Below are 56,936 nucleotides of genomic sequence, written 5' to 3'. Positions count from 1 at the left end.
GCAGCATCCAGTTGCCAATCCCACTCGGTGCCGGGTTTATACTGGATCAGCTTGTTGTAAATCGGGGCCTGAATCTGTTCATCGCTCTGGCCTTCGGAGTGCGCCGGGTCCAGCGTCTGCATGTCGCGATACGAGCGGATACGCAGAACACCGTCTTCCGCCGCAATCGCCCGTCCCGGCCAAACACCAGTAAGCGCCGAGCTTGCACCTAACGCAGCGGCGGTTTTCAGAAATCCGCGCCGATCCAGCGGCGCCTGCATCCATTTCATTTTCATGTCGTTCTCCCTTTGGCTTTCCGGGCCGTGTTGTGTGCAGCGTGGGACCAAACCCCGCATCCGCCATTCTGCCGCTTTCTGATTGCATACGCATGACACCCGGTCTCATGCGCAGCTTTAGGGCAAATAACCACGATCGGGGGGCATGTTGAAAGTAAGCGATTTTATGCTAGTGTATGTATGTTTACGCATAACTGCAGCAACCAGTGTAAGAAGCAGGACCAATGGCCGAGGATTTTTCAAAAAACCTGCGGGCGCTCTGCGCGCGATTTGCCAGCATATCAGCCGTCTGCCGCGAGATTGGAATCAACCGCCAGCAGTTTAACCGATATTTGAACGGGGGCGGGCTGCCTTCGGCCTTTAACTTGCGCCGTATCGCTGGGTTTTTCAGCATTGCCGAGGCAGAGCTACTACTGCCTCATGACACGTTTCATGCAAGACATATCCGTCAAAACAAGGTTACGCGCCGTGTTCCGGAACAACTGATAGGTGACGTGTTTCGGGATCAGGCCCGGGGCCTGCGCCGCTATCTGGGGTTTTATCACGGGCATTTTCGTACTCCCACGTGGGAGGGCGGCATTCTGCGAACCCTGATCTGGCTGCGGGAACAGGATGGTTATGTCGTCACTCACAGTTTTGAACGCGCCACGGATGCCAATGGCAACATCCGACAGCGGACACGTTACTCAGGTCTGGCCGCATATCGCGGCAACCGGATCTACATTTTCGAACGCGCTTTCAGCGATGACGGGTTTTTGTCCGAGACCATTCTTTATCCGGCCCATCGCCAACAGATTGTTCATATCAAGGGATTGACCACGGGCGTGGCGACGCGGCCTCGACTTGCACCGTTTTCGTCCCCGACTATCTGGAAGCGCATCGGCAATGCAACCTCGGCGCGCGATGCGGTCAGCAAAACGGGTGTATATCCGACCGCCAGTTCCAAGATCGAACCCCAGATCAGACGGTTTTTGACAGAGAACGAGGGGACGTTGCTGAGGTGACCGGCTCATTGCGCAGGCATCGAATGCAAACTCTAGGCTTTAACTTCAAACTCAGGAGTCAGTTAATCACATCGTCACAATGCTTGAATTGACGGGCTGCACAGGAGGGGTTAGCTCCAGCCAGAACATCGTAGTACGCTCCCGCCATAATCGAACAAGTACCAGCGACATACACTAGTTCTGAAGGTGTAGACGCCCCCGCCATTCAATGAAACTTGTACGGATCTGGTGATATCAGCGAAATAAAGGTGTGAGCGCGTCCAACGAACTCAAGCTCGCGATGCCTTGCAAGCGGTCGTATAGGTCACCGGCATTTTCATGACCATCTATGCAATCGAGGAATTTCTCTCGTTTTTGCGACTCAGAAAATGGTTCGGTGATGCTGCCTTTTGGATTTCGCCGAACCCGCTCGACCTTTGATCCATCCGTGAGTGTCACGGTCAGGATATGTGGTAGAAAGTCCTCGGCTGCTTCTTCCTCTGCTGTGTAGTGGGTCATCTTTATGCGATCCAGCAGCGGTTCCTCCGCATGGGTCGCCACCCCTTCCGGGGTGAAATCCGTGACGCTCAACCGGCCCGCCCGCACCGCGCGCGCGATGCAATAGGACATCGAAAACCGGGCTTCCATTTCGTTTTCGGGATGCGTGAACGGCATGTTCCGAAAGTTTGCTTTGCGCACTTTGACCGTGATGTCAGCAATGTTCTCGGGGTTGGTCACCCCTTCGTCCCGCAGATCCAGCGCCATGTCGATGGCCATATGGCTTGAGCCGCAACAGGGGAACCGCTTTGGCATGACACCGGCGGTTTCGATATAATGGGGCATGTCTGGGACAATGTCGAGATCGCCGTATCCACGAGGGTCTTTGCCGCCCAAAAGCTCAAGAAACCCCTGCCCGCGTTCAATGATATCAGCGTGCCCGGACAGGCCAGCCCGCGCCAGACGGGCGGCCTCGATAGCATTCTTTGCGCCCATGCCCGCGTGGATTGGTTTGACGGGCGCTCCGAACTGGGCCTTGCTGCCCGAGGCGAAGCTGGTAGCCAACGACATTGCGTGCACGATTTGCGCGCGGTCAAACCCCATCATCGAAGCCACGCCAGCCGCCGTTCCGATGGTGCCGATTGTCGACGTGCTGTGCCAGCCAGCTGTGTAATGAGAGGGGACAACACCCGCACCAATCAGGCCTTGAACTTGCAACGCGACCAGATAGACCTCAACAACCTGTGCGCCGGATGCGTTGAGTTCGTCACCGATTGCCAGCAAAGCCGGAACTGAAACCGCCGAAGCGTGGCTGAGCGCGGGTCGGAAATTGTCGTCGAAATCCAGCGCATGAGCCGCGGTTCCGTTGATTGCAGCGGCAATTGCGGCGTCCGACCGCCCGCCGCCAATGAACCGCGCGGGGCCATCGCTGGTCGACCCCGACAAATAGGCCTGTCGCACGCTGAGGGTCGCCGGGTCGTCGCGCCCCAGATACATGCATGCAACCGTGTCCGTGATCGCATCGGCTGCGAGGGCACGTTGACGTTCTGTCGATTGGTACGAGACGCACCAATCCGCGATACGTTCCAGAACGGTGCTCATATCAGTTGGGCATGCTGGTCGGGGCCAGCACGTTCTCGACGACCTCGGCAAACCACGCCGCGCCGACGGGCAGAACATCATCGTTGAAATCGTAACGCGGATTGTGCAGCGGCACGGCCGTCTCACCGGGTTTGGTGGTGCCGATCCGGGCAAAGCAACCGGGGCGCGCTTGCGCCAAAAAGGCAAAGTCCTCGCCGCCCATCGCAGGAGGGCGCTTTAGCATCACATTGTCGCCGCCAACAACGGCAATGGCAGCGTCCATGCCAAAATCAGTCGGCGTGTCCGCGTTTATCACGGGCGGATAGCCGCGCCGGTAATCGACGGCAACCTCGGCTCCCATCGTTGCCGCCGCGTTGCGGGCAACCTCGGAAATCAGCCTTTCGAATTCGTCCTGAACCTCGGGTGTCAGGCTGCGGGCGGTGCCTTGCAGTTCGGCCACTTCCGGTATCACATTGCCTGTGGTGCCGGCATGAAACTGCGTCACCGAGATCACGCCGTTTTCCAGTGGATCGATCCGGCGCGAGAGGATCGTCTGCAGAGACAAGGCAACCTGCGCCCCGGCGATCAGAGGGTCAACGGTGTGATGCGGGCGCGCGGCGTGTCCACCCTTGCCTGTGACCTTGATCGAAAACCGGTCGGACGCAGCCATTGTTGGGCCTTTGACCACGCTCATCACACCTTCGGGCAACAAAGGGTCGTTGTGTTGGCCAAACACCATGTCAGCAGGAAATTTCTCGAAGAGACCCGCATCAAGCAGGCTTTTGGCCCCGGCCAGCCCTTCCTCGGCGGGTTGAAAGATCGCATGAACCGTTCCAGAATATCGGCGCGTCTGCGACAGGTATTTCATCGCACCCAACAGCGTCGCGGTATGCCCGTCATGGCCGCAGCCATGCATGACACCCGGCACGGTCGAGGCCCAGGGCGCGTCTCCCTGATCTTCCATCGGCAGCGCGTCCATGTCGGCTCGCAAGGCTACGGCCCGGTTGCCGTCACCTGCGCGCAGAGTTGCGACGATGCCGGTCTCTGTCAGGCGTTCAAACGGGATGCCCCATTCCGTCAAGTGCCGGGCGACGAAGTCCGAGGTCTCGAACTCCCTATACCCCAGCTCGGGGTGGGCATGGAGATGCCGGCGCCAGCTGGTCATTTCACCGGCAAAGGCGGCGATTTCAGAAGGTATGGCCATAAGAAACCTCATGCATGGAAAAGGCCCTGCCCTCTGCCTGTGTTCGATGGCAGAGGGCAGATGCTGTGTTTGGGATCAGTCGTCCTGAATGGCGGCAAGCGCCTTGTTCATCCGGGCTTTTCTGATCCGCATGATGATCATGATCACCGTCAGGATCAGGATCGTCAGCGAAATCGGGCGCTGGAAGATGATCCAGAGGCCGTCATTGGCAAGCAGCTGGGTCTGACGCACCGCACGCTCCATGCCGCCGCCCAGAAGCAGGGCGATCATGAAGGCGGGGATGTTGTAGTTGTAGCGCCGAAACAGATAGCCGAGGACACCGAACAGAACCATGATCCACACGTCGAACAAGGACGAATGCAGCACATAAGCCGACGAGACCGAAATCATCAGGATCAGCGAATAGGTAATCCGCGCAGGCACCGCCAGAATGATCCGACCGATCATCGGGCTGAACCAGAAGCCAACAACAAAGTAGGCGACGATGCAGAACAGCCCGGCACTGAACAACGCATAGATCAGGTTGGCATCTTCGGTGAAGACCTGCGGCCCAACGGTGATGCCATGGATCAACATCGCACCGGCCAGCAGTGCCGCCTGCGTCGAGCCGGGAATCCCAAGCGTCAGCAGCGGGATCAAGTTCGCGCCAGAGGTCGCATTGTTGGCCGCCTCGGATGCTGCAACGCCTTTGACCTCGCCATCGCCCCATTCGTCATCGGGCTTGGCCTGACGTCTGGCCTCGCCGAAGGACAGGAACGACGCGACCGAGGCTCCGATGCCGGGGAACATGCCGACCGAGGCTCCGATGAACATGGATCGTATGATCGTCGGCAGAACCCGTAGATAATCCGCAAGGCCGAAAGTATCGTCCGGTTTGCTGACTTCGTTCTTTTGGTTCTTTTGATCCTTGTGCGAGGTCGCGCCGAAATCCCGAACGTCAAACCGGTGGAACACTTCGCCAACCACAAAGATACCGATCAGTGCTGGCACCAGCGGCAGGCCATCCATCAGCGGCAGCTGGTCAAAGGTCATGCGCAGGTTGCCCGAGATCGGGTCGAAGCCGACCAAAGCGAGAGTGATGCCGAACAAGGTGCTGATGATTCCTTTGATCATCGATTCACCAATGATCGACGAGATCACGACAAAGGCGAGAATATAGATCGTCACCAGCTCGGGCGGGCCGATTTTCACGGCGTAAACTGCAAGGTAAGCCGCGCCAAAGATCAGCAGGCATTCCGAGAAGAAGTCGCCCGTTGCCGACGCCGCCGTAGCAGCGCGCAGCGCTTTGACCGGGTAGCCCTTCCGCGCCAGCGGATGACCTTCGATCATGGTCGCAGCCGCAGAAGGGGTCCCGGGAGTGTTAAACAGAATTCCAGGGATCGAGCCGCCGAAATCCGATGATTTTGAGATCGTATACATCAGGATCAACGCAATCAGCGGATCCAGATAGAACGAGAAGGGCAATAACAGGGCGACCGCGGTTGTACCGCTCAGCCCGGGCACGGCGCCGACGAGAATACCCGCAACCGAACCGATGATGGCGACAATCACCGCACTGGGGCTGGTGATGAACGCCGACATACCTTCCAGGAATGGAGACATATTCTATTTCCTTTTGATCGGTCTTCGGATGCGTTCAGAACGCGGCAAAGAAGTCGCGGCGCCATGTGGGCACCTTGTCGTTCAACCCGGTCGAAATCAGCGCGCCATCGCCTTCGGTGATCCCGAGGACAAAGAAGAACAGAAGGTATGACAACAGGGTGAAACACACCGCAATCGTTGCCTGCTTGCGACCGAATTCTCCGGTAAACAGGCTGACCGCGACAAAGCCCACGATGGTAGTGGCGATGATGTATTCGGCGGCCCAGAAGAGGATCGGATAGGCACAGCCCACCAGCCCAATCAGAACACCGCGCCGTGTCATGAAAGGAAAATAGGCATCCGGGTCCTCACGCTCTTCCAGACTGGCACGTGCAGCGGGCGACAGGATGACCACGGCCAGCAAGATGACCGACAGGACGATGATGGCCAATGCAAAGGCCACTCCGCTGTCCTGCGCAATTCCGGCCAAGCCACCAACGGACAGCAGATCATACGCGCCCGCCAAAAAAACAATGATCATGAAGAGTCCGAACAGGATCTCGCCATCAAGCCACTTAGGCATCTCTCTCTCCCTATTTCCGTTGACCGAAGGCAGCGTACTGCCTCCGGTCCTGATCAAGATGCTCTTACAGCGAGCCAGCGACCGAGTCGGTCGTCGGGCGCCATGCGTCCATCAGCGTTTTCATGTGCTCATGGGTTTCTGCACCATCCATGAACACGACATTCAGGTTCGCGTTCTTGACTTTTTCCTGCGTCGCCGGGTCATCGATGGCGAATTTGAACGCGGCGGTCAGTTCCTCGATCACCTCGTCGGGGGTGTCTTTGGGGGCAAGCACGAGGTAAGGTGCAGGCATGGCGACGAACTCGGTATTCTGTTCGGCGAAGGACAGCATATCGGGGGCCAGACCATCGCGTTCTTCAGCCATGACACCGATTGCGCTCATGGTGTCGAGGTTGGCCAGATAGTGGTGCGTGCCAACTACGCCAAAGGCCACCTGATCGCCGATGATCGCAGCACGGGCCGGGGCGCCGCCTGCAAACGGGACGTCCTGCACCTTGTCCTGCAGATCATTGGCCAGCAGCCAGCTGGTCATGGCGACATCGGTGATCGAGCCTTTACCGGTATGGGCCCAGCGAAGCTGTTCGCCTGCCGCGTCCGCGTCCAGAATGGCTTGTTTCAGATCGGCAACCGAGTTCAGGTTGCGCGCCTTGGGTGCAACAACAGCCAGGTTTGCCACAGCAACATGCGCGACCGGTTTGAAGTCGTTCAGAACGTCAACGCCGGTCTCTTTGACCATGGTTGCGATCATGGCCGAGCCCGAGATCATCACGACGGTCTGGCCATCAGGCTTTGCAGGTTTGGTGAATTTCAGGCCAATCAACTGACCCGCACCCGGACGGTTCGCGACGACGATGGGCTGGTTATCCAGCGCTTCGGTCAAAGCCGGCGCAAATATGCGGGACAATGTGTCAAGTCCGCCGCCGGGTTTTGCGCCCACAACGATAGTGACCGGCCCGTTCGGGAAGTTGTCGGCGGCAGTTGCCGCACCGGCCATAGCGGCCAGCGCGATTGTCGCGCTTGCGGCTACGCTTTTAAGTGTTCTGTACATGGTGTTCTCCCTTGATTGGTATGCGCAGAATTGAGGTTGAAGTAAGCATCCACAAAGCGGGTCAGCTTATGCAGAATGTCGTCGAAGAAGATCTTGCCTGCCTCGGCACTGAACGGCACGTTTTCACCGTTGATTTTTGCGTCTTCGCTGATGTCCTCAGCATAAACGGGTAGGTTTACGTCGAGATCCTCGAACTTGCCCTGATGCATCGAGACAAGGGGGATTCCGTTCATCTCGCCTTTGCCTTCACGATGCACGTCCTGCTGCGGGGGGCAGTCATCGGGGAACAGATAGCGGCTGAGCGAGCCCATCGGCTCGGTCCCGTGGCCCTTGGCGCGAATGCCAAACTCGGGCTGTGCGCGGTTCCACACGTCGTCGTCGAACTTGCCCCAGACATTAACCGACGGAATGATGATACCGTGCTTGGCGCGTGCCAGACGAAGCTGATTGGCGATGATCCCGGAATTGCCGCCATGCCCGTTCAGAACGAGAATATTCCGAACGCCGTCCCGAATGAGACCGTCCACAATCTCCGAGAATACGGCGGCAAATGTCTCGGCAGACAGGGCGATGCCTGCAGGGGCGTTCTGAAAATAGGTGGCATGACCAAAAGGCAGCGTTGGTACGGTGATGCAACCTGTTTTCTTTGCCAGACGCTTGGCCAGTTCATCGACCAGCCGGTAATCCCCCATGGGCGTAAAACACCCGTGCGGTTCCGTCGACCCAACCGGGATCAGAAAGGGCTTGTCGGCGGCGACGGCTGCGCGGGCGTTCAGAATGGTGGTTGCTGCAAGATCAGTCATTGCGCTGTCTCCACGGTCACGGCGTATTGCGCCACAAGATCGTCGGCACCGGACAAGGCGCCAAGCGTTGCCCCGGCCTTCATGTCCGCACGGCGCTGGGTGCTTGTGTCCTCTTTTGTCGCCGCCGCTTTGGCGAGCTCTGCGGCTTGGGCGCGGGGGATGCAGATCACTCCGCTATCGTCGGCCATGATCAGATCGCCCGCATGAACCACAACGCCGCCACAGTTGACGGGCAGGTTCAGGCTACCTGCGGGGCCGGTCCGACGCGTGGTGATGGGCGAAACACCGTCGGACCAGACCGGAAAGTCATGTTCGCGGATTTCGTCGGGATCGCAGATCGGGCCATCGACAATGGCACCCGCCGCGCCCGCCTGCACCAGCCCATAGGCTACATTGCCACCAAGACAGGCCAAACGGGTATCCCCTGCCCGGTCGATCACGACGATGTCGCCGGGACGCACCCGTCCCGACGCATAATGCAACAGAGTCGAATCCGGCGTGGGCAACCGCAGCGTCACGGCTGTTCCCATGATGCGTTGGTCGGACTGGCGCGGCGTGATGCGGTGATGATCCAGAAAGCCGGTCCAGGTCAGATGACCGACCGTTGCAACCGAAACACCGGACAGCATCGACAAGATTTCGCCGTCGATCTGGTCCGGCATGGGGGCTATGTCGTAGTGTCCAATCATATGTTCGAACATTTCTATTATTTCGATGATCTACAAATTTGTAGCAGAAACATAATTATCGGTCAACAATTTCAAATTCGACTATTTTCTAATGCCCGATCACATGTTAAACACAAGGAATGCGCACAGATATTTTGCCCACCTCCGCGACCTCGACCGCCAAAGAACCGATAACGAACCGAATTTATGATTCGATTCTTGAGGACATCCGGTCGGGAAAGCTTGAACCGGGACAAAAGCTGAAAGTGCGCGAGCTAACATCCGAGTATGGCGGCTCCACCGGATCCTGCCGCGAAGTCCTGAACCGGCTCGCGGGCGAGCGATTCGTGCAAACCAAAGGCATGACCGGTTTCAGCGTCCGCGATCTGTCCTCCGAGGATCTGGTCGAAGTGCTCGATCTAAGGGACCAGCTGGAATCGCAGGCCTTCGTTCAGGCGATCCAGCATGGGGATACCGAGTGGGAAGAACGCATGGTTCTGGCGTTTCACAGGCTGGAACGCGAGCGCGCGCGGGAAGGAACCTCTCTGATCGAGCGGGAATATTTCCACCGGGAATTTCATCTGGCCCTGATCGGCGCACATACCTCGGAATGGCATCAGTTCTTCATCCGGACACTCAGCCTGCATTCCGAGCGGTACCGCCGGATTCTGCTGCCTAAGAGGATATTCGAACCCGAATACGTCCAATTGGTTGATGAAGAACACGCGCAGATCATGGGTCTGGCGATGGAACGTCGCGCCGAAGAAGCGGCCGCGGCACTGAAGAAACACCGCTCAAGATCCCGAACAGACCTGCTTATCGCACTGGAAGGTCGCTGACCTTGGGCCCGACCTGTCCAAACCCCGCACAAAGTGAAGCCTGACGTATGACCCTGCCCCGTATCGCCCTGATCCATTTCCATCTGGAAAGCAATCGTGCCGCACCGATAACTGCGCGCGCGGATTTTGCCGCTCAACGCCTTGCCATCGGCACAGACTTCGCTCGGGACCTCGCGGAACGACCTGCCCTCGCCTCGGCTGGTATCAGAGGGTTCCAAGAGGATTTCGGGGCGTTTGACCCCGTGCCGGTCTTCGCGGCATTCGCAGGGGCTGGCGGCATGATGGACGGCCCATTCTTCGACGAGTTGTTGCAAGCGGTGCATGACCAGCTTCCGGCCGACGTCGATGGTGTCTATCTGGACGCGCACGGGGCCTGCATCGCAACCAACGACGAAGACCCAGATGGGACTCTGATCTCCCTGATCCGCAAAATTGTCGGGCCGGGTGTCCCGCTGGCGGTGACGCTGGACTTACACGCCCATGTCAGTCCGGCCATGATTGAGGGCGCGGATTTCATCGCCGCGTATCGGACCAATCCTCATGTGGATCAGTTCGAACGGGGACAGGAAGCAGCCGCTGCAATGAAACGGCTGCTGAACGGAGAAAAAACAGGCCGTGCCTTGGTCCGCCTGCCCTTTATTCCGCCGTCGACCACGCAGGATACGACAGGTGGGCCATATGGGCGGCTTATGAACCAAGCGGTGACACAGGCCATCGGCCCGATCTGGAACGTGTCATTATGCGCAGGCTTTTCCGTCGGAGATTCGTCGAAGGCCGGTGTGAATGTCACGGTCACGGCGGATACCTCTGCGATCGCGTTAAAAACCGCGCGCGCTATCGGACAGGCGTTTTGGGACGCGCGCCATGAGTTCCGGATCAACCTGACCTCAATCGACGATTCTGTTCGCCTGATGTCGGATAGGGGCACCGCTCGTATTTATGCAGACGTGGCGGACAACCCGGGCGGCGGAGGTCGCGGCAACACGTTGGCCATATTGCAGGCCATGCTCGACGCAGGGGTTGAAAACGCTCTGGTCGGGATGCTCTTTGACCCCGAGCTCGCCGCCGAGGCAGCGGGACATGGCGAGGGCGTAAGATTTCAAGCCCGGTTCAACCGGTCCGAAGCCGATACGCAATCGGGCCATCTGACAGCCGATGTCGACGTCGTGAAACTGGCCGATGGCCCGGTCGATTGCAGACGTGGCCTTTATGCGGGCGGGCGGCAAGACCTTGGCCAATGCGCCCTTCTGCGGTGCCAGGGTGTGCTGATCATGGTCACAAGCATTCGTCGCCAATTGTGTGAACCCGCATTCGTCGAGCGTTTCGGGCTGAACATCGCCGATTTCAACACAATTGTCGTCAAATCCCGCGGCCATTTTAGGGCCGGTTTCGACGAGTATTTCACGCCTGACCACGTTGTGGAAATCGACGGCCCGGGCCTGACCTCTCCGGAGTTGTCCCGAATAGACTTCAAGAAGACACCGCGCCCTATTTACCCGATTGATCCGGGTGTGGAATGGTCTTCCGAGTCAGAAGAGTGTGTCACCGGAAGAAGCTGACCACCTGCACCCACTTTATTGAATGGTAGAACATGCGCCACTACAGCGGGAAAATCGTTGCACTTTCCATAGGCTTAGTTGGCGCAGGCTTTGCTACGAGCATCGGGTTTCCTCTTCCATGGATGCTGGGATCAATGATCATGGTTACGATTGGCGCAATTGCTGGCGCGCCCGTTCAGGCTCCAATCAAATTGCGAAAGGTCATCATGCCAATCATTGGCGTGATGCTGGGCTCTGGATTTCACCCCGAGATTTTCGAGCAGATTTCTCAATGGGCCGTCACAATCGCCGTCATCCCGATTTTTATCGTGCTGGCGTTTTCAGTTGCTTTCGCCGTGTACACCAAGCTTGGTCAGTTTGATCCTGTCACTGCGTATTTCTCGTCGGCACCTGGCGGATTGAATGACATGATGCTGATCGGTGCGGAAGCCGGAGGTGTCGAACGACGAATTGCGCTGGCTCACGCAAGTCGGGTGCTGATCGTTGTTTCTGTTGTGTCGTTCATATTCTGGTTCTTTTTCGATGTTCGCTCGACGGGTCAAACGTCAAAAAGCGTAGCTTTTGAAGACCTGAATCTAGCCGACTATGGCATACTTATCGCCTGCGCTGTGATCGGTGCCTTGGTTGCCCCGAAGTTGAAACTCCCCGCAGGTCCCGTCATCGGCCCCATGATTCTGTCATCGATCGTGCATCTCACGGGCCTCACCGGAAGCGCTCCACCTACGATGGCCGTCAACCTTGCCCAGCTTGTAATGGGAACCGTTGTCGGATGCAGATTTGTCGGCGTGCCGCTTCGCGAAATATGCCGGGACATCGGTTTGGCCACCATCTCCACAACTGGCATGATGATAGTCGCGGTTCTTTGCGCGTGTTTTGTGACCTGGCAGACAGGTATGGATCTGAAACAGACACTTCTGACGTTTGCGCCTGGCGGATTACCTGAGATGAGTCTGTTGACGCTAGCGATGGGCGCTGATGTGGCGTTTGTCGCAACCGCACATATCATTAGGATTCTTATTGTTATCGCTGCTGCCCCAATTGCATTTCAAATCTTCAAAGCAAAGATCTAACTGACTCAGTGTCAGAATCCTTCGGCATTGGTTTCAACTAGCCAATGACGTACCTATCAAGTTGGACTCTATTCTTCGGTAAGCACAAAGAACCGTCCATACCGTATGCTGACCTCTCGTTGTACTTTCAATCAACGAAAGTAGCTTTGAATAATCGCGACCTAACTTTCAGCCTGCCTTGATGGTCCAGGTGGTCCAGCCAAAAGCCATATCTAACAGCCTCCAACGTTGTCCACGGCGATGAGAAAGACGGCCATTTGGCGGAGCAAAAGTTGTCCACTGTTTGGGTTACCGGTGCCTTGGCAAACCCGCTCCCAAATAGCTGGCGGTTGCCAAGGCGTCTTGGTCCGCCGGGACCAATCTATTCTGTGCCTTAGGAGTTCTGCCGCGCCTTGCTCTGTGCGAAACGACAGCTTCCTCCGTTCGTCTCCAGGATGCTGATATGGTGGGTCAACCGGTCGAGCAAGGCACTGGACGCCGGTTCAACACGTTCGAGGCTGTGCCAGCCGAAACACAGGCATGGCGCGCAATATCGACCATCGTCGGATTCTTCATCAGTCCCTTCCCTAAGAGAATCTCTTTTTAAAACCTTTCAATACGATTTTCTGCGACCCTCCAGACACAATCAAAGCGCCGGATTAGCAGATCATCTGGCGGAGTCGGCGGTTGAGATCATCGACATGAGGCGCAGTTTGCGAAGCTCGAATACCGTGTCCCTGGCATCGGACAGCACCTCAAGATGCGGAGAAGCGTTGTGTTTGTCCCACTCCGCGCGGTTCGCCCAGTTTTCATAATACATAAACTCGGCCGGATCCTCGTTGTCCTGATGCAGCCAATATTCAATACACCCCGGTTCCTGACGGGTAGGTTCTAACAGACCCATCAGGATAGATCTGGTTTCTTCAATCTGACCGTCAATGGCCCGGATATGCGCGACGACCGTTAGCTGTTCCGACATGTTTTTCTCCTGCTCGAAATCGTAACGTTGAATAGTTTGGGATAGCCGTTACAGAACCTGTTCCAGGCGGTCCCGCATGGGGGCCTTGTCGGGACTGACGCCGGTCCAAAGCTCGATGCCATAGCGCCCCTGTTCGATCAGCATGTCCAGCCCGTCGATGGTGCGGCACCCAAGGTCTGCGGCGCGCTTGAGCAAAGGCGTCTGCGGCGGATTGGGCACCACATCGATCACCAGCGCCGAGGACGGAAGGCTGTCAAAATCCAGCGGAACAAGGGCGTCGGCATCCGGATACATGCCAATCGAGGTGGCATTTACGAAAACATCCGTGTCCGCGTCCAGTTGGATGGTGCTGACCAGTGGTCTGAATTCGGCAGTGAGCCCCGTGGTCTGCGCAGTCAGTTCATCGGATTGCAGCCGGGCCAGCAGGTCCTGCCCCCGCGCTGTGTCCCGATTTACGACCGTCAAATGCCGCACACCGGCCAAGGCCAGTTCCACCGCGATGGCGCGGGCCGCGCCGCCTGCGCCCAGCATCGTAACCTTCAGCCCCTGCGGCGACACCACATCCTGCAACGCCCGAACCAAACCGCGCCCATCGGTGTTTTCGCCTATCAGGCGATCCCCCTTGCGCACAACGCAGTTGACTGCACCGATCAATGACGCGGACGGGGCAATCTGATCCAGACAATCCATCACGGCGATCTTGTGCGGCATGGTGCAGTTGAACCCGGCAAACCCCATGGCGCGCAGCCCCTGAACCGCAGCGGCCAGCCCGTTTTCATCGACCTCCAGCGTCAGATAGCGCCACGGCAGGTCGTGATGGTCAAAGGCCGCCTGCACCATCGGTTCGCTGGGATTGTCCCACACCGGTTTGCCGATCACGCCGACAAGGTCTGTTTTGAATTTCATTCTTCTCTGGCTTCCCGTTGGCGCGATCAGCTACTGCGGCTGCGCGATTTGATGTATGTGTCGAAGGCAACGGCGGCGACGATGATGATGCCGATCACGATCTGCTGCCAGAACGGTTTGACGTTCAGCATGACCAGCCCGTTGAGCAGAACCCCGATCAGTAACGCCCCCGCCGCGGTCCCCAGAACCGAGCCGACGCCGCCAAACAAACTGGTGCCGCCGATGACCACCGAGGCGATCACGCGCAATTCGAACCCGACGCCCGCCACGGCCTCGGCCGAGTTCAGGCGCGCGGACAGGACAAATCCGGCCAGCCCGGCGCAAAAGCCGGTGATTGTGTAGACACTTGCGATGACGAACTTGACGTTGATCCCCGACAGCCGCGCCGCCTCGGGGTTTGCGCCCACGGCGTAGATACTTCGGCCGTAGCGGGTGTAATTCAGAACATACCACGCCAGAATCGTACCGCTGACGAACAGGACCACTGGAACGGGAACGCCCGCAATATCGCCCCTACCCCACCAGCGATATCCCGCGTCAAAGCCGCTGATCGGTCCGCCATCGCCCACCAACAGAGTAATGCCCCGGAACAGCGACATGCCGCCCAACGTCACAACAAAGGGCGGCACGTTGAACACAGTAGTCGTGACCCCTTGCAACAGCCCCGCAAGCGTTCCCACCAGGATGGCCGCCGAAAAGGCCCAGAACCACCACAGCGCTTCCTGATCTCCTCCGCCGAGGGAAAAGGATTCCGTTTGCCCGCCTGTCACAAGCGCCGCGCCGACAATCCCTGCGGCCGCCAGGGTCGAGCCGACCGAAAGGTCGATCCCGGCGGTCAGGATCACGAAGGTCATGCCGATCGCCAAAAGGCCGAAAATTGACACTTCGGTCAGAATGTTCAGGATGTTTCGGGTCGACAGGAACCGCTCATTATACGAGGTGAAGACGATCACCAGCAGCACCAGAAAGATCAGCGGGGCCAGTTTCGCCAGCACGCCCGCCCAGTCAATCGGTCGGGCCTCGTTTTCCTGCTGAACGGCCGCCTTGGCACCGGTCTCTCCTTGTCTGGTGTTGTCGCTCATGGCCGGGCTCCTGCGGAAATTGGGGTCTCGCTCGGCAGGGTCTGCACGGGCGTCATGCTTTGCATCAGGGTTTCTTCGGTTGCATCCTCGCGCCGGAACTCACCGGTGATCCGGCCCTCGGACATGGTCAGAATCCGGTCCGAGACAGTCAGGATTTCGGGCAGTTCCGAGGAAATCACGATCACCGCCGTGCCCCGGTCGGCAAGGTCGAACAGAATGTCATGAACCTGCGCCTTGGATCGCACGTCGATCCCGCGGGTCGGCTCATCCACGATCAGGATTTTGGGAGCCTTGGCCAACCAGCGGGCGATCAGGGCCTTTTGCTGATTGCCCCCGGACAGTTTGCCGATCGCCTGCCGCGCGCCCGAAACCTTGATGTCCAGCTTTTCCCGGCTTTCCTCGAACAGCCGGTTTTCTGCGCCCAGGTCGAGATGTCCGAATTTGCTGGACAGCTCGGCCAAGGACGCGATCGATATATTGTGGTTCACAGGCAGATCCAAAAAGCAGCCCTGTTTCTTGCGGTCCTCTGTCACCAGCCCCAAGCCGGCGTTGATGGCTTGCCGGGGGCTGTCGATCTCGACCGGCTGACCGTCCACAAGAATCTCACCGGACTGACGCCCGTCCGCGCCAAACAACATGCGCACCGTTTCCGTGCGCCCCGCCCCCACAAGCCCGGCCACCCCAAGGATTTCACCGTATTTGGCCTGCAACGAGACCTCGTGCACCATCGTGGCGTTGGGATCGCGCAGATTGGGAATGCTGGTCAAGTCACGCGCCTCGAGCGCAACCTCTCCGCCCGTCGCAGTGGTGCGTTTGGCGAAAATATGTGAAAATTCGCGCCCGACCATGGAATGAATCAACCCGTCCTCATCGGTGTCCGCGACGTTGCCAATATCGACAAGCTGCCCGTCGCGCAGTACCGAATAGCGGTCGCAAATGCGAAACACTTCGCCCAGACGGTGCGTGACATAGATGACGCTGATGTTCTGACGTTTGAGCTCCAGAACGATGTCCAATAGGCGATCCACCTCGGACCCGCTGAGCGCGGCGGTCGGTTCGTCCATGATGATCAGTTTGGAATCAAACGACAAAGCGCGGGCGATTTCGACCATTTGTTGCTCGGCCACGCTCAGGCTGCTCACCAAGCGCGAGGGCGAAATAGTCAGGCCGATCCTGTCCAGCGCCCGTTTTGCATCGCGATGCATCTGACCATGACGGATGCCGAAGGTACCCCTTGGTTCGCGACCCAGAAATATGTTTTCCGCAACCGAGAGCGGCGGGATCAGGCTGAATTCCTGATAGATCGTGACGATCCCGGCCTCACGCGCTTCCAGCGGGGTTTCAACTTGCAAAGGGGTGCCGAACAGCGCGATTTCACCGCTGTCGGCGGGCTGTGCACCGCTGAGGATTTTCAACAGGGTGGATTTTCCGGCCCCGTTTTCGCCCAGCAGTGCATGGACCTCGGCCGGCCCCACCTCAAGCGACACACCATCAAGCGCAGTCACGCCGGGAAAGGTTTTGGTCAGGTCGGAGATACTCAGTATCGGGTCTGCCACGATCCGCACCTTGTCAGTTGACGACCGCATGCAGGCGGCGATGCCCGCATGCGGTCTGTGCATTACTTGATTTCACCGTAACGTTCGGCTTCTTCCAGGTTGTCGGCACTGATCATGCGGGGGATGATAAGGTTCACCTGCTCTTTCGGGCGTGTGCCGTCGGTCACAAAGGCATTGACAATCTGCACGGCAGTGCGTGATTGCAGGCCCGGGAATTGGTCGACCGCACCGGCCAGCCCACCTTCGCGCACCGCCAAAAGCGCCTCGGGGCCCGCATCAAAGGCGATGATCTTGACCTTATCTTCTGCTCCAATCGACCGCAGCGCTTCCAGCGCGCCCAGGCCCATTTCGTCATTGGCTGCGACGATGACATCAGGCAACTCAGGCAGACCGGTCAGGATTGCGTTTGTGACACTCAGGCCCTGATCCCGGCTCCAGTTGGCGGTTTGTTCAGCAACGATTTGATACTTATCGCTCAGCGGATCCAGAACATTGTGCAATCCCTGATTTCGGTCAATGGCTGGGCTGGCACCCGGTTGGCCCTGAAGGTTTACGACTTGCGCACCATCGGGGAATTGTTCCACGACCCATTGCCCCTGCGCCTCGCCACCAGCCACATTGTCGGCACCCACATGAGCGAGCAAACCATCGACATTGTCGACACGACGGTCGATTGTTACGACCGGGATACCTTCGTTCACCGCATCTTCAATAACTGTCGCCAACGCGTTTACATCATTGGGGCTGATGATGATCCCATCAACACCCTGCACAATCGCGTTCTCGACATCCGCTACCTGTTTGGGTGATTCATTACGTCCGTCCGCCTCAATAATAGAGATGTTTCCGATGTTCTGGGCTTCATCATTGATGCTGTTTTGCATGTGCACAAAAAACGGAAATTGAAGCGAGGGCATGGACGACATGATCGTCATGTCTTCGGCAACTGCGGGCGCGACACCGCCCACGGCAAGCGCTGTCGCCAAAATCAAACTTTTAACGTTGGAATATTTCATCTGTTTCCTCCTCCGAGTACCGCGACGTTTGAATCGGACGCTGGTCTCATTTTTGACTTTTGCATACAAAAGTTGTAATTTCAAGCTACATGAAGCCTTGGGTTTTTCTTGACTAAACCGGCGTATGAAGACACGCCAATCCAGGGTAGAAACGTGGGAGACCGATTTGGCAGAGTTTAACCCTGGCCCAATGTACGCCCAGATTAGGGATCGGCTTGACGAGGCAATTGCATCTGGAGAGATTCCAGATGGAATGCGCCTGACCGAGTCGACAGTCGCTGATCATTTTGAAGTCAGTCGACAAACTGCGCGAAACGCGCTCCATGAATTGCGGACCCATGGATATGTTCAGTTGCGGCCCGGAAAACGTGGTTTTTTTGTTACGAGTCCTGGATCTGCAGATTCCAAGCAAGATCCGGTAGTGGACCGCAAACAACCGCTTGCGAATATCAGAAAACTCAAGCGCGAGCAAAAGTGGATGGAGCGCTATGACGACATCAAGTCTGAACTCATGGCCGTGGCGAGTACCGGAGAATTCAGAATTGTCCCCTCGAATCTGGCTGAACAGCACAACATCAGCAGAACCGTTTTAAACGATATTCAGTTCAGGTTGATTGCGGACAACATAGTACGCCTAGAGGGGCAAAAATGGATACTGAACCGTTTTGATAAAGAAACCATTGCCGAACAATTTGCGGTTCGGAAGCTGCTTGAACCATATGCCTTGTCCAAAGCGTTTGATCGGATCGACACCACCTTTGTCAACGCCTGCCTGGATCGAACACTGAACGCAAACGCTCAAACCACCGCTTATTCCTCGGAGCAGTTGGAAGAGCTGGAAGCAGACCTTCATGATCGCGTTCTTGCGTTCTGTGGCAACGATTTTCTGATGCATACTCTGCGCAATTGCAGGTTGGTTCACGTTTTCAATAGCTACTATTATCCTCGATACCATTCCGAGATCTTCTTCGCGAAAGAGCATGAAGCCGTTTATCGGGCCATACTGTCAGGTGATCGGGAAGGAGCACAAACAAAATTGATCGACCACCTTGAATTGTCGCGTAAGACCACGATGGATCGTCTGAGCCGATTTTCGGCTGATAATAGCGAAGTCCATATAGGCTATGTCAGACGATTGTAGATCGCTTTAGACACAGATAATCGGACGCCACCAAATTTTTGCATCTCACGCGATCTGCTGATTTAACGCATCATGCAGTGAAGCAACAAACGCGTTTTCGCCCTAGTAATCTAAGGGTGGTCGCAGAGAACCCCTTCTGCAGGTCGCTTATGATGGGAGCGACCAATATCTCAGCGCATCACACGGCCTCAAATCTGCGGCTGCAAAAGCGGCGCGTAGAAGCCTGATCGGCTGCGTTTAGGGCAGTATGTATGAGAAGGATCTGTTGCAAATTTTTGACTGTTGACGCTCATAAATGTTTCGAGTGATTGGATATCGAAATATTGAAGCCGAAAGTCTGTTTTAGGATCTCTTTCAAAGGCGCGTAGTATCCGAAAAACATGATCCTCTTCGCAGTGTTCTTCTATGTCCGATACAGTGTGTCATATCGCGATCTAGAAGAGATCATGCGCGAGCGAGGCGTTGCAGTGGATCACACGACGCTGAACCGCTGGGTGACGCGGTATGCAGGCGCAATCGCTGAAGCGGCGCGTCGTCGAAAGGGACCGTGCGATCGCTCCTGGAGAATGGACGAGACTTACATCAGGGTGAAAGGCAACTGGGTCTATCTCGATAGAGCCGTCGACAAGCACGGCAAGACGCTTGATTTCATGCTTTTCCCGCGACGAAACAAGCCTGCCTCCAAAAAGGTCTTCGCTAGGATGTTGGAGGTCAATGGATTGCCCAGAAAGATTGTCATCGACAAAAGCGGAGCTAACACGGCTGGCATCAAGGCCGTCAACAAAATGCTCAAAGGCTTTGGCTGCCCGATCCTGATCGAGATGGTGAGGCGCAAGTATCTCAATAACATCGTGGCACAAGATCACCGTTTCATCAAGAGGCGCACACGGCCAATGCTGGACTTCAAAGCCTTTGTTTCAGCGGCGGCAACGCTCGACGGCATCGAAGTTGCGCACATGATCCGCAAGGATCAGTTGTCGCCTGGAATCTGCCCGTTTCGTCAATTCTCCGAGATGGCAATCTGAACCTGAAGCGATCTCAGGTCTATTTGTCTGACCTAAAACTTGCGACTGAACCACTTGCCCATGCACATAAGCAATCCGACTTCAGCAATCTGGTGCCCTGGAATTATACACCAAATGTGTGATCGGCGCGCCACTTATGGATGGTCATTATCATCATAGTCAGGAATTGAGTAATGTCAGGGAGCGGCGTCGATGGCACCAATCGATCCATCTTGATACGAAATTAGCTTGCCTGAACGATCAACAAACTGTCCAGCCCAGCTGATGTGGCTCTGTGCTATGACTTCGCGCATCAGACGAGCAGAGTCTTCAGTTTCGAATTTTCCATCGGGCAGCAGTCTGGTCCTAGTTGGCCCGGGTCTTAGAGAAAAATATGTGATGCCCATTTCAGCTAATTCTGCAACCAATGACTTGGTGACGGCATGTGCGGCAGCTTTCGTCGACTGATAAATGACATTTCCGGGTGCGTCCATCATTGGAAAGATGCCGACATAACTTCCAAGAGTTACCCCAACCGGGTTTTGCGAGGATTTTAGATTGGCCAGTAGAGCCCGCGTAACAGTTGCAGGCCCTAGCAACTGTATTTCTCAGGCTGTCCGGGACAGTTCTGATCTTCTCTTCTGAATGTTGTTCGTGTGTCGCACGGTGTACATGCACTACAGAATTTGTGAATTTTGGACAGGTGCATGTTTCACATAGCCATGGATCGACGGTGCATGATGTCCCAAAAACTTGCTTCAACAAGTATTCAGAATTCAGTCGCGCGAGCCTCTCAACTACAGGCATAGTTCAATTAATTCTGGCCACCAGCGACGATTTTGACGGTCACAGATACATCATCCGCAGTAAATACAGGTTTCTTGCGTGGTTCAGTCTAGTCTCATAGTCTTCAAAGACTAAGCGAATGGCGGTTTTTTATCTTCTGCGCGCAGGGGAAATCAGAATGCCCAGAATGAAAATGGTTGTGCCTTTTGCCCTCTGTCTGGTTCTTGTGCACGCTCTCCCGCACGGAACCTTGGCGCAGGACACACAACCAACCGCCTCTGCTGTGGACGTCGGAGAAGACGAACCGCTTCCTGAGTTTGCAACAGGTTTGACAAATGGAGAGTTGAGGACTCTTGTTGGTCCAATTGCGCTTTATCCAGACACGTTGCTAATTCAGGTTCTGGTCAGCGCTACAGTCCCGTTCGACGTACTGAAAGCTGACCGTTTTCTGCTTGAAAACCCGGATGCGGAACCTCAGGAACTTAGTGATGAAATCGCTGCCCAGAATTGGGACGAAAGCGTGGAAGTTCTGGCACTGGGGTTTCCGGACCTCATCGGTCAGATGGCGAACCATATAGAATGGACCGAAGCCCTTGGAACCGCAATGCTGGCCCAGCAGGATGAAGTGTTGCAAGCCGTGCAGGATCTCCGCGACATCGCATTGGCCAATGGGGCCCTTGAAAGTAATGAGGCGGTCGAAGTGACAGAAGACGAGAATGACAATATCATCATCGTGCCCGCCACTCCCGAGGTGGTCTACGTTCCGCAATATAAGTCTGAGGTTGTCTATGTTTCGCAACCAAGGCCGACTGCGGGTGATGTGGTTGCAACCAGTTTGATCATTTGGGGCACCTTCGTTGTGGTCGACGCGATCTTTGGCCCCTCTTACCGATATTGGGGATGCCGAAATTGCTGTGGATGGAGCAGCGGCCGGGTTTACAACAACATCAATATCAACATTGACGGGAATAATAACATCATTGGCAATCGCCCGGGTGAAAGCTGGCGGCCTGGCCCGCAGAAACGGGTTGAAGCCCGCGACCGCATCACCGACCGCAGGAGCCCTAATGGTGCCACGACGCTCCCCGTTAACCGCCCGAACCGGAATGATGATCTTCGCCGCAAATTGTCGAACCGGACGGGTGCCCCAGATATTGCAGATCGCGTTAATCGCGACAATTTGCCGACCGTAAACCGTGGCATTAACGGTACTGGAGCGGAAACGCTGCGTGAACGCAGCCGCGAAGGGCAAGCGTTGACCAGGCCGAACCGAGCGGTGAAGCCTGGTGCGCGTCCTGCCACCAAACCTTCGCTGCCGACCCCGCGTCCAAATACCAGACCAGTGAACAACACGCGCCCCTCGGTCAATCGACCGACCCAGCGCCCCACTGTAACTCAGCCAGCTAGACGCCCCGCACAATCTCGCCCGCCTGCTTCGCGGGCCCCTGCCGCGAAGAAATCAATTGGCGGAGGCGCAAGGACCCATTCGACGCGTGGCAAGGCATCCCGCGGCAGCGCGCGGCCAAACCGGAGGTAAGGAATATGAGATATCTGTTTCTGACCGGCCTTTTGGCAGCATTCGTCCAATCCGCTTTGGCCGAGACTCCGGTTTACCAGACACCCCAGGATGCCCTGGATCGGTTGGCCGAGGCGTTTGCCCGAGGGTCGGTCGAAGACACGGTTGCAGCAGTTGATTCCAGCGCACTGGACCTGTTTCTGGACCCTGACAATCCGGCCAACATCGCACATCTTGAGGAGCTTGCAGGTCTGCATACCGAAGGCTATCGCTTTGTCCCGCAGGAGAACGGTGTCATCATCGAGCTGGGGAAAGAAGGCTGGCCGCTTGGTATTCCTCTTACCCGCAGGGATGAAGGCTGGGTTTTTGACGTAGATGCGGGACGAGAAGAGTTGCTGTTGCGCCAGATTGGACGCAACGAACTTGCAGTGATTGAAGCACTTGAGGGTTATGTCGCAATCCAGCGCGCGTTCCGCGAGTTTGATCACGATGGCGATGGTGTTCTGGAGTTTGCGTCCCAATTGATTTCAACGCCCGGGACGCGCGACGGCCTTTATTGGCCGGGTGATGACAGCCCGGTAGGTGATATGGTGGCCCGCGCTAGTCTGGACGGTTTTGACGAGGGTCAGGGACCCGAAGCCCCAGAGCCCTTCCGGGGATATTACTTCCGCGTATTGCAGGAACAGGGTCCGAACGCACCGGGTGGTGCGTATTCTTATTTGGTTGATGGCAAGATGTTGGCTGGCCACGCCATGCTTGCAGTTCCCGCGGAATACGGCGTTACCGGCGTAACAACTTTTCTTGTGTCCGAAACCGGTATCGTAATGGAGAAAGACCTGGGTTCAAAGACTGTGGAGACGGCGGTAGGTATTACAAGCTACGATATTGGCAATGGCTGGAGCCCGGCCATAAGCCGACAACCGAATTGAAACGCAAAAGGGAAAGACAATTTCGTTTAAGTCTTAGCTACTGGCGTTCTCAGACAGCCTGAGAAATATAGTTGCTACAAACACAGTGTGGCAGTTTCACAGTTGACAGGCAAATCCTTCCGCCCTGCCTGCGACAACACCTGCAGACCCGAATACTGTCATTCTTCCAGCACAAATTCCTGAACCATTACGTTCATGCCCGCCGTCAGACCGCCGTCGACCGTCAGCCCAATGCCGGTCACATAATCGGCATCGTCTGAGCCCAGATAGGCCACGGCTTTAGCCACGTCCTCAGGGACAGCGACGCGGCCCAGAGGATACCATTTCGATAGCTTCTCAAAAACCTCGGGGTCTTTTTCAAGACGCATGCGCCAGCTTACAGCATCGGTGCGTACCGAACCAGGAAGAACCGCGTTACAACGAATGCCAAACACGCCGTATTCACTTGCAACGGACTGTGTCAAGTTGAGGACCGCCGCCTTGGCCGCGCTGTAGGCCGGGCTGCCGAAATAGCGAATGCCGTTGACCGATGCGATATTGATGATGGCACCATCTTTACGCGCCTTCATTGCAGGCGTGACAGCCCGGATGCAATTGTATGGGCCATTCAGATTCACATCGATCTCGCGTTTCCAAATCTCGACGGCGATCTCATCAAGGCTGCCAGCGAAACTGTAGGCGGCGTTGTTTACCAATACATCGACTTGTCCAAGCGACTTTTCAGTCTCGGCAATTGCAGCCTCCACCTGCGATAAATCCGTGATGTCGGCTTCGACGAAACAGGCCCGCCCACCCGCAGACTGGATGTCTTTTGCTTTTGCCGCGCCGGTTTCCGCGTTGATTTCAAGAACAGCAATCGCTGCCCCTTCCGAGGCAAGCTTGTCAGCGATGGCCGACCCGATCCCGTGCCCGGCACCCGTAACCAAAGCGATCTTGTTTGAATATCTCATGTAACCCTCGCTGATCAGGTCAACGCGGCTTGAATCCAGTCGAGAGATTGCAGCCTGATGTGACCAAAGTTGTAGAATGAAATGGATTGGGCGCCCTGCCCTTTAAGCATTTGAACGGCATCCTTAACCTGCGACGCATTTGTCAGGTTCGGATAGGACGGACGCAGGATGTATCCGACGTTTTTGGCCCCGCAGGAGCGCTCTTGGACATCGACGATATCCTCTTGCATCGCAGAGACACCGTTCTGGTAGCTTGGGATTTCCAGCGCGTCAGCCGCTTGCGATAAACCAGCCAGATCGGACCCTTCGGTCACGCATAGCTCATTCGGTGATTGTGTGGTCGGGATGATGGACAGCCGCACACCGCGTGGCATCTCGGATCGGATGCGCCGAACGAGAGAGGTTACCTGCCCAGCCCGCCATTCGTGGAAAGCAAGCCAATCCGGGTCGTGCAAAGGCTCGAATGACGGTTTGGTAACATCTGCAAAGAACCGTTCCAGAGCCGTAACGGTCGCGGCTTTCAAGTCGTCGAACGCAACCCCGTCTGCCATTGCTCCCGATCTGCAGGCATCGCAAAAGCACAGACCCAGCAGCGTTTCTGTTGCCCCCGTCAGTTCGATCAGTTCAAATTCGTGGTGATGGCCGTGACGGAACGCCTGCCAGCCCGGTGTTTCGACCGAAACCTCTGCCACTGGTTGATTGCGGGCGATATCGCAGCACAGCGCCGTCAGATAGTTTCGAACATCCGGTTGCGACGGGCAAAGCGAGTTAAAAATCCGATCGCCAAACGCGGTCCGCGCCGTCAGATCCGGGTGCTGTTGTCCAAGCGGCGTGTTGTGAAGCCCGACAGTCCAAGCGATACGTTCAAGATCGGGGGCTGATCGCGCAAGTTCTGACAACGGGTCAAAATCCCGGATCATGTCCGCAACGCGCGGCTTGATACGGCCATACAGGCTGAGGTCAGGATGAAAATATACGGTCCCGTCTTGCGGGAAATAGACTTTACCCCTGGGTCCGTGCGGTCGCAAAAACTTGCCCGCATGATATGACGTTGCCAAATGAACCGCCGTAATACCTGCGTCCCGCAGACGAGCGGCAATCATTCCAACACCCTCGTCCTTCAGGTCCCAAGGATAGACATACATCCCGGTGCGCATGGTTACTCTCCTTGTGGCCAAGCTCGGCCACGTACTATCATGTCCGAACAGGACAAGTATCGGTCAGCAGTACGCCGCACACCGACCGCATCCAAAAACTCGGCGGCCTCTTCGTGAAGGTCCAGGATAGCGACATCCGCGCGCGAGCCCGGGGCCAAAGTGCCCAGATCCGGGCGGTTCAGAACACTCGCAGGATTGGATGTCGCGGCGCGCACAACGTCGTTCAGATCCATGCCCATAGACCAGAACTTGTTCATCACCGACAACACGTCATAGGCCGGGCCGTTTTCGCATAACACATGGACATCGCTGCTTATTATGTCCGGCGCGAATCCGTGGCTCAATGCGGCTTCGCCCGGCTCGAATCCGAACCCGCCATAGCCGTGGCCCACGTCAAAGAGCACTCCGCGTTCCCGAGCCTCCCAATATTCGGCTTTAACGAAACCTTGCCCATCAACAGCCGAGTTTGGAAATGGCCGCAGGAAATGTGTTAGGATATCCCCAGGACGCAGCAGATCGAGGATCTGTTTGCCGCCCGGCGGAGGAAAGTCAATATGCGACATCAGAGGCAGGCCAAGCTGGTCGGCGATGTCCACAGCGACTTCCAAAGGCGCGATCCCCTGATCTCCGCCCGCCTTCTGGCCAATCCGAACTTTAACACCGCGCACAAACTCGGGGAACTGTTTGGCGACGCGAACGCATTCGCGCGCGTCCAATAGCCTGACATCGCTACATTCTCCGATCATAACGCTTTCGGAAAACCCGAAAATTCCGGCAAATGAAACATTGATATAAGCCAGAATGGTCAGGTCGCTGCGATCGGCGACATGGGTTTTGAACCCTCCCATCGTACCAGCACCAGCGCTGCCGGTGTCCAGAAACGTGGTCGCGCCACTTCTGCGCGCTATGGGTTCGGGCCGAACGCTTAACGACGTGCCGCCCCACCAGACGTGACTGTGGAAATCGATCAAACCAGGGACGACGATCTTGCCATCGGCATTCAGGACTGTCGCGTTAGTGCCAACGCTCAGCCCATGCCCGAACTCAGCCACTTGACCGTCGCGCAGAACAATCTCGGCTGGCCCATCCCAATTCTGGGCGGGGTCGATGACACGGGACGCGCGGATCAGCAGTTCTTGGGTCAAATTCCTGTCTTTCCAGCACAAAATTTCACACCCAAGTTTACTGTGACGCGTGCCCGCTCACCAATGCCGCACGGTCATGTGCCTATCGACCTGCCGCATGGCGCATTGGAAATGATCGGCGATCTTCGCCAGAATGTGCGGAAAGAGAACGCAATCCTAAATGAAAAAGGCTGACTGATGAAAAACATTCTCGTCACAGGAGGGAGCGGCAAGGCCGGGCGCGCCGTCTGCCGTGATCTGGTAGATCACGGATACAACGCACTGAACGTCGATTTGACCCCTTCGAACGATCCAGTATGCCCGTACTTGAAAGTCGATCTGTGCGACTTCGGTCAAACTATGGCAATGATGACGCGCGGTGGCGGGGCGGATTCCCCCTTTCGCCCGTTTGGCATACCGGATGCGGTTGTCCATTTCGCCGCGATTCCAGCCCCGGAACTAGCAACAGATGACAAGATTTTTCACACCAACATTCTAAGCACCTACAATGTGTTTGAGGCCGCCGTTCGCATGGGCGTGCGCCGCGTTGTCTGGGCTTCTAGCGAAACCACTCTGGGGCTGCCATTTTCACCCGATAATCCGCCCGCTTATCTGCCAGTGGATGAAGAGCACCCTATGCGCCCGGAAAGCGCCTATTCCCTGTCCAAGGATCTGGGTGAGGAAATGGCCCGGCAGTACTGCCGATGGAACCCCGATCTGACCATGATCGGCTTGCGGCTCTCGAATGTGATGGAACCAGACGATTATGCGCGATTTGACGACTGGCAGGATGATCCGGCAGTGCGGCAATGGAACATGTGGGGCTATATCGACGCCCGCGATGCCGCGCAGGCCACGCGCAAGGCGCTGCATGTCGATCTTGTGGGGGCCGACTGTTTCGTCATCGCCAATAGCGACACGACCATGAAACGGGACAGCGCTGACCTGATGGCAGAGGTGTTTCCGAACATCGAGAAACGCAAACCGGTCAGTGGCCGTGAAACGCTGTTGTCGATTGAAAAGGCGCAGCGCGTTCTTGGGTTCTCACCGGAACACAACTGGCTGGAATAACGCCTAATTCACTAGAAAGATGTGCCCATATCTTGTAAAAGTACATATCGGCGAAATTTTGAACTTTTAGTACAGGAGGGGAAGATTTGGCCAGAATAGAACTGGACGGGATTTCCAAATCCTACGGGTCCTTTGAGGTCATGCGCGACCTGTCACTGGACATCGAAGAGGGCGAGTTCGTCGTCATCGTCGGGCCTTCTGGCTGTGGCAAATCCACCTTGTTGCGCATGGTGGCGGGGCTGGAAGACATCACCTCGGGCGAATTGCGCATCGGCGGCAAACGGGCAAATGAACTGCCCGCACAAAAACGCAACATCGCGCTGGTCTTTCAATCCTACGCGCTGTTTCCACATCTCAACGTTGCAGACAACATCCGGTTCGGCCCGCAGGTACGCGGCGAAAACCGCGAGATGTCTGAAGAGAAAGTGCATCGCGCTGCGGATATTCTAAACCTGACACCCTACCTTGACCGGATGCCTTCGGAACTGTCCGGTGGACAGCGTCAGCGTGTTGCAATGGGCCGCGCGATTGTGCGCGATCCGAACATGTTCTTGTTTGATGAGCCGTTATCGAATCTCGACGCCCATCTTCGGGTCGAGATGCGCACGGAAATCAAAGCATTGCAGCGCCAGCTGAAAACCACAACGCTCTATGTGACCCACGATCAGATTGAGGCTATGACCATGTCCGACCGCATCGTGATCATGAATCAAGGCAAGATCGAACAGGTGGGCGCGCCGCTGGATCTGTATGACCGGCCCGCCAACAGATTTGTAGCCGGGTTTCTGGGGTCTCCGTCGATGAACTTCATGGAGGCCCGTTATGAATCCGATGCAGATACCGCGAATGCTGTGCTAACAGATGGGCAGAGCATTGCTGTTCCACGTGCTGATCTTCGTACAGGTGAAAAGATCATTGTCGGTATCCGACCCGACGCCTGGATGCTGCAACACGCGCCATCAAAATTGACACTGAAGGTGGATCAGTTCGAACCGACCGGGTCCGAGACGCTTGTGTATGGCTCATTAGCCGAAGCCGATATCAAATGCGCCTTCCGGGAACGCATAGACGTTGGCGAAGGTCAGCCCCTTGAGGTTGGCATCGATCCCGGGAAAATCCACATGTTCCGGCACGACACCGGACATCGCGTCTAAAAAAGGGGCTGGCAGAGCCAGCCCCATAGGAACCAGATTTTGCACCAACAAAATCCTGGGAGAACCTCTTTACCAAAGCGTATATCCGCCGTCGAAAACGATCCCGGCCCCCGTCATGTAACTGGACGCTTCGCTGGCCAGAAACACCGCAAGCGCGCCGATCTCATCTGGGTCGCCCGCACGTCCCATGGGAATTGCGCTGACCAGCTTTTCGATCACTTCGGGTTTGGTTTCGTTCCAAGCACGGTTCGCATCCGTCATGAACAGGCCCGGACAAATCGCGTTGACGGTCACGCCATGGGGCGCCCAATCAGCGGCGGCGGCTTTGGTGAATTGCAACACAGCGGCTTTCGACGTCTCATAGGCCCGGTCACCAATACCCCTGTTCGAGACAAAGGCGTTCATTGAAGAAATCGAGATGATCCGACCCCCCTGACCGCGCTCGATCATGGCAGCGCCCAGGATTTTCGATCCCAGAAAGCTGCTGGTCAGATTGGTGTCGATCGTCTTCTGCCAGCTTTCCAGCGACTGTTCGATGATGGAGGCTGAATTCAGGCGATTGCCGACATTATTCACCAGAATGTCGATAGGACCAAAGTTGTCGCGGATGTGCTCAAACCCGGCTTGACAAGCCTCGGGTTCACTCATGTCCAACGCCACCGTATCCACTTTGTGCCCGCCGTGGTCCCGAATATCACTGGCTGTTTTTTCCAGCGAATCTTTGGTGCGTCCGGTAATGATCACATCCGCCCCGGCCTCGGCCATTGCCATCGCCATGACGCGGCCAAGCCCCCGGCTGGCGCCGGTCAGCACGGCAGTTTTGCCGTCCAACCTGAATTTTTCCATATAGGTCATTTAAGCGTCTCTATCCGAATTGAAGGATATGCAGACTGGCCGTGTGTCCGGCCAGCCCGCGCCTCACAAGGTCATTACAACCCGCGCAGCTGGTCGATTTTCGCAGCCGCGTCCGACAGCGCATCCTCGGGCGTGGCGTCGCCCAGATAAATCGTCTGCAATGCGCTGCGGGTGATGTCGATGATCTCGTCCCAACGTTCAACCGTGGGCTGGAACTTGGCATAGGCCAGACCGTCGGCAAACGCTTTGATGTCCAGATCTTCCTGATAGACAGGGTCGTTCACGACACTGGTCATCACAGGCAACAGACCATCGGCCAGGTTGAAGGCCAGCCGGAAGTCGTGTTGGTAGATGAAATCCAAGAACTTTTGGATCTCGGGCTTCGCATTTGACGACCGGAACACCGCAACACTGTCCGTGATCCCCATCGTAACCTTCTGCGCCTCAACCGGGAAAGGCAGGACCGAGTAGTTCAGATCCGGCGCTTCGGCCTTGATCTGTGGCACCAGCATCGGGAAGGTGAAGATCGTACCAATCTTACCGTTCTTGAACAGGTTGAACACATCTTCACGGCTGTTGGCCGTGGGTGCGGGCTGCGTATGGCCTGCGGCAACCAGATCCGCATAGACCTGCGCAGCGGCAACGCCTTGTGGGGATGCAATCGCGCTGCGGCCTTCTTCATCAAAGATCTCGCCGCCGAAGGACCACAAGGCATAGTAGAAGTAGACGTCAACCTCGTCTTCCTTGCCCGGCAGGCCAAAGCCAAAAATGTCGGATTGTTCCGAGATTTTGGCGGAGGTGGCGCGCAGCTCTTCCCATGTCGTTGGCGCAGTCATGCCTGCGGCCTCATAGAGGTCATTGTTGACCATCATCGCACGCGCCGAGGCGGCAATCGGCAAGCCCATCAGTTCACCATCAATGACGGACGGACCAAGCAGCGCCGGTATGAACTTGTCTTTCAGTTCCGGCGTGATCAGATCATTCATCGGTTCGATCAAACCTTGGGTGGCGAATTCCTTCAGCCAGATCGAAGCCAGGACCGACATATCCGGCGCGTTATTGCCCGAAATGTCGGTCGTCAAAGTCTGGAGGTAGTTGCTCCAGGGAATGACTTCGATGATGACATCAATATCCGGGTTTTCCGCTTCAAACGCTTCGGCAACCTGTTCGAACGACTTGCGTGTTTCAGCCGAGTACTCCCCCAGGGTAAATCGAATTTCTGCCGCCTGCGATGCAAACGCAAACGTGGACGCCACAAGGCCTGAGACAACCGCGCTTCCAATTCTTCCAATCATGTCTTTTCCCTCCATGCTGACGCGCTTTGACCTAAGGCCGGTGGATGAGTGTCGGCGGCGCGTTCTCTACTATAATTACACCATATGCCGAAATTTTTATAATTAAAGTACACCTCGAGATTTTCGGACACTTTCCCTTTAATATCATTATTTTAAGGTACTTTTTTCAAATTCCTAGCGCCCACTATGCGACTTTCGCACCAAACAATTCGAGATTCGCATGATCTTTCGCCAGATTTTCTGTCAAAAATCCCTCATTCGTAACAAAGTTTCTTTTCCCTTGTAATTTTAACGAAGGGACGCCAGCATTCTTGGCAACACTAAAGGAAGAAAAGGCTGATGCAGACGCGAAGAAACAAGGCAATTCCCTATGGTCTAGTACTGCCCGGGCTTCTCTTTTCGGCAACGATCATTCTGTGGCCTCTGTTCCAACTTGGGTCATTATCCTTTGGCGACGTGAACCGCTTTGGTCAGGTGATCGGATTTGGGGGCCTTAAGAATTACGCCGCCGTCTTCGCCGACCCCGAACTTTACGCATCGCTCTGGCGCACGGTTATCTGGACCGTTGCGATTGTGGCCGGAACCTTTGTCATCGCGATGCCCACATCCATTATCCTACATCGTGACTTTTATGGTCGAAACATCGCCCGCGTCATCATCATGCTGCCTTGGGCGATCTCACTGGCCATGCTTGCAATCACCGCACGCCTGGCGTTAAACGGGGAAAGCGGGATGCTGAACTCGGCTTTGATTTTCGCGGGCATCATAGATGAGAACGTTGCCTGGCTGGCATCATACCGCACAGCCTTCCCCATGCAGATCATCGTGGGCATTCTGGCCACGATTCCGTTCACAACCACTATTTTTCTGGGCGGCCTGTCCTCGATCCCGCAGGATTTGTACGAGGCGGCTAAGATGGAGGGCGCGAATGGCTGGCAAAGGTTCCGGCGCGTGACCCTACCGATGATGCGCCCCTTTGTGAACATCGCGGTGGTGCTGAACACGATCTACGTGTTCAACTCGTTCCCGATCATCTGGGTCACGACACAGGGCGGACCCGTCAACAGCACCGATATTCTGGTCACTTACCTTTACAAAAGCGCGTTTCGGTTCGGCAAGGTCGGTGAAGCGGCGGTGCTGTCGCTGATCATGTTCGCAATCCTGCTGATCTTCAGCCTGATCTACGTCCGTCTGGCAATGAAAAATGAAAGAGCGGCACAGTGATGAGCACCAAATTAAACACAACGATCGTATCGTGGCTGGTTTTGGCCCCTTTGCTGGCCTTTTGCCTGTTTCCTTTCGCCGTCATGTTCCTGAGCGCACTGAAACCGCAGACAGAACTATATGATCCAAGATGGATACCCAGTCGCCTCGCCTGGAGCAATTTCATCGAGATGTGGCAAGCCACGAATTTCGGCGTCGCCTTGGGCAACTCGCTTTACATCTCGACGGTGTCCACCGTTCTGACCATCCTGTGTGCGATCCCGGCGGCTTATGCGCTCAGTAGGTTACGCTTTCACGGCAAACAGGCGTTTCGCGGGTTCCTGCTGGTGTCGCAGATGCTGTCTCCAATCGTGCTGATCCTTGGCCTGTTCAAACTGCTGGTTTTGGTTGGTGCACTGGACAGCAAGATCGCCGTCGCCATGGTCAACACCGGGTTTAACATGGCCTTCGCTGTCTGGATGATGGAGAGCTATTTCTCGACCATCCCACGCGATCTTGAGGAAGCAGCGTGGATGGAGGGCGCCTCGTCCTCGCTTTCGCTGCGGCGCGTGTTCCTCCCATTGGCTATACCGGCGCTGGTGGTGACAGCGTTGTTCACCTTCGTGAACACATGGAACGAGTTCGTCATCGCCCTGACCAGCCTGCGCAGCGCCGAGAATTATACGCTGCCGATCCAAATCCTGTCGCTGGTCTCGGGGCGGTACTCGATCGAATGGCACTATGTCATGGCTGCAACGTTCGTGGCGACTTTGCCCGTTGCCATCGTCTTCGCGTGGCTACAACGCTATTTGGTTACAGGCCTGACCTCAGGTGCGGTGAAATAGGAATGATCTTTGGTCCCATGCTGGTACAACGGCGTGACGGACTGTCGCGACAGAATAAAGGGACGCATGAATGGATGGGGACGACAAAAGCGATGAAGAACAGCTGAGCAGCCCTGCCGAACATCGGGGCCCTGCCGTGCTGGACCTGATATCGGTATTGCGGCGCACAAGTGGTGAATTCGCGCCGCGCGAACAACGTGTTGCCGACTATGTCATGGAAAACCTTGAGACCGTCAGTCAAATGGTTATCGCCGATCTGGCCGAGGCATGTAATGTCAGCACACCAACTGTCATCCGGTTCTGTCGCACACTGGGCTGTGACGGATATCGCGACTTCAAAATCAAACTGGCCCGAAACGTTGCGGTCAGCATGCAGTATCTGGCACCCGGTCCGGAATCAACGGCATCGAGAGACAACTCTCCGGTCGATCTTGTGATTGCAGCGCTAAGCTCGTCGCTCGAGATTATGCGGGCCCAACTCGACCAAGACATCTTTGAAGCGGCGGTCCTGCGCCTGTGCGACTCCAACCAGATTCTGTTCGTCGGCATAGGCGGCGGGTCATCCATCGTTGCCAATGACGCCGCAAACCGGTTTTTTCGGCTAGGGATACCTGCAACTTTCGTAAGCGACAGCTATCTGGCCCAGATGCGGGCGGCGACACTGAAACGCAGCGACACGCTGTTCCTCATCTCTGCCAGCGGCGAAGCGCAAGAGGTAGTTAAGGCCGCCGAAATTGCAAACGGCTATGGGGCGTCCACGATCTGCATTACCCGTCCCGACTCGACGCTGGCGCGCATCGCAACCCTGCCGATCACAGTCGATCTTGCCGAAGATCTGGATATCCACAAACCAACGGCGTCCAGGTATGCCCATCTGGTTCTGATCGACTCTTTGGCCATGGCCGTTGCACAGGCACAGCCCGCCTTGACAAACGAAGCACTACGTCGTGTCCGCGCCTCGCTGACGGCGTTTCACGGGCGCATCGGCCCGCAGCCACTGGGTGACTAAGGCCGGTTACGGCGACAATTGCCCGCCATTCACCTCGATGATCTGCCCGGTGATATAGGCGGCCAATTCATCACTGGCCAGAAACAGAAAGGCGCCCACGCAATCCTCAGGCGTGCCAAGCCGCTCCATCGGGATGGTCTGACGGACAACCTCCAACGCTTCGGGAGTGGAGAACGCATCGTGAAACGGCGTCTGTATGACCCCGGGCGATACGGCATTGACCCGCACACCATGGGGTGCCTCTTCTTTGGCCAAGGACCGCGTCAGGCTGCTGACGGTCGCCTTTGACGCCGCATATACGCCGGACCCGATCGCCCCCCCGTTTCGTGCCGCGATCGAGGTCAGATTGATGATAGATCCTTTGGTTTTGCGCAGATGCGGCACGGCGGCTTTGCTGACCGCATAGACCGATGTGGCGTTCACATCCATGACCTGATGAAACAGCTCAGGTTCCTGTTCTGTCACCGGCATGCGTTGCACCATTGAGCCCGCATTGTTGATGAGGACATCCAGACCACCCGCCTTTTCAACAAAACCATCGATCAACCGCGAACAGGCGGCGAAATCCGACACATCCGCCTGCAGGACATGGGCTGAGCCCCCTGCGGCGCGCACCTCGGCGGCGACCGCTTCGGCCTGATCGCGCTGTGCGTTGCAGTGCACGCCGACAGTCGCGCCCAGTGCGCCGAACTTGCGGGCCACAGCCGCGCCAATGCCCGAACTGGCACCGGTTACAAGAACTGCTTTTCCCTTGAACGCGTCGAACATATGAAGGCCCCTTTGCTTTCGTCCTTGAGCTTGATCCGGTGATACCGGCCCTGTTCTCCGGTGGCGAATGCGGTCTGCGGATTTAAGAATGACAATTGTTCATAACGGTTTGTGCGCGTAAGCTTGGGACAAGGCTTTTCGGAACGGAACCTAATGGAAAAACGCTGGCTCGAAGATTTTCTGGCGGTGGCCGCCCTTGGCAATTTCACGCAATCCGCGCAAGTCCGGGGCGGAACCCAATCGGCCTTGAGCCGCCGCATTCAGGCATTGGAAGAATGGCTGGGTGCAGAACTCTTTGACCGAAATACCAAACCCGTCAGCCTGTCCGAGGCCGGAAAGCAGTTTCTGCCGGTGGCGGAAGACGTCTGCCGCCAATTGCAAAGCATTCAAGAGCAACTGTCGTCGCAAAATGACAGCGCGTGGCCCAAAGTTCATTTCGCTATTCCTCACGGGTTGTCGCTGGGCTTTTTTCCGCATTGGCTATCCAGTGAAATACAAGGTGGCCGCGATCTGGATGTACGTCTTGAGTCGATGAATTTTCTAGATTGCATGCGGCATCTACGTGAATCCCGCTGCCACTTCGCCATGTCTCATGCCCATCCGACGATTGCTGTCCCACTGGCTGACCAACTGTTCGAAAGCGCGGTAATCGGGCGCGATGCGCTAATCCCTGTGACGATGGCTGACGCAAACGGCACGCCCGTGGACCGGTTGCCCGGAGAGCCGGATGATCCAATCCCGTTGCTCGCTTATTCGGAGGAATCTGCAATCGGTCAGGCAGTCAACGGGCTGCTGGCTGAGCCGCCCCTGCCGATTTACGTCAACCGCGTATTCTCGTCCCATTTGGCCGGGGTGCTGCGGTCTTTAACCCGTGAAGGGCGCGGTCTGGCCTGGGTGCCGGAAAGCATGGTGCAGGACGATATCCAGCAGGGAAGGTTGGCCTATGCGGGCGACGATCAGTGGCGCATTCCAACCGAGATTCGTTTGTATCGGGCCACTGAACCCCTGCCCGACCCTGCAGAAGAGCTTTGGAAAATCCTGCGCGATGCATAATCCGCATCGCCAAAGACCTGCGCAGAATTGGCATTAAGGCAGACCGGGTCTTAGGCCTGTAGTCATGCAAACCGGTCCTTCTGCCAGCCCACGCATCGGCGTTCTGGGTCTCATGCTTGAAAGCAATCGTTTCGCACCCGTTGTACAGCGTTCTGACTTCCAAGAACGCGTGCTGGTCTGGGCCGACGAAATGAAGCAGGAATTGCACGCGCCCCAGTCTCGCTTGCCCGCCGAACTGCGGGCGTTCTGCGCCAACTTTGACAAGGCAACGATCGTTCCCTTGGGCTTTGGTCTGGTCGAGGCAGGCGGGCCCGTACAACATAGCTTCTTTCAGGAAACGCTGGACCGAATGTGTGCGATGTTGGGGGATCCAACCCCCGATGCAGTCTATATTTGCAACCACGGCGCAATGCGTAGCACTGAAAACATGGATCCCGATGGTGAGATGTTCGCAGCAATCCGCAGGCAGGTTGGTGCAGATATTCCGATTGTGGCCACTCTGGATTTGCATGCCAATATCTCTGAGCAAATGGTCGAAGCGGTTGATCTGATTGTGGGCTACCAAACAAACCCGCACGTGGACATGGCAGAGCGCGGACACGAGGCCGCTTTGGCGATGAAACGCCTGCTTTCGAGGGATATCCACCCCACCTCGGCGCTGGTGCGCCTTCCAATCGTGCCACCAACGGTAACTCTGTTGACAGATTCCGGGCCTTTCGCCGATTTGTCCCGCGCGGCGGCCGCTTCGAAATCCGAGGCCCTTTTGAATGTCTCATTGTTCGGCGGGTTCGCCTATGCCGACACTCCCAAAAACGGCTTGAGCATTCTGGTTACCACGGATGATGATAAAGCCGAGGCACAACGGCTGGCCAATGATCTGGCGGCAAAGGCTTGGGCATCCCGCCAACGCTACCGCCCGACCCTTAGCAGTTTGGAAAATGCAATCAAAAAGGCCGTGGACGCAGGCAATGATCCGTCCCTGCCCGCAGTTGCGCTGGCCGATGTCGCCGACAACCCGGGCGGCGGTGGAACCGGCGCGACCACTTGGATCTTGTCTGAACTTGTCGCTGCACAGGCGAAGGGTGTATATTTGGGAACTCTGAATGCGCCCGACGTGGCGAAGGCTGCGCATAATGCCGGTGAAGGGCACTCCTTCCAAGCCAACTTTGTGGATCACGGCGCTCCCGACTATTCAAAACCGTTTTTTCATACAGCGACGGTCGAAAGGTTAAGCGACGGGAATTGCACCGGGCGGCGCGGGTTTTACCGGGATCGGCATATGCAACTGGGACCAACAGCGTTGCTGGACATAGCAGGCGTCAAAGTTGTGGTGATTTCGGTGCGAACGCAATGCGCTGATCCCATTTTCTTTGAGATGCTAGGGATAGACCTGCGCACCGTTCGGTCGTTGACTGTCAAATCACGCGGGCATTTTCGTGCAGGCTTTGACGAGTTCTTTAGGCCGGATCAAATCGTGGAAGTCGACGCGCCGGGCTTAAGTTCTCCGGTGCTATCGCGGTTTGATTTTCAGGAATTACCACGCCCCTGCATTCCGCTGGATGACGACGCCGAATGGCACCCTGCCCGGATCAGAACGTCCTGACCGGGGCTTGCCTTTAGAGTACGTTGAACGTGATGGTTTTCGCCTCGGTCACAGCGCGCAGTGTATGCTTGCCGCCCAAACGTCCCATACCGCTGGATTTTCCGGGTGCACCCCCAAACGGCAGATGCAGTTCCCAATAGCTGCTGGGACCGTTGATATTGACGATCCCGGCCTCAATCTCTTCACCAAACCTGAAGGCACGCGACAGGTCTTTGGTGAAAACCCCTGCCGACAGCCCGTGACCCGCGGCATTGGCAACCCGGATCAGATCGTCGTCATCTTCGCATACGATAATGGGCGCAACAGGACCGAACGTTTCAGCGTTGTTCAAAAGCGCCTCGCCCGGCACGTTGTCGATCACGGTCGGGGCGAAAAACAAGTCCGACCCAAGGTCTGCGACCTTGCTGCCACCCGCGATAAGTTCACCGCCAAGGCGCACACCTTCGGCCACGTGCTCTTCTATTTTTGCCATGACCGACGGGTTATTGAGCGGCCCCATAGTGACGCCTTCATTCAGCGGATTTCCCAATGTCACTGCGCGGGCCCGTTCTGCAAGTTTCTCGGCCAGCGCCCGGTGCATGGACCGCGTGGTCAGAATCCGCCCGGTTGCCGCGCAGACCTGACCGGCGTTGAAAAAGCTGCCCGAGGCCGCAGCATCAGCGGCCTTATCCAGATCGGCATCGTCCAGAACGATCACCGGGCCGTTTCCTCCAAGCTCCAGCAACATCGGTTTACCGGAGCCTCGTGTGGCGATAATCCCCCCGGTCTGCGGGCTGCCGGTAAAGCCGATACCATCGGTACCGGGGTTCGAAACGATCTCGTCCCCCACGACATCGCCGGGGCCATGAACCAGATTGATCGCGCCGTCCGGCAAACCGGCTTCGGCGATACACTCCATCAGCACAGCGGCACAGGCCGAGGTCGTCGGGGCGGGAACCCAGACCACACCGTTCCCTGCCGCCAGACAGGGCGCGAGGTATTCGACCGGGATGTTAATGGGAAAGTTCCAAGGTGTCACAACCGCATAAACACCCCGCGCCTTGCGGAAACTCAGGGCCCGCACGCCCGGTGTCTCGACCGGGATGTATTCGCCTTCCATCCATTTGATCAGCTCAGCCGCTTCGCGAAACCCTTTGATGGCCGTATCGACTTCGCGATAAGCCTCAGTATGCAACGGCTTGCCCTGTTCACGGGACAGGATTTCGGCAAGATCGTCACGGCGTTTGTGCATCTGATCAGCCACAGCCGCACAGAGCCCCGACCGTTCCCAAGCCGTCATGCGGGCAAGTGCGGCATGCCCTTTGCGTGCGGCTTTAATCGCCCGTTGCGCGTCCGCACGCTCACTTTTGGACACCCGACCAACAAGCGCATTATCTGCCGGATTAAATGTTTCGAACTCCTCATGCGATTGGGCATCGCACCAGTTATTTTCTATGAAATTCCTGTAGATCTTGACGGTCATAAGCGTTAGCCTTTTCTCAATTCTTCAAATCACAATAGACACTGTGAAACCCTTGGGAAACGACGCGCCCTGCGCTGTATGCACGTTCGCACTCAGTGCATTCGTCACAAGCATCGACCGACTGAAAACGATACTCGGTGTTTCACGCGCGGACACTACGCACCTGCGCCCGATGCCACGAAAGCCCAGCCCGGAACCGCTATCCGGGATACCAGACCTTCCTTTGGTCATCGGGTGCGCGTTCGTAGTCAAAAGCGCGATCAATCAGAGTTTTCATATCGACCCTAGGCCGCCAACCAAACGTTTGACGGGCTTTGGCGTTGTCCAGCAAGTTGCTGTGATAAGGCGTGTCGATCTCTGCGATCTGGAAACCACGGGTTTGCGCAAGATAGTCAGCCGCATCGGCATAGTTCAGGGCATCGGTCATGGCGACGTTGAACAGTTCACCCCGTGCCAACGGGTTGTCAAATGCCGCCAACATCGCCGCAACCAGATCATCCACATGAACAAAGTTCCGACGCAGCGGCGCACCAGTACTGTCACGTAACCGCGGCGCGAACTTACCTGCTGCATAGGCCGCAACCTTGTCGTCAGGCAGGATATCCGACCAGGGCGGACCACCAAATTGATCGGGCCCAAAACTGATCACATAGCGAAAGTCGTCCTTTTCCATGATCCAGGGTGCACGCAATATGCAGCCATTCAGATCGTACTGAATCTGGTACTGTTCCAGCATCACCTCTTCGAGCACTTTGGTCAGCGCGTAACAGCCGGGATAAGCCATTTTCGGAGAGGTCTCAGTCACGGGGCCGGGGTATTTATAAAACATATGCCCGACCGAACAATCACCACCGATTAGCATGAATTGCCGGGCTGTGGGCGAGGTGCGATGCGCTTCAAGCATCAGGAACATGCCCTTGATGCATACGTCGATGGCCAGATCCGGGGATTCTTTGACGGCTGCCATGTGGACCACATGGGTGACGCCTTTCATCGCGGTCCCGACAGTTTCGGGATCAGCGATTGAGCCTCGTATCACCGAAACACGGTCCGTTTCGGGAATTGTCCTGTTATTGCACAGAGCCACAATCTGCGCATTGAGAAACCGCGGATCAGCCAGAAAAGCCTTAAGAAAATGACTGCCAACCTTCCCGGTGGCACCCGTTACAAGAACTTTCATCACATACCTCAGCTATAAGATAGACATCTTTGTTTTGTTTGCCTCGGCCCCTTTGCCGTAGCGAATGACACTGGTGCACGCTGCCGGCCCATCCCAACCTCGGGCTTTGATCCAAGCTCCAGTGCCACAGTTCGACTTTCTACCTTAGGTACAAAGTTTCACGAAATAAAGCCCGTTTGCCTCACAGTATGTAATCTAGGTACATATTTTTGTTGACAGGCCCTTAGCCTCTCGCCCAGACTGTACCTAAGCTTCAGAAGGGGAGGATCTGGATGCGCTCGGTTTCTGCCCGGTTGAGCCAGTCAATCAACACCATTGTCGAAGCCATTGTTGCCCTGTTGATGGTGGCGCTGGTTATGGACGTTTGGATTGGTGTCATTGACCGCTACTGGTTTCGCTGGCAGTTGCCATGGCCCGAAACACTTGCACGTTACCTGATGATCTGGGCGGCCATGCTGGCAGTATCCTCGGGCATCGCCAGACGTGAACATATTGGCCTGACCGCCTTTGTGCTATCGTTTCCTGTCCCCCTTCGCCGGACCGTCCTCGTCGTTATCGACGTTCTGAGCGTTGCTCTCTTTGCCTATGTCCTTTGGTTCGGAATCGCCTTTGCCCAAGGCGGGGCGACCCGGCAGGCGATGATCTTTGGCGCAACGCTAGAGCCCTTCTACTGGGCTATCCCCGCCTCGGCAGGGTTGGCGATGGTACAGCAAATACTAGTGATGCTGCGCGATACCGGGTCACAGCTTGACCCGACCGAGGCTTCGTAATGCTGGTTGCTGCTGCATTCGTGGGACTGATCCTGTTTGGCATGCCCATCGGTTTTGCCATCGGTATGGCTGGCCTTGTCGGGCTCATCAGCATGGGTGGCACGAATTTTCTGGCCATCGGTCCCAGCAAAATCTTCAACGGTCTGAACATCTTTCCGTTTTTAGCCATGCCCTTTTTCATTCTGGCGGGCGAGATCATGAACGGGATCGGCATCACCGACCGTCTGGTCAAGCTGGCACAAGTTTTGGTCGGGCGGTTCCGCGGCGGGCTGGCGCATACGAATATGCTGGCCTCGGTCTTCTTTGCGGGCTTGACCGGATCGGCCACCGCGGACGCCGCCGCCTTCGGGCGCACCTTGGTGCCCGCCATGGTGAAAGAGGGCTACGCCCGCGACTATGCCTGTGCTGTCACCGCTGCAGGGTCCATCATCGGGCCGACCATTCCGCCTTCGGGTTTGATGGTCGTCTACGGCTCGCTGATGGGCGTGTCCATCGGGGGGCTGTTTGCGGCTGGTATCCTGCCGGGGCTGGTGATCTGCCTTGTCTGCATGGGCGTCATCGTGATCGGCGGCAAACGCGAGAACCTGCCCAAAGCCATGCGCGGCGCGACATTGGCCGAGGTCTGGTCAACCTTCCTGTCCTCACTCACTGCGCTGCTAATGCCGGTCATCATTCTGGGCGGTATCCTTGGTGGGATCGTCACGCCAACCGAGGCGGCCTCGATCGCCGTGGCCTATGCCCTGTTCATCGGCGTCTTTGTGTACCGGTCGCTGACATTGCGGGACTTTTACGGGATGCTGGTGCGCACCGCCCGGATCACCGGGGTTATTTTCGTCATCATCGCCTTTGCCGGGCTTCTCGGCTTTTGGATGAGTTTCGAGCGTGTTCCGCAAGCGCTCGCTGGTGCCGTTCTGCAAATCTCGGACAATCCCTACACGATCATCGCCATCATCATCGCACTTTTACTGGTTGTCGGCATGGTCATGGATATCACCGCAATCCTGATCATCCTCGGCCCGGTTCTCGTGCCTTTGACCGAACAGATCGGGTTGGAGCCCATTCACGCAGGCATCATCTTTGTGCTGGCGCTGAACATCTCGCTGATGACGCCGCCCGTAGGGGCGTGCCTGTTCGTTCTATCCTCGGTCACCGGGGAAAAGTTGGAACGGATATCGCTGAAACTGGCGCCATTCCTGTTCGCCGAAGTCGCGATCCTGTTCCTGTTCGCATTCTGGGAGGACGCGGCCCTGTTGCTGCCCCGCGCCTTTGGATTTGCCCAATGACGTTTCATCACAATCAACCTCAGGAGGAGATTATGAAAACTCTAGCCAAAAGCCTTGTTGCAGGCGCTGTTGCCAGCCTTCTTGCCACTGCAGCGCTTGCCGAAGGGGGCGTGATCCGGTTCGGCCATGACAACAAAACCGACCCGTTCGAAAACCCCGGCCATGCTTGCACCGCCGTGTTTTCAAACATCGTGACCGCCGACACCAACGGCAGCGTGACGGTTGAGGTTTTTGGCTCGAACCAGCTTGGCACCGCGTCCGAGCATGTTCAGCAGGTCCGGGATGGCGTCATTCAGGCCACGCTGTCATCAACCGGCGCACTAGCCAGCTATTACCCCCGGATCGACGTTCTGAATCTGCCCTTTGCCTTTGCCAACAACGCAGCGACCTACGAAGTTTTTGATGGTCCGTTTGGTGAGGCTTTGGCCGCTGATATCGAAGAAACGCTGGGCGACGTGGTTGTCCTTGGCTTCCCGGACACAGGTGGTTTCTTTGCGGTCACAAACTCGCAAAAGCCCATCGCTGATCTGTCGGATTTCGAAGGCATCCGCATCCGCACCATGACCTTGCCATCGCATCAGAAGATCGTGCAGGCGCTGGGGGCCGAGGCCTATCCGCTGGCTTGGGGCGAGGTGTATTCCGGGCTGCAAACCGGTGTGATCGACGGGCAGATGAACCCGGTTCCGATCATCTCATTCTCGAACTTCTCGGAAGTTCAGAAATACATGACGCTGACCAATCACCTGTTTTCGCCTTACACGCTTATGGTGAACCGCGCCTTCTTCGAAGGGCTCAGCGAAAGTGAACAGGCAACCCTGCGCGTGGCAGCGGAAAACTGTGTGACCGCCAGCCGGGGCATTTCGCGGATCATCGAAGCCTCAGATCGTGGCCTGACCGGTCTGATGGACAAGATCGAAGTGACCGCCCTGAACGCCGATCAGCGTCAGGCCATGGCCGCGGCAACACAGCCTGCCTTCGAGGCGCATGTGTCCGATAACCTTGATGCGAAATCAACCGAACTTCTGACCCTGTTCAAAGAGCAGGTCAACGCGGCCAATGAAGACGCGTATCTGAACTAACCGACAACCTCCTTGGGCGGGAGTGAGCATGGAAGCTCTCGCCCCTTTTTTTCGGAGCAATTGATCATGCGGGTTTTTTGCGCGTCAGTCGCGACGGAAACAAACACCTTTTCGCCGCTGCGCACGGATTTCACGGATTTCGAGCAGAGCTTTTATGCTGCGCCCGGGGACCACCCCGAGACGCCTACCCTTTGCAGCGCCGTTTTTCCTGCCTTGCGGCGCCGCGCGCGGGAAGAAGGGTTCACTCTGATCGAAGGTACCGCCACCTGGGCCGAACCCGGCGGCCTTGTCAGCAACGCAACATGGCTGCGGTTGCTGAACGAAATACTGGATCAACTGCGGGCCGCGCTGCCGCTGGATGCGGCCATCTTCGGCCTGCACGGCGCTATGATTGCGGATCGATGCACCGACTGCGAAGGCACATTGCTGGCCCGGGCGCGCGAGATCGTCGGCCCCGATTGCAAGATCGGCGTCAGTTTCGACCCCCACAGCCATCTGAGCGACCAGCGGGTCCAAAACGCCGATATCATCACGGTGTTCAAGGAATTCCCGCATACGGATTTTGTCGAAGCAGGCGAGGCCTGCGTCTATCTGACCCTGCGCGCGACACGCGGAGAAATCACGCCGGATATTCAGGTGTTCGACGTGCGGATGATGGATATTCTGCCCACCTCTCAGAACCCCATGCGCGGGTTCGTGGACCGTATGAAGGCGCTGGAACAACAGGATGGGGTTCTGTCGATCTCGGCAATTCACGGGTTCATGGCCGGCGATTCCCCCGATCTGGGTGCAAAGATCATTGTCATTACAGATAATGCCCCGGACCTTGGCGCACGCTTTGCACGGGATCTGGGGATGGAGCTTTTCGGGTTTCGCGGCCGCGCCACGCCCGAATTCCTGCACCCGCGCATCGCGCTTGAACGCGCGGATGCGGCAACTGGCGTTCCGGTTGTGATTGCCGATGTCTGGGACAACCCCGGCGGCGGCGTGGCCGGGGATTCCACGATCCTGCTGCAGCATGCAATGGATATGAACCTGACTGGCATCGCCCTTGGCACAATCTGGGACCCGATGGCCGTGCGCCTGTGTTTCGCCGCCGGTGAAGGCGCGACGCTGGATCTTCGGTTCGGTGGCAAGACCTCGGCCCATGCCGGTCAGCCCATCGACGCCGAGGTTCAGGTGACGCGGCTGGTGCGCAACGCGGTGCAAAGTTTTGGGGCCTCAATCGTGCCTCTGGGCGACTGCGCGGCGATCCGGATCGGCGATCTGGACATCGTGCTGAATTCCAACCGCAGTCAGGCGTTCTCGCCCGATGTGTTCACCAATCTAGGCATCGACATCGACCAAAAACGCATCCTGATGATCAAATCGACCAATCATTTCCACGGAGCCTTCGCTCCGGTCGCCAGTGAAATCCTGTATGCTGCGGTCGAAGGCCCCTATCCCAACGACCCCAGCAAGAACCTGTACAAGAGCCTCCAAAGGCCGCTATGGCCCATCGTGGAACACCCCCACGAGGTGACGCAATCCGCTGATCCGCAACCCAGCCCCCGAACCGCGCAGAGCACCCTATGACAGACCAGATTTTCCCGACAATTGATACCCCTTCGGTCCTTGTTGATCTGGACGTGGCCGAGGCCAATATTCGAGCGTTTCAAGCCTATTGCGACCAACATGATCTGAAGTTGCGCCCGCACATAAAAACTCACAAACTGCCTGATCTGGCCCGTTATCAGATCGCGCAGGGGGCGATTGGGATTACCTGCCAGAAAGTCTCGGAAGCCGAGGCGATGGTTAATGCTGGCGGCATCGAGGATGTGCTGATTACCTACAACATCCTGGGCGAGGCCAAAACCCGCCGCCTGCGGGCGCTAGCCGGCCGGGTCCACCTGAGCGTTGTAGCCGATAACAGTGTCGTTGTTCAGGGTTTGAGTGCGGCATTCGCAGATGCCTCAGACCCCCTGAACGTACTGGTCGAGTGCAATACCGGCGCAGATCGCTGCGGCGTCGCGACACCGGAACTGGCCCTGGCCCTGGCGCAGGAAATCGACGCGGCCCCGGGCCTGCGATTTGCGGGCCTTATGACCTATCCACCAAAACGCGTCACCCCCGATGTGGCGGATTGGCTGCGCGGCGCCAAATCCCTGATCGAAGATAGCGGGCTGACGGTCGGAACCATCTCGTCCGGTGGCTCGCCCGATATGTGGCGCGCGCATGAGATGCCTTTGGCCACGGAATACCGGATTGGCACCTACATCTACAATGACCGCTCTCTGGTTGAGAATGGAACCTGCGGCTGGTCCGATTGCGCACTGACCGTGCTGGCTACGGTCGTCTCGGTCCCGTCGGAACACCACGCTGTCATCGACGCGGGCTCAAAAGTGCTGACATCCGATCTGGTCGGGATGCAGGGGCATGGCCACGTGCTTGGCCGGGACGACCTGATCATAGATCAGCTCAGCGAGGAACATGGCCGCCTTAGCAGCGAAGGGCCCATAGGTCTATCGGTTGGGGAACGTCTGCAGATCGTGCCGAACCATGCTTGCGTGGTCTCGAACATGCTGGATCATGTCGTGCTGATGCGTGGCACAGACCCCGTCGGCCCAACCCTGGTCGTTGCACGTGGTCAGGTCTGGTGAGCGCACTTTTCTATTCAACAACTCATCCCGCTCAGTAAGGAGTTTTCCCATGTCAGTAGAACGTATCGGCGTTGAGCGCACAGGCGCTGGCGGTCAGTCTCTGCCCTTTTCCCCAGCAACCCGCGCCGGAGATTTCGTGTTTATTTCCGGACAGGTCGCCATGAAAGAAAATGGCGAGATCGAGCCTGGCGGCATTGAGGCCCAAACAAAGCGAACCATGGAAAACGTGATCGCCGTTCTGGCCAAGGCCGGCTGCACGCTTGACGACGTGGCCAAAGTCAATGTCTGGCTGGACGATCCCCGTGACTTCTGGACGTTCAACCGTGTATACGCCAGCTACTTTCCAAACGGTGCTCCGGCACGCTCTACCGTGCGGTCTCAACTTATGGTCGACGCAAAAATTGAGATCGACGTGACGGCGTACAAACCGTTGTAAAAAACTCTCGTTGCGGTCATTGACGAGTACGTTGTCACTGACCTGTCCGAGGGGAATCGGTTATGTCCAGGCGTATTAGGTTGGAATTGACCCACCGGCGTTGCCAGGTAATTTAGGCTGGCGCGTAGGAGAGCATCAAAGTCTGATTACGTTGTAATTTCCAGGGCACAACCGTGCCATAAGTCAAAGGCATCGGCTCTTGAATGACGGTAGCGGTTAGCTGTCATTTGATATCGGTGCGGGCGGAAGACTGTGTTGATCTGATTGTAAGCAATCGGAACCTCTGTGCTTGCGCGGTTGACAATTACGCTGGATGCGGCATGAAGATCTTCTACACCAGACATGCTCAAAGCAAACCGATGATACGCCCAAACCGCGTACCCGGTCACCTCTCGTGGAAAACGGATGCCTTTGAGATGGCGCAAATTTATCAGTATTTTCAGGCGGCAGGCGTAACCCGACGAGTGTCGAAATTCAATTTGGCAATGCCCGTCAGTCCAGCGAAATTGATCAGGCATATAGAGCAATACTAGTCTTCGAGGACAAACTCTTTGACCATAACATCCATTCCGGCGGTTAGCCCTCCGTCCACAGCAAGCCCGATACCTGTGACGTAGTCAGCATCGTCAGAGCCCGAATAAGCAACAGCTTTTGCGACATCTTCAGGTTCTGCCACCCGGCCCAGCGGATACCATTTAGCCAGTTTGTTGAAGACATCGGGGTCCTTTTCCACCCGGATTTTCCATGCGGCGGCCTCTGTGTGCACAGATCCCGGAAGCACAGAATTGCATCGAATCCCGAACGGGCCATATTCGGTCGCTTCCGCTTCCGCTTGCGGCAAGTTCAAGACAGCTGCTTTGGACGCACTATAGGCGGGACTTCCAAAGTAACGAATACCTGCCTGGTTTTTTGGCAGTTCACATATGTGCGTGGCCGCGAAATTTTAATAAAGGCGCGAAAATCACGCTGAATCTAACTGTCGGACTCCGAGCTTCTGTCGTAACCATTAAACCCAGTTTGATCCCAAGACACCTGGCGTCCCTTTGGCCTTACTGCGCAAAGGCAAGAAACACGATCCCAAACGCCACAATAGTTGCGGCAAGAAGTCTGTTGGATTTTGGTCCCTCACCGAACCACATCACACCAATAACCGCTGCAAAGATGACAGAGCTTTCTCTGAGTGCCGAGACCATACCTAAGGGTGCAATTGTTTTTGCGTAAAGCACAAGTCCATACGCCAACCCAGAAATGACGCCGCCGGCCAGACCGGCCCAGACAAACCGTCGGGGCAACGCGACCAGTCGCTGCCAGCGCGCCGTGAAAATAAACGCCGCGACAAAGATTTCGGCAGCAAATAGTGCCGCAATATAACCCAGCGTGTTTTGCGAAATCCGGATCCCGATCCCATCCACTATCGAATAAGATGCAATCATCACGCCGGTACCACCAGCTGCCGCTAACGCAATCAGGCTCGTTTGCCTGCCCAGCCCGGCAATGGAAAGACACCCGATCCCAATCGAAATGCAGAAAATGCCAATCCAGGCCGTCACAGGTAGATATTCGTGAGCAAACACAATGGCACCCAATGCGACAAGGATAGGCGTCATTCCCCGTGAGATGGGGTAAACCACCGACAGGTCACCGTGTTTGTAAGCAGTATTCAAAAACCAGTAATAGCCCCAATGGATCATTGTCGACCCTACGATGAAGGGAAAAGCAGCCAGAGCCGGAAATCCAGTGAAAGGTAAAACAAAGAACGCGGGAACTGCATGCCCAAGTGAGACGAGGCCCAGAACAATGGCCTTGTCGGGCGCCCCCTTTACGACCGCATTCCACAGTGCATGCAGGAACGCGGCGGTTAAGACTATGAGAAGGGCATAAATTGTCATGAAGTTCCACATATTGGGCCAACCAGCCGTTGTGTACCAAATCTCGCAGCAATGTCACGTTGTTCCGGTTGAACCGAACCACGAGATACGACCGGGGCAGTCCATTGAGATCTTTTGCATATTTGTCTGCGCCCAAAACATCGACGAGGTGTATTAGTTGGGCACTCAAACGGTTAGACTAGCAATAGAGGTAGCAGATGCCGCGAATCTCATGTCGGTTCATGTTCGCGACTTCGATGCCTGCCTGAGTCGCTGAAGCTGAGCATCGGGCGGGTTCGCCCTTTGATAAATCGGTGATCATGCTCGACGATATTATTCAAGTAATTCCGCCTCACCATCTTTATCGGAAAGCCGTTGACCTCCGGCATCCGGGCGAAGAATTTGGTCGCGGCGAGTTCGCTTCGACGCTTTGAAAGCATGAAATCAAACGTTTTGCCGTGCTTGTCGATAGCTCGATAGAGATAACTCCACGCGCAGCTTCAGCGATTGCACCAGAGTATCTCGTCACCCAGCGGTTCAGTGTGTTGTGATCTACCGAAACACCCCGCTCTCGCATGATCTCCTCCAGATCACGATAGGACGCGCCGTATCGAGCATAGAAGAATGCGGCGAACAGGATCACGTCCTTCATGTATTGCACACCTTTGAAAGAAATCATGAACTGATTCTCGACTGAATACACCTGTGACCATTCACCGTCTGCATTCGAGCGCATCAATAGTCAAAAGTTTGCAACGGAACCCTAAGCGCTTTACCTGAGACAGCTCGAAGTAAGCAGTTTCCCCTGGTTTTCGGAATTACGTTTCCCCCCGACAAAGACGGCCTTGATGCCTTTGGATTTCCTCTTTGGCTGATCCGCCGTCGCCTGATCTGCAACGTCACTATCGGAGAACAGGACCATATCCGCAAAAGATCCTTCCGTGATCACACCTCTGTTCTTGAGACCGAAGACCTTGGACGGCAGTCCGGTCATTCGATGAACGGCCTCTTCCAGAGTGTAGACCGGAATATCGCGCACATAGCGCGACAACACTCGTGGGAACGTACCCCACAGGCGTGGATGTGGCTTTTTGTCAAAGGGGAGGCCATCAGAGCCAATCATGGTCATCGGATATTTCATGACACGCTGCACATCGTCTTCAGACATCAGGTAATAAAGCGCGCCAGCAGGTGCGAGCCGATCAACAGCGTCAGCTTCGGAACAGTTCAGAAGTTCCGCCACTTCCTTGAGGCTCTTACCGACCATGTCAGGCATTGGGTCCGAGCGTGCGATCACGATATGCCCGCCGCGCAATGCCCTTTCGCGGGTCAGAGACGTGGACGAGTAGCAATAGGGATAGACGTCCAGCGCAAGGCTTTGCTGGGCCGCTGCATCGTCAATCAGCTTGAGAGACTGCTTGGTCGCGCCGTGATTATGATCGCACATCGACTTATGATGGGAAAAGATGACCGGCACATCTGCGTCCCGACCGATTTTCAGTGCTTCCTTAACTCCATCAATCATGCCATCCGCCTCGTTGCGGATATGCGTGACGTAGAAGCCTTTGCGATCTGACATCGCCTTGCACAGCTCGATCAATTCCCGCGTGTCGGATTTCTGCGCCATGGAATAGGCCAATCCAGAGCTCAGACCAATCGCGCCTGCGTCCATGCTTTCGAGCAGCAGATCGGCCATCTTTGCGATTTCTTGATCCGTTGCTGGGCGGTTCACATCATCCATGACCGACAAGCGCAGCGTCGAGTGTCCAACGAGGCCCAGGTAATTCACGGATGGTTTCGCTTGCTTCACCGCCTCCAGGTAATCCGCGAACCGTTCAAACCGCTGCGAATGGGATTGCAGCAGAATATCGTATTCGGCGGGGATATTGGCATGAGGTGCGAACGGGGCGGGGCTGTATCCGCACAATCCCACAATGACTGTGGTAATCCCCTGACTTGTTTTGCAGGTCATGTCGGGGTCGGCAATTAGAGCAATGTCGTCATGCGTGTGGACGTCGATAAATCCCGGCGCCAGAATCAGGCCTTGCGCGTCCACATCCGACCGACTGGGAAATGACCCACCGCCACGCTCGATCCGGACAATCTTGTCGTCCTTCACACAGACAGTCGCCACGTAACGCTGAGACCCCGTGCCATCCACCACGGTCGCATTTGAGACAGTCAGGTCATACATTGGAAGACGTCTCTTGAGATTGGTATTTTGGCTGACGTGAGAGGACTTCAGCAATGACGATCAACACGAGCGTTCCAACTGCAAAGAGGTTTGCCGTGCCTCTGTCGAGTAGAAAACAACCGACGGCTGTCACGAACAGCACGATGGCCAGAACGCTGGGTATCGAACCCGCGACTGTGTGTTTCGATAGCGAATAGGCAAGTCCCGTCAGTCCTATCAACGCGGCACCGAAGGCTACAAAAGCCGCCATCGCACCATTTTGGAACAGGATATCTCCAGAGAGAAACAGCAGCGGAATGGCATAAAGACCCTTTGACAGTTTCCATGAAACGATACTGGTCGCGAAGGGCTTAGCTCCTGCTATTCCCGCAGCCGCGAAGGCGGACAGCGCGATCGGCGGGGTAACGGTGCTGTCCTGACTATACCAGTAGATCATCAGGTGGATGGCCAGGATCGTAAACCCGAACTCCTCGAACCCGGTGCCGACGACTGCCGCGACAATGACATAGCTGGCCGTGATCGGCAGCCCCATGCCAAGGATTAGTGAGATCAGGATGACCGCAATCACCATCAGATAGACGTTTCCTTGCGCAACATCGAAGATCATTGCAGAGAAGGTGATCGCCTTGCCGGTCATGGTCAGAATGCCAACGACAACGTTGGCGGCCGCCAACATCAAAGCAGTTATCGAAGCGGTCTTGGCGGTGTCCAGAAACACGTCCGCCATCCGCGCAAAGGTAATCTTGTTGTGTTCCGTCAACCAGCTGGCGGCAACAACGACGACAATTGCGGCGCAGCACGAGTAGATGGGGGTGTATCCCAGGATAAGGCCGCCGATGAATGCCGAAATGCCGGTCAGGAAAGGTATTCCGTCACGCCACTCGACAGGCGTCCGCTCGATCTTAAGCTCGAAACCGGCCCGTTTGGTGTAACAGGCGACGCCGATGAAGACTGAGTAGAAGTACAAAATTGCCGGCAGGATCGACAAGGTGACGACCGTGCCATATCCAACTTGCGTCCATGCCGAGAGGATGAAAGCCCCTGCGCCCATCACGGGCGGTGCAATCTGTCCGATGTTGGACGCACTCGCCTCAACTCCCGCAGCAAACTTTGGCGAATACCCTGCCCGCTTCATCATAGGGATCGTGACAGAGCCAGTGGCCATGACATTCCCGATCGAGGTTCCGCTTACCGATCCCATCAACGCACTGGCAATGACCGCGGCCTGTGCCGGACCGCCGTGCATACGAGATCCCAGCGCGAGGGCCAGGCGCATCAGGAAATCCCCGCTGCCTGCGGCCAATAAGACCGAGCCGAAGAGGATAAACAGGTAGACAAAGGTGGCGGATATCGATGCCAGGAATCCAAAATACCCTTCTCCGCCCCAGAAGATACGATAGGCGAAGGTCTCATAAGAAATGCCCCGGAAGCCTAGATTTCCCGGCAGCAATGCCCCGAAATAGATCGCATAGAAGACGCAGATCGTTGCCAGGGCCGACAACACCCAGCCACCTCCGACACCCGCCGCGATGACCACCAGAAACATACCCAACGCCGCCATGAACAGGTCTGCCGGGATCAGTTCGTCACCCCTTTGGAACAGGGCCTCCTCCATGCCCACCACATAGATCGGCAAGGTCACAGACAGAGCCGCAAAGAGGAACAGGATGTTTCGGTTCAGAACAGATGTGCTGCGCATCGCCGCAAAGGTGAACAGGAACATCATCGCGCCGCCCACATGGATGCTGTTGCGCCAGCTTTCAGAGATTGTGGACAGCGTTGAAAAATAGAGGTGGAAGATACCGAACGCAGTGGCGAGGATCAGCAGTGCTTTGTTCAGCACCGTCCAGTCGGTTTGTGTTTGCTGGTCAGCCATGGGGTTCTCCTGATGAAAACGGCGGCGATTGGGAGAGAGCCGCCGCCGTCTCGCGTGGCCGTGCGGAACAATCAAATGCCCCGCAAGCCGTCAGTGTTAGGGGCGCAGGTGATCCGGGATGGTCAGACCGTTTTCCTCGTAGAAGCGGACCGCACCGGGATGCAGCGGTGCGCTCAGACCCGAAAGTGCAGTTTCAAGCTGGATGGCTTGGGCGGACGGGTGAATGGCGTGTACGTCTTCAAGATTGTCAAAGACCGCTTTCACGAACTGATAGACCACTTCATCAGATATCCCTTCATCAACCACCATCAGGTTGGCATATTCTGCGCTGTCAACGGCATCCGTCTGTCCGGGATAGGTGTTGGCGGGAATTTCCTTCCGGTAATACAACCCGGGGAAGGCGTCGTTCAGCATGTCGAGCTGCTCGTCTGAGAATGAGAGAATGGTAACTCCATCCGCCCCGACAGTTGCATAAAGCTCGGTCACGGCGGCAACGGGCATACCCGCCCCAAGGTTTGCTGCGGAAATTCGACGATCTTGCAGCGCGCGCGCGGATTCAGAGTATTTCGCAAGAAACTCCATATCCATATTTTCGACGTCATTGCCGATCGCACCCAGCATCAGCGAAGCAGCAGTGCGCGCGCCGCTTTTGCGACCGCCGATATTGTATTTGCCCGACAGCGTTGCGAGGTCGGCGACAGTTCCGGTTTTGACTTCGCTTGTCAGGGCCACCTGATGTTCAGTGTTGCCCCAGAGTGAAAACAGAGCCCGCAGGTTCGATTGAGGTTTGCCATCAAATACTCCTGTCCCACTGGTAGCGAGCGCCCCGACAACACCGTTTGTGATCCCAAGATCGATCTCGTCCTTGCCGATCAGACGGACATTCTCGGTACTGCCGCCCGAAGACACAGCATCCACTGACAAATCGGGAACCGTGTCAGAGACGATTTTGGCGATGCCGACGCCCACCGGGTAATAGGTGCCCCCGGTTCCGCCAGTGCCGATCACCAGTTGATCCGCTGCCATAGCTTGATTTGCGAATGAAAAACTTGCTGCCACGGCAGCTGCCAAAAACTTGTTCATGGGTCTCCTCCGGTATTCACCCGTGCGTTTCGCCGGATATTCCCATGAGGCTAGTCAGCCCTACGAATATCACCTAATAATGAATATTGACCCATGTATAATGTCATCTAATAGGACAATGTATGCAGCTTAGACAGATCGAAGTCTTTCACGCCTATATGATCACGGGATCGACTGTCGCCGCGGCGGACATGCTATCGGTCACGCAGCCAGCGATCAGCACGACCTTGAAACGGATGCAGGACGAGCTGAAGCTGAAACTGTTTCGGTCGGTCAAAGGGCGTCTGCAGCCCACCGCCGAAGCCCACATGTTGTTTCGACAGGTTCGCGCAATTCATGAGGATATTAATCAACTTGAACAGCTCTCTAAGGCCCTTGCAGAAGGAAAAACGGGTAACATTCGGGTGGGTGTTGTACCCGCACTTGGAGAAAACATCGCGGCTCAGGCCATTGCCAGTGTAACCCACGGAAGCACAGATCTGAAGGTGGCTATCGAGGTCCTGAACACGCATGAACTGATGCACCTTATTCAAGCCGGCCGCCTGGATTTTGCATGTATATTTGGAAAAGCGCACGATCTTCCCGTAGAAACCATCTTTGAGACTAACATACGGGTGCACTGTGTCTTGCCGACCGGCTATTTTAATGATGCTGACTGCATAAAGTTGGAAGAATATGTCCAACTTCCTCTTTCCTTGATGCGCCCCACAGATCCGATCGGCCGCCTGCTGCGCGAAGCTTGCGCGGAAAAAAATCTTTATCCAAACTCCATGATCGAACTGCGCAATTGCAAAGCTGCAATCGCGTTTGCCGAGAACGGCGTCGCTGTAGGGGTGGCCGACGACATTACGCTTGCCGGGGCCGCGCTTGCCAATTCCAGAGCGGTACCGTTTGACCCGCCGCTTAGCCTTGCAGTCTCACTGGTGCGAAAACCTGATCATCTGCCTTCGATTGCAGAATCCAGGTTGGTAGATGCATTCATGGCCTCATTGGAGAATATGCGCGATGGATAGCTTGATGAGATTTTTGCGTATCTGCCCAGCCTTTGGTTGGGCGGAGAGCTTATTGTTACTCTTCGAAAGGGCTTCGCTACTTCCTAGCCACTGGTTTGTCACTGCCAGAGCTTACTTTGCCAGAAGGATCAATATTTTTACTCGATGCAGGTATTAGCTCCTGCGCATTTAATAGAACATGCAGCTCGGTTTGCGTTGAGACGGTGTGCTTTCACGGGAATTCAATTGGACGTAACTTTTTCAAAAAGCCGAGAAGCAATTCTGTTTACATCGTTTGTTGTGTTGTTGGAAAAAACTGCAACCAATACGTCGTCTTCAAAGCTATATATGAAGAAGCTCCGGAACCCCACTATGCTGCCTTCGTGCATAACCAGATCCCCGCTTCTCATCACACCGAGACCGTAATGAGCCTCACCGCGCAAATCTCGCCCGGGCCATCGGTTCGCGTCGATGGAAACGACCGGTCGAAGTATGTATTCAATTGATTGCTTCGAGAGTCGTGGGTGTTTCATACGCCTGTACACATCCACCCATTGGGAGAAATCGCCTGCGGTGGTCACCAGGCCTCCGTCGGCAGGAGTGACCGGAAGCGATATGATGTCATCTTTGGCATAATCGCCTTTCTTGTGGTCCCATCGAAGACCTTGGGCGTCGTTTTGTTGGAGCTGAAACCGCTCGTCGTGAATCTCAGATTCGGTCATTCCCAGCGGAGCAAGAAGCTCGTTTCTTAGATAGTCACCAAAAAGGGTTTCTGTCCTGGATTCGATTATTTTGCCGAGCAGAGTGTAGCCAATGTTCGAGTATCGAAATCGGTCACCTGGTGTAAAATTTAGTTTGCTATGCATCGCCTCGCGGATCATTCCATCAATCGTCTTGTCGAATGCCCAGCCATCAGTCACGTCATAGTAGTCGCGCTCGATTGCGTAGTCTGGTATGCCGCTTGTGTGGCTCAACAGATGCCGGACACAGATTTGGGACCACATCGGCGATCTGTACTTCTGCGGCAGCAGACTGTTGATCGGATCGTCGAGCGTCATCCGCTCTTTTTCGACAAGTTGCAGTATCGCTGCGGCAGTGAACTGTTTGGTTAGGGAGCCGACATGCAGACGGTGGCTAAGCTGGTTCCGTGAGCCTTCGAGGGAAAGTCCGTAGGCGCAGTTGTGGGTGACTCTGTTCGCAATCTTTATGAACGCAACTCCGGAAAAATGCTCGACTGAGATCATTTCTTGAAGAAGGGCTTCCAATTGTTCGTCAACTACTTGGTCCAATCCGGTTCGCTCCCCCTCATTCGACGTGTATGAATAGCTCATCACCGCACTGCACTCCCGGACCAGAAAGCGCCTCAACCCACCACAACGTCGCGAAAGCTTCTTTGGGCTTGCGTGGTTATGCTCTCATTTTGATCCGCGGCTCTCCTAAACATAGCGGTGGACCCTTTCACAGGGAAAGGATCAATGGCTACTTTACGAGTGTAGTTTTTCTAGACGTCGCAAGTCACGATATATATAAATTATATATGTTTCATATATCATCTGGAGAATTGACAATGGGATTAGTTAAGATTGACGAAGTGCTGCACGAAGACGTGCGACGCGCCAGTGCGGTAATGTGTCGATCCATTAACGCACAGGCAGAATTTTGGATGAAAATTGGTATGTTGGCTGAGGCCAATCCTACACTTTCTTTTGTAGATATCATCAAGATGCAGCTAAAAGCGGCGACCATGAAAACTAACGTCGATGCTGCATAGGGTGTAGAAAGATGATCAACGAACCAACAACGTTTATGTTGGAGATCAAAGGCTTCTTTGACGCCTACATAGCTGCTTTCGCCCGTGAAGACGCTTCGTCTATCGCTGGAATGTGGGACGATGTTGGCCTGTTTCCTTCTCCGACTGGCAACTTCTCGATGAACAGGAAAGAATTCCACAAGCATTGCGAAACGCTTCTTAATTTCTATCGGACAATGGGTGTCGTCAATCCAACCGGCGCTTTGCTTTCGGTAGAGGAGTTATTCCCAAATGTTGCGCTCGCCCGTATGGCATACCGTGCGCTTGGAGCGGGCGAAGCAGTTGTTGCCTCATGGGAGCATGTGTACATTCTCCGAAAGACTGATCAACGTTGGCGCGTTTCGTGGACAATTGCGGATGATGAGATTGCAACTTGGAGTGCTGTCGAAGCCCAAAGCTAAAAGCAAACTACCTTTGAGTGATACCTCGAGCGTGCCCCACATTTCCTCTTAGGGTAAACAAGATGCTCAAAGGTTTTGGTTGAACGCGTCCGATCAAGATTGTGACACAGAAACACCTAAATAGCATCGTGGAATAAGATCACAGATTCATCAAAATTCGATCCCGGCCGATGCTTGGCTTCAAATCATTTGAATCTGTATCTACAAATCTTTCTCGTATCGAAGTCACGCACATGATCCTTAAAAGCCAATTCACGCCCGGACTCTGTAGATTTCAAAAATTCGTAGAATTGGTGGCCTAATCCATCTGTCACTGTGCCCTTAATTGCTGGACGCAGATACATACTGGTGCATTTGCCGAGGTTTTGTGCCCTCAATTCTCGGATATCCACAGGTCACCAACCGATGACCTCACATACATTCGGTGGAGGATCCAAAGGGCCGCTGAACCTGTTCACGTCTGTCTAACACACGACTTATCCCCAGAATGCACAGTCTTGGATCATGGGCACAGTCAGGCAATTAAGGACACAGTCTAGCAATTAAGGGCACAGTGACAGCGGCACGCAAGCTTACTCCAATAATATTGCGACTTCCCAAGGTTCTGTCGCAAACTCCGTCCCCACCTGTCAGATCGAACGCAGTTCTGTTAACGCGGGCTGGAATATGACAGGAGCTAACCGTGACGATC

52 protein-coding genes and 2 pseudogenes (1 of these 54 running past the window's edge) are annotated in these 56,936 nt (G+C 56.0%); 24 read left to right on the top strand and 30 right to left on the bottom strand.

All coding sequences use genetic code 11. The features are described from left to right. Positions 1-275, bottom strand: partial view of an ABC transporter substrate-binding protein gene (locus tag ACRZ9X_RS21440; protein WP_480522139.1) — the beginning only. 1,288 nt of this gene lie to the left of the window's left edge; only the first 275 of its 1,563 coding nucleotides appear in the window; its start codon is at positions 273-275; the stop codon falls past the left edge of the window. Between the two features lie 224 nt (positions 276-499). Between ACRZ9X_RS21440 and ACRZ9X_RS21435 the strand changes: the two genes are divergently transcribed. Beyond that, positions 500-1,279 carry an XRE family transcriptional regulator gene (locus ACRZ9X_RS21435; RefSeq protein ID WP_480522138.1) on the top strand — a complete coding sequence of 260 codons (780 nt, stop codon included), beginning with the start codon at positions 500-502 and terminating at the stop codon, positions 1,277-1,279. Between the two features lie 234 nt (positions 1,280-1,513). Here the strand turns inward: ACRZ9X_RS21435 and ACRZ9X_RS21430 are convergent, their stop codons facing one another. The 7 genes from ACRZ9X_RS21430 to ACRZ9X_RS21400 all read right to left on the bottom strand — a co-directional run bounded on the left by ACRZ9X_RS21430 (position 1,514) and on the right by ACRZ9X_RS21400 (position 8,717). After that, positions 1,514-2,857, bottom strand: coding sequence for an MmgE/PrpD family protein (locus ACRZ9X_RS21430; protein ID WP_480522137.1), 1,344 nt, complete (start codon positions 2,855-2,857; stop codon positions 1,514-1,516). Between the two features lies 1 nt (position 2,858). Further along, complete coding sequence (locus tag ACRZ9X_RS21425) at positions 2,859-4,040, bottom strand: M20 aminoacylase family protein (RefSeq protein ID WP_480522136.1); 1,182 nt, start codon at positions 4,038-4,040, stop codon at positions 2,859-2,861. 75 nt (positions 4,041-4,115) lie between these two features. Further along, positions 4,116-5,642 (bottom strand): tripartite tricarboxylate transporter permease, encoded by a 1,527-nt coding sequence (locus ACRZ9X_RS21420; RefSeq protein ID WP_480522135.1) that lies wholly within the window; start codon positions 5,640-5,642, stop codon positions 4,116-4,118. A 34-nt stretch (positions 5,643-5,676) separates the two neighbouring features. Then, complete coding sequence (locus tag ACRZ9X_RS21415; RefSeq protein WP_480522134.1) at positions 5,677-6,204, bottom strand: hypothetical protein; 528 nt, start codon at positions 6,202-6,204, stop codon at positions 5,677-5,679. Positions 6,205-6,268: 64 nt separating this feature from the next. Then, positions 6,269-7,252: a tripartite tricarboxylate transporter substrate binding protein gene (locus ACRZ9X_RS21410; RefSeq protein WP_480522133.1), complete on the bottom strand. Its 984-nt coding sequence runs from the start codon at positions 7,250-7,252 to the stop codon at positions 6,269-6,271. Then, a complete protein-coding gene (locus ACRZ9X_RS21405; RefSeq protein ID WP_480522132.1) occupies positions 7,228-8,055 on the bottom strand; it encodes a creatininase family protein in 828 nt (275 codons plus the stop codon). The genes ACRZ9X_RS21410 and ACRZ9X_RS21405 overlap by 25 nt, the downstream gene beginning before the upstream one ends. Next, positions 8,052-8,717, bottom strand: a complete 666-nt coding sequence (locus ACRZ9X_RS21400; RefSeq protein ID WP_480522131.1) for an RraA family protein — start codon at positions 8,715-8,717, stop codon at positions 8,052-8,054. Before ACRZ9X_RS21400 ends, ACRZ9X_RS21405 begins: the two co-directional genes overlap by 4 nt. A gap of 146 nt (positions 8,718-8,863) precedes the next feature. Between ACRZ9X_RS21400 and ACRZ9X_RS21395 the strand changes: the two genes are divergently transcribed. Genes ACRZ9X_RS21395 through ACRZ9X_RS21385 form a run of 3 tightly spaced genes read left to right on the top strand, consistent with a single transcriptional unit; the run spans position 8,864 to position 12,191 of the window. Next, the gene (locus ACRZ9X_RS21395) at positions 8,864-9,562 is read left to right on the top strand and encodes a GntR family transcriptional regulator (RefSeq protein WP_480522130.1); all 699 of its coding nucleotides are present in this window, start codon (positions 8,864-8,866) and stop codon (positions 9,560-9,562) included. A 47-nt stretch (positions 9,563-9,609) separates the two neighbouring features. Further along, positions 9,610-11,121 carry a M81 family metallopeptidase gene (locus ACRZ9X_RS21390; RefSeq protein ID WP_480522129.1) on the top strand — a complete coding sequence of 504 codons (1,512 nt, stop codon included), beginning with the start codon at positions 9,610-9,612 and terminating at the stop codon, positions 11,119-11,121. 32 nt (positions 11,122-11,153) lie between these two features. Next, positions 11,154-12,191 (top strand): AbrB family transcriptional regulator, encoded by a 1,038-nt coding sequence (locus ACRZ9X_RS21385; RefSeq protein WP_480522128.1) that lies wholly within the window; start codon positions 11,154-11,156, stop codon positions 12,189-12,191. Positions 12,192-12,564: 373 nt separating this feature from the next. Here ACRZ9X_RS21385 and ACRZ9X_RS21380 read toward each other — a convergent pair. From ACRZ9X_RS21380 to ACRZ9X_RS21355, 6 genes and pseudogenes are all read right to left on the bottom strand, one after another. Next, positions 12,565-12,666, bottom strand: a pseudogene (locus tag ACRZ9X_RS21380) (ATP-binding protein); the annotation flags it as partial. A gap of 171 nt (positions 12,667-12,837) precedes the next feature. Beyond that, on the bottom strand, positions 12,838-13,149 hold the full coding sequence (locus tag ACRZ9X_RS21375) for a putative quinol monooxygenase (RefSeq protein WP_480522127.1): 312 nt from the start codon (positions 13,147-13,149) through the stop codon (positions 12,838-12,840). Positions 13,150-13,197: 48 nt separating this feature from the next. After that, on the bottom strand, positions 13,198-14,055 hold the full coding sequence (gene aroE / locus ACRZ9X_RS21370; RefSeq protein WP_480522126.1) for a shikimate dehydrogenase: 858 nt from the start codon (positions 14,053-14,055) through the stop codon (positions 13,198-13,200). 26 nt (positions 14,056-14,081) lie between these two features. Next, the gene (locus tag ACRZ9X_RS21365) at positions 14,082-15,137 is read right to left on the bottom strand and encodes an ABC transporter permease (RefSeq protein WP_480522125.1); all 1,056 of its coding nucleotides are present in this window, start codon (positions 15,135-15,137) and stop codon (positions 14,082-14,084) included. Continuing rightward, positions 15,134-16,693, bottom strand: a complete 1,560-nt coding sequence (locus ACRZ9X_RS21360; RefSeq protein WP_480522124.1) for a sugar ABC transporter ATP-binding protein — start codon at positions 16,691-16,693, stop codon at positions 15,134-15,136. Before ACRZ9X_RS21360 ends, ACRZ9X_RS21365 begins: the two co-directional genes overlap by 4 nt. A gap of 62 nt (positions 16,694-16,755) precedes the next feature. Continuing rightward, positions 16,756-17,709 carry a substrate-binding domain-containing protein gene (locus ACRZ9X_RS21355; RefSeq protein WP_480522123.1) on the bottom strand — a complete coding sequence of 318 codons (954 nt, stop codon included), beginning with the start codon at positions 17,707-17,709 and terminating at the stop codon, positions 16,756-16,758. 166 nt (positions 17,710-17,875) lie between these two features. On the opposite strand from ACRZ9X_RS21355, the gene ACRZ9X_RS21350 reads away from it, so the two are divergent. Together ACRZ9X_RS21350 and ACRZ9X_RS21345 are read left to right on the top strand one after the other, a co-directional pair. Next, positions 17,876-18,850 (top strand): GntR family transcriptional regulator, encoded by a 975-nt coding sequence (locus ACRZ9X_RS21350; protein WP_480522122.1) that lies wholly within the window; start codon positions 17,876-17,878, stop codon positions 18,848-18,850. A gap of 380 nt (positions 18,851-19,230) precedes the next feature. After that, positions 19,231-19,875, top strand: coding sequence for an IS6 family transposase (locus tag ACRZ9X_RS21345; protein ID WP_480522121.1), 645 nt, complete (start codon positions 19,231-19,233; stop codon positions 19,873-19,875). A gap of 176 nt (positions 19,876-20,051) precedes the next feature. On the opposite strand, the gene ACRZ9X_RS21340 is transcribed toward ACRZ9X_RS21345, so the two are convergent. Continuing rightward, positions 20,052-20,453 carry an SDR family NAD(P)-dependent oxidoreductase gene (locus ACRZ9X_RS21340; protein WP_480522120.1) on the bottom strand — a complete coding sequence of 134 codons (402 nt, stop codon included), beginning with the start codon at positions 20,451-20,453 and terminating at the stop codon, positions 20,052-20,054. 365 nt (positions 20,454-20,818) lie between these two features. On the opposite strand from ACRZ9X_RS21340, the gene ACRZ9X_RS21335 reads away from it, so the two are divergent. Beyond that, positions 20,819-22,177: a DUF3300 domain-containing protein gene (locus ACRZ9X_RS21335; protein ID WP_480522119.1), complete on the top strand. Its 1,359-nt coding sequence runs from the start codon at positions 20,819-20,821 to the stop codon at positions 22,175-22,177. A 5-nt stretch (positions 22,178-22,182) separates the two neighbouring features. Then, positions 22,183-23,085 carry a DUF2950 family protein gene (locus ACRZ9X_RS21330; RefSeq protein ID WP_480522118.1) on the top strand — a complete coding sequence of 301 codons (903 nt, stop codon included), beginning with the start codon at positions 22,183-22,185 and terminating at the stop codon, positions 23,083-23,085. A gap of 158 nt (positions 23,086-23,243) precedes the next feature. On the opposite strand, the gene ACRZ9X_RS21325 is transcribed toward ACRZ9X_RS21330, so the two are convergent. Genes ACRZ9X_RS21325 through ACRZ9X_RS21315 form a run of 3 tightly spaced genes read right to left on the bottom strand, consistent with a single transcriptional unit; the run spans position 23,244 to position 26,337 of the window. After that, positions 23,244-24,035: an SDR family NAD(P)-dependent oxidoreductase gene (locus ACRZ9X_RS21325; protein ID WP_480522117.1), complete on the bottom strand. Its 792-nt coding sequence runs from the start codon at positions 24,033-24,035 to the stop codon at positions 23,244-23,246. A gap of 14 nt (positions 24,036-24,049) precedes the next feature. Further along, on the bottom strand, positions 24,050-25,192 hold the full coding sequence (locus ACRZ9X_RS21320) for a hypothetical protein (RefSeq protein WP_480522116.1): 1,143 nt from the start codon (positions 25,190-25,192) through the stop codon (positions 24,050-24,052). A gap of 2 nt (positions 25,193-25,194) precedes the next feature. Next, positions 25,195-26,337: an amidohydrolase/deacetylase family metallohydrolase gene (locus ACRZ9X_RS21315; protein WP_480522115.1), complete on the bottom strand. Its 1,143-nt coding sequence runs from the start codon at positions 26,335-26,337 to the stop codon at positions 25,195-25,197. A 177-nt stretch (positions 26,338-26,514) separates the two neighbouring features. On the opposite strand from ACRZ9X_RS21315, the gene ACRZ9X_RS21310 reads away from it, so the two are divergent. Both ACRZ9X_RS21310 and ACRZ9X_RS21305 read left to right on the top strand, forming a co-directional pair. Then, positions 26,515-27,387, top strand: a complete 873-nt coding sequence (locus tag ACRZ9X_RS21310) for an NAD-dependent epimerase/dehydratase family protein (protein WP_480522114.1) — start codon at positions 26,515-26,517, stop codon at positions 27,385-27,387. 86 nt (positions 27,388-27,473) lie between these two features. Continuing rightward, positions 27,474-28,541: an ABC transporter ATP-binding protein gene (locus ACRZ9X_RS21305; protein WP_480522113.1), complete on the top strand. Its 1,068-nt coding sequence runs from the start codon at positions 27,474-27,476 to the stop codon at positions 28,539-28,541. A 69-nt stretch (positions 28,542-28,610) separates the two neighbouring features. Here the strand turns inward: ACRZ9X_RS21305 and ACRZ9X_RS21300 are convergent, their stop codons facing one another. Both ACRZ9X_RS21300 and ACRZ9X_RS21295 read right to left on the bottom strand, forming a co-directional pair. Beyond that, the gene (locus ACRZ9X_RS21300) at positions 28,611-29,396 is read right to left on the bottom strand and encodes an SDR family NAD(P)-dependent oxidoreductase (RefSeq protein WP_480522112.1); all 786 of its coding nucleotides are present in this window, start codon (positions 29,394-29,396) and stop codon (positions 28,611-28,613) included. 74 nt (positions 29,397-29,470) lie between these two features. Continuing rightward, entirely contained in the window at positions 29,471-30,691 is a 1,221-nt protein-coding gene (locus tag ACRZ9X_RS21295) for an ABC transporter substrate-binding protein (protein WP_480522111.1), read from the bottom strand. Positions 30,692-31,030: 339 nt separating this feature from the next. On the opposite strand from ACRZ9X_RS21295, the gene ACRZ9X_RS21290 reads away from it, so the two are divergent. From ACRZ9X_RS21290 to ACRZ9X_RS21280, 3 genes are all read left to right on the top strand, one after another. After that, positions 31,031-31,915: a carbohydrate ABC transporter permease gene (locus ACRZ9X_RS21290; protein WP_480522110.1), complete on the top strand. Its 885-nt coding sequence runs from the start codon at positions 31,031-31,033 to the stop codon at positions 31,913-31,915. After that, positions 31,915-32,739, top strand: a complete 825-nt coding sequence (locus ACRZ9X_RS21285) for a carbohydrate ABC transporter permease (protein ID WP_480522109.1) — start codon at positions 31,915-31,917, stop codon at positions 32,737-32,739. Before ACRZ9X_RS21290 ends, ACRZ9X_RS21285 begins: the two co-directional genes overlap by 1 nt. A gap of 70 nt (positions 32,740-32,809) precedes the next feature. After that, complete coding sequence (locus ACRZ9X_RS21280; protein WP_480522108.1) at positions 32,810-33,748, top strand: MurR/RpiR family transcriptional regulator; 939 nt, start codon at positions 32,810-32,812, stop codon at positions 33,746-33,748. Between the two features lie 6 nt (positions 33,749-33,754). On the opposite strand, the gene ACRZ9X_RS21275 is transcribed toward ACRZ9X_RS21280, so the two are convergent. Next, positions 33,755-34,516, bottom strand: coding sequence for an SDR family NAD(P)-dependent oxidoreductase (locus ACRZ9X_RS21275; RefSeq protein WP_480522107.1), 762 nt, complete (start codon positions 34,514-34,516; stop codon positions 33,755-33,757). Between the two features lie 153 nt (positions 34,517-34,669). Between ACRZ9X_RS21275 and ACRZ9X_RS21270 the strand changes: the two genes are divergently transcribed. Together ACRZ9X_RS21270 and ACRZ9X_RS21265 are read left to right on the top strand one after the other, a co-directional pair. Then, positions 34,670-35,569: a LysR family transcriptional regulator gene (locus ACRZ9X_RS21270; protein ID WP_480522106.1), complete on the top strand. Its 900-nt coding sequence runs from the start codon at positions 34,670-34,672 to the stop codon at positions 35,567-35,569. A 64-nt stretch (positions 35,570-35,633) separates the two neighbouring features. After that, positions 35,634-37,172, top strand: a complete 1,539-nt coding sequence (locus tag ACRZ9X_RS21265; protein WP_480522105.1) for a M81 family metallopeptidase — start codon at positions 35,634-35,636, stop codon at positions 37,170-37,172. Positions 37,173-37,185: 13 nt separating this feature from the next. Here ACRZ9X_RS21265 and ACRZ9X_RS21260 read toward each other — a convergent pair whose 3' ends face one another. Continuing rightward, complete coding sequence (locus tag ACRZ9X_RS21260; RefSeq protein WP_480522104.1) at positions 37,186-38,634, bottom strand: aldehyde dehydrogenase family protein; 1,449 nt, start codon at positions 38,632-38,634, stop codon at positions 37,186-37,188. 199 nt (positions 38,635-38,833) lie between these two features. Continuing rightward, positions 38,834-39,814, bottom strand: coding sequence for an NAD-dependent epimerase/dehydratase family protein (locus ACRZ9X_RS21255; protein ID WP_480522103.1), 981 nt, complete (start codon positions 39,812-39,814; stop codon positions 38,834-38,836). Between the two features lie 272 nt (positions 39,815-40,086). Here ACRZ9X_RS21255 and ACRZ9X_RS21250 point away from each other — a divergent pair, with 272 nt between their 5' ends. The 6 genes from ACRZ9X_RS21250 to ACRZ9X_RS21225 all read left to right on the top strand — a co-directional run bounded on the left by ACRZ9X_RS21250 (position 40,087) and on the right by ACRZ9X_RS21225 (position 46,021). Then, positions 40,087-40,584, top strand: a complete 498-nt coding sequence (locus ACRZ9X_RS21250) for a TRAP transporter small permease (RefSeq protein WP_480522102.1) — start codon at positions 40,087-40,089, stop codon at positions 40,582-40,584. Continuing rightward, complete coding sequence (locus tag ACRZ9X_RS21245) at positions 40,584-41,867, top strand: TRAP transporter large permease (protein WP_480522101.1); 1,284 nt, start codon at positions 40,584-40,586, stop codon at positions 41,865-41,867. Before ACRZ9X_RS21250 ends, ACRZ9X_RS21245 begins: the two co-directional genes overlap by 1 nt. Positions 41,868-41,899: 32 nt before the next feature. Continuing rightward, entirely contained in the window at positions 41,900-42,946 is a 1,047-nt protein-coding gene (locus ACRZ9X_RS21240; protein WP_480522100.1) for a TRAP transporter substrate-binding protein, read from the top strand. Positions 42,947-43,012: 66 nt separating this feature from the next. Continuing rightward, positions 43,013-44,521, top strand: a complete 1,509-nt coding sequence (locus ACRZ9X_RS21235) for a M81 family metallopeptidase (RefSeq protein ID WP_480522099.1) — start codon at positions 43,013-43,015, stop codon at positions 44,519-44,521. Then, positions 44,518-45,585 (top strand): D-TA family PLP-dependent enzyme, encoded by a 1,068-nt coding sequence (locus ACRZ9X_RS21230; protein ID WP_480522098.1) that lies wholly within the window; start codon positions 44,518-44,520, stop codon positions 45,583-45,585. Before ACRZ9X_RS21235 ends, ACRZ9X_RS21230 begins: the two co-directional genes overlap by 4 nt. 49 nt (positions 45,586-45,634) lie before the next feature. Next, complete coding sequence (locus ACRZ9X_RS21225; protein WP_480522097.1) at positions 45,635-46,021, top strand: RidA family protein; 387 nt, start codon at positions 45,635-45,637, stop codon at positions 46,019-46,021. Between the two features lie 529 nt (positions 46,022-46,550). Here the strand turns inward: ACRZ9X_RS21225 and ACRZ9X_RS21220 are convergent. The 6 genes and pseudogenes from ACRZ9X_RS21220 to ACRZ9X_RS21195 form a co-directional block, all read right to left on the bottom strand. Further along, a complete protein-coding gene (locus ACRZ9X_RS21220) occupies positions 46,551-46,916 on the bottom strand; it encodes an SDR family oxidoreductase (RefSeq protein WP_480522147.1) in 366 nt (121 codons plus the stop codon). Between the two features lie 154 nt (positions 46,917-47,070). Then, the gene (locus tag ACRZ9X_RS21215) at positions 47,071-47,910 is read right to left on the bottom strand and encodes an EamA family transporter (protein WP_480522096.1); all 840 of its coding nucleotides are present in this window, start codon (positions 47,908-47,910) and stop codon (positions 47,071-47,073) included. A gap of 254 nt (positions 47,911-48,164) precedes the next feature. Beyond that, positions 48,165-48,568 (bottom strand): annotated as a pseudogene (locus ACRZ9X_RS21210) (IS6 family transposase); the annotation flags it as partial. 93 nt (positions 48,569-48,661) lie between these two features. Continuing rightward, the gene (locus ACRZ9X_RS21205; RefSeq protein WP_480522095.1) at positions 48,662-50,083 is read right to left on the bottom strand and encodes an N-acyl-D-amino-acid deacylase family protein; all 1,422 of its coding nucleotides are present in this window, start codon (positions 50,081-50,083) and stop codon (positions 48,662-48,664) included. Further along, on the bottom strand, positions 50,076-51,959 hold the full coding sequence (locus ACRZ9X_RS21200; RefSeq protein ID WP_480522094.1) for a TRAP transporter permease: 1,884 nt from the start codon (positions 51,957-51,959) through the stop codon (positions 50,076-50,078). The genes ACRZ9X_RS21205 and ACRZ9X_RS21200 overlap by 8 nt, the downstream gene beginning before the upstream one ends. A 96-nt stretch (positions 51,960-52,055) precedes the next feature. Beyond that, a complete protein-coding gene (locus ACRZ9X_RS21195) occupies positions 52,056-53,042 on the bottom strand; it encodes a TAXI family TRAP transporter solute-binding subunit (RefSeq protein WP_480522093.1) in 987 nt (328 codons plus the stop codon). Between the two features lie 122 nt (positions 53,043-53,164). On the opposite strand from ACRZ9X_RS21195, the gene ACRZ9X_RS21190 reads away from it, so the two are divergent. Further along, on the top strand, positions 53,165-54,055 hold the full coding sequence (locus ACRZ9X_RS21190; protein ID WP_480522092.1) for a LysR family transcriptional regulator: 891 nt from the start codon (positions 53,165-53,167) through the stop codon (positions 54,053-54,055). 221 nt (positions 54,056-54,276) lie between these two features. Here the strand turns inward: ACRZ9X_RS21190 and ACRZ9X_RS21185 are convergent, their stop codons facing one another. Continuing rightward, positions 54,277-55,323, bottom strand: coding sequence for a serine hydrolase domain-containing protein (locus tag ACRZ9X_RS21185; RefSeq protein WP_480522091.1), 1,047 nt, complete (start codon positions 55,321-55,323; stop codon positions 54,277-54,279). Between the two features lie 278 nt (positions 55,324-55,601). Between ACRZ9X_RS21185 and ACRZ9X_RS21180 the strand changes: the two genes are divergently transcribed. Together ACRZ9X_RS21180 and ACRZ9X_RS21175 are read left to right on the top strand one after the other, a co-directional pair. Beyond that, complete coding sequence (locus ACRZ9X_RS21180) at positions 55,602-55,805, top strand: ParD-like family protein (protein ID WP_480522090.1); 204 nt, start codon at positions 55,602-55,604, stop codon at positions 55,803-55,805. Between the two features lie 11 nt (positions 55,806-55,816). After that, complete coding sequence (locus ACRZ9X_RS21175) at positions 55,817-56,245, top strand: DUF4440 domain-containing protein (RefSeq protein ID WP_480522089.1); 429 nt, start codon at positions 55,817-55,819, stop codon at positions 56,243-56,245. Positions 56,246-56,936: the final 691 nt, after the last annotated feature.

The organism is Ruegeria sp. AL1, from assembly GCF_056540905.1.
The sequence above is the reverse complement of the archived record's forward strand: the minus strand, read 5'-3'. Positions and strand labels throughout refer to the sequence as shown.

What these genes read in the sequence shown, in the direction of transcription:
- ACRZ9X_RS21435 (WP_480522138.1), top strand. Translation starts at nt 500, where the DNA reads ATGGCCGAGGATTTTTCAAAAAACCTGCGGGCGCTCTGCGCGCGATTT.
- ACRZ9X_RS21430 (WP_480522137.1), bottom strand. Translation starts at nt 2,857, where the DNA reads ATGAGCACCGTTCTGGAACGTATCGCGGATTGGTGCGTCTCGTACCAA.
- ACRZ9X_RS21425 (WP_480522136.1), bottom strand. Translation starts at nt 4,040, where the DNA reads ATGGCCATACCTTCTGAAATCGCCGCCTTTGCCGGTGAAATGACCAGC.
- ACRZ9X_RS21420 (WP_480522135.1), bottom strand. Translation starts at nt 5,642, where the DNA reads ATGTCTCCATTCCTGGAAGGTATGTCGGCGTTCATCACCAGCCCCAGT.
- ACRZ9X_RS21415 (WP_480522134.1), bottom strand. Translation starts at nt 6,204, where the DNA reads ATGCCTAAGTGGCTTGATGGCGAGATCCTGTTCGGACTCTTCATGATC.
- ACRZ9X_RS21410 (WP_480522133.1), bottom strand. Translation starts at nt 7,252, where the DNA reads ATGTACAGAACACTTAAAAGCGTAGCCGCAAGCGCGACAATCGCGCTG.
- ACRZ9X_RS21405 (WP_480522132.1), bottom strand. Translation starts at nt 8,055, where the DNA reads ATGACTGATCTTGCAGCAACCACCATTCTGAACGCCCGCGCAGCCGTC.
- ACRZ9X_RS21400 (WP_480522131.1), bottom strand. Translation starts at nt 8,717, where the DNA reads ATGCCGGACCAGATCGACGGCGAAATCTTGTCGATGCTGTCCGGTGTT.
- ACRZ9X_RS21395 (WP_480522130.1), top strand. Translation starts at nt 8,864, where the DNA reads ATGCGCACAGATATTTTGCCCACCTCCGCGACCTCGACCGCCAAAGAA.
- ACRZ9X_RS21390 (WP_480522129.1), top strand. Translation starts at nt 9,610, where the DNA reads ATGACCCTGCCCCGTATCGCCCTGATCCATTTCCATCTGGAAAGCAAT.
- ACRZ9X_RS21385 (WP_480522128.1), top strand. Translation starts at nt 11,154, where the DNA reads ATGCGCCACTACAGCGGGAAAATCGTTGCACTTTCCATAGGCTTAGTT.
- ACRZ9X_RS21375 (WP_480522127.1), bottom strand. Translation starts at nt 13,149, where the DNA reads ATGTCGGAACAGCTAACGGTCGTCGCGCATATCCGGGCCATTGACGGT.
- aroE (WP_480522126.1), bottom strand. Translation starts at nt 14,055, where the DNA reads ATGAAATTCAAAACAGACCTTGTCGGCGTGATCGGCAAACCGGTGTGG.
- ACRZ9X_RS21365 (WP_480522125.1), bottom strand. Translation starts at nt 15,137, where the DNA reads ATGAGCGACAACACCAGACAAGGAGAGACCGGTGCCAAGGCGGCCGTT.
- ACRZ9X_RS21355 (WP_480522123.1), bottom strand. Translation starts at nt 17,709, where the DNA reads ATGAAATATTCCAACGTTAAAAGTTTGATTTTGGCGACAGCGCTTGCC.
- ACRZ9X_RS21345 (WP_480522121.1), top strand. Translation starts at nt 19,231, where the DNA reads ATGATCCTCTTCGCAGTGTTCTTCTATGTCCGATACAGTGTGTCATAT.
- ACRZ9X_RS21335 (WP_480522119.1), top strand. Translation starts at nt 20,819, where the DNA reads ATGCCCAGAATGAAAATGGTTGTGCCTTTTGCCCTCTGTCTGGTTCTT.
- ACRZ9X_RS21330 (WP_480522118.1), top strand. Translation starts at nt 22,183, where the DNA reads ATGAGATATCTGTTTCTGACCGGCCTTTTGGCAGCATTCGTCCAATCC.
- ACRZ9X_RS21325 (WP_480522117.1), bottom strand. Translation starts at nt 24,035, where the DNA reads ATGAGATATTCAAACAAGATCGCTTTGGTTACGGGTGCCGGGCACGGG.
- ACRZ9X_RS21320 (WP_480522116.1), bottom strand. Translation starts at nt 25,192, where the DNA reads ATGCGCACCGGGATGTATGTCTATCCTTGGGACCTGAAGGACGAGGGT.
- ACRZ9X_RS21310 (WP_480522114.1), top strand. Translation starts at nt 26,515, where the DNA reads ATGAAAAACATTCTCGTCACAGGAGGGAGCGGCAAGGCCGGGCGCGCC.
- ACRZ9X_RS21300 (WP_480522112.1), bottom strand. Translation starts at nt 29,396, where the DNA reads ATGACCTATATGGAAAAATTCAGGTTGGACGGCAAAACTGCCGTGCTG.
- ACRZ9X_RS21295 (WP_480522111.1), bottom strand. Translation starts at nt 30,691, where the DNA reads ATGATTGGAAGAATTGGAAGCGCGGTTGTCTCAGGCCTTGTGGCGTCC.
- ACRZ9X_RS21290 (WP_480522110.1), top strand. Translation starts at nt 31,031, where the DNA reads ATGCAGACGCGAAGAAACAAGGCAATTCCCTATGGTCTAGTACTGCCC.
- ACRZ9X_RS21285 (WP_480522109.1), top strand. Translation starts at nt 31,915, where the DNA reads ATGAGCACCAAATTAAACACAACGATCGTATCGTGGCTGGTTTTGGCC.
- ACRZ9X_RS21280 (WP_480522108.1), top strand. Translation starts at nt 32,810, where the DNA reads ATGGATGGGGACGACAAAAGCGATGAAGAACAGCTGAGCAGCCCTGCC.
- ACRZ9X_RS21275 (WP_480522107.1), bottom strand. Translation starts at nt 34,516, where the DNA reads ATGTTCGACGCGTTCAAGGGAAAAGCAGTTCTTGTAACCGGTGCCAGT.
- ACRZ9X_RS21270 (WP_480522106.1), top strand. Translation starts at nt 34,670, where the DNA reads ATGGAAAAACGCTGGCTCGAAGATTTTCTGGCGGTGGCCGCCCTTGGC.
- ACRZ9X_RS21265 (WP_480522105.1), top strand. Translation starts at nt 35,634, where the DNA reads ATGCAAACCGGTCCTTCTGCCAGCCCACGCATCGGCGTTCTGGGTCTC.
- ACRZ9X_RS21260 (WP_480522104.1), bottom strand. Translation starts at nt 38,634, where the DNA reads ATGACCGTCAAGATCTACAGGAATTTCATAGAAAATAACTGGTGCGAT.
- ACRZ9X_RS21255 (WP_480522103.1), bottom strand. Translation starts at nt 39,814, where the DNA reads ATGAAAGTTCTTGTAACGGGTGCCACCGGGAAGGTTGGCAGTCATTTT.
- ACRZ9X_RS21250 (WP_480522102.1), top strand. Translation starts at nt 40,087, where the DNA reads ATGCGCTCGGTTTCTGCCCGGTTGAGCCAGTCAATCAACACCATTGTC.
- ACRZ9X_RS21245 (WP_480522101.1), top strand. Translation starts at nt 40,584, where the DNA reads ATGCTGGTTGCTGCTGCATTCGTGGGACTGATCCTGTTTGGCATGCCC.
- ACRZ9X_RS21240 (WP_480522100.1), top strand. Translation starts at nt 41,900, where the DNA reads ATGAAAACTCTAGCCAAAAGCCTTGTTGCAGGCGCTGTTGCCAGCCTT.
- ACRZ9X_RS21235 (WP_480522099.1), top strand. Translation starts at nt 43,013, where the DNA reads ATGCGGGTTTTTTGCGCGTCAGTCGCGACGGAAACAAACACCTTTTCG.
- ACRZ9X_RS21230 (WP_480522098.1), top strand. Translation starts at nt 44,518, where the DNA reads ATGACAGACCAGATTTTCCCGACAATTGATACCCCTTCGGTCCTTGTT.
- ACRZ9X_RS21225 (WP_480522097.1), top strand. Translation starts at nt 45,635, where the DNA reads ATGTCAGTAGAACGTATCGGCGTTGAGCGCACAGGCGCTGGCGGTCAG.
- ACRZ9X_RS21215 (WP_480522096.1), bottom strand. Translation starts at nt 47,910, where the DNA reads ATGACAATTTATGCCCTTCTCATAGTCTTAACCGCCGCGTTCCTGCAT.
- ACRZ9X_RS21205 (WP_480522095.1), bottom strand. Translation starts at nt 50,083, where the DNA reads ATGTATGACCTGACTGTCTCAAATGCGACCGTGGTGGATGGCACGGGG.
- ACRZ9X_RS21200 (WP_480522094.1), bottom strand. Translation starts at nt 51,959, where the DNA reads ATGGCTGACCAGCAAACACAAACCGACTGGACGGTGCTGAACAAAGCA.
- ACRZ9X_RS21195 (WP_480522093.1), bottom strand. Translation starts at nt 53,042, where the DNA reads ATGAACAAGTTTTTGGCAGCTGCCGTGGCAGCAAGTTTTTCATTCGCA.
- ACRZ9X_RS21190 (WP_480522092.1), top strand. Translation starts at nt 53,165, where the DNA reads ATGCAGCTTAGACAGATCGAAGTCTTTCACGCCTATATGATCACGGGA.
- ACRZ9X_RS21180 (WP_480522090.1), top strand. Translation starts at nt 55,602, where the DNA reads ATGGGATTAGTTAAGATTGACGAAGTGCTGCACGAAGACGTGCGACGC.
- ACRZ9X_RS21175 (WP_480522089.1), top strand. Translation starts at nt 55,817, where the DNA reads ATGATCAACGAACCAACAACGTTTATGTTGGAGATCAAAGGCTTCTTT.